Here is a 45967-nt window from a genome sequence, read left to right on the forward strand (position 1 = left end):
CTTCTGATATCACTCAATAACTTTTAAATCGGCCTCTAAACGGGGAAGCCCGTTGGCAGGGGGAGAATAGGTAGCGCAACTGCGACTCTAATTTGGCAAGCTTTTTCATCCACCTGCGCCATCGCTCAAGATGTCAAGATAGGCACTGTACGCAAAAACCCGGCCTCGTTTGCGACCTGTGATTTCATTCACGAGCCCAAGGGATTGAAGCTGCCCTAGGGCGGCGTTGACGGTGGGCATGGTCAAAGCAGTTTGTTCCACCGCGACAGCAGCAGTCAGGAACGGGCGGGTCCGCATGAGATCGTGAACTTGCAATACTGACGCGGTTCGGTCCGCTTCCGCCAGGATACGCTCGCGGTCCGCCGCCAAGAGGTTCGCAATGCGGTTCGCCGTATCGAAGGCCTGGTTGGCCGTTTCGGCGATGCCATCAAGGAAGAATTCAAGCCAAGGCTCCCATGCGCCGCGTTCCCGGACTTCTTGCAAGAGGCGGTAATAGTCAGCGCGATGTGTCTTGAAATAGAGCGACAGATAGAGAAGCGGTTGGCGTAAGACGCCTTCGGCACAAAGAAAGAGGGTGATCAGCAATCGTCCGAGCCTGCCGTTGCCGTCCAGAAACGGGTGAATGGTCTCGAATTGCACATGCAGCAATCCGGCCTTTATAAGTGGCGGAATTCCCGGCATATTCGCATGAACAAAGCGCTCCCAATCGCCAAGGCAGGACATCACCTCGTTAGGTGGCGGTGGAACGAACATCGCGTTGCCGGGACGGGTTCCGCCAATCCAGTTTTGCGAGGTGCGAAATTCGCCGGGATTTTGCGCTGCGCCGCGTCCGCTGTTTAGCAACCTGCCATGCATTTCGCGGATGAGGCGCAGAGAGATCGGCAACTTCTCCATCCGATCCAGTCCGTACATCATGGCATCGACGTAATTGGAAACTTCGCGCACATCATCCAGCGGCGCGCCGGCCACGGCATCGGTTTCAAAGCGCAAGAGATCCGACAGAGTGGATTGCGTTCCCTCGATCTGTGAGGACAGTACCGCCTCCTTGCGTACGTACATATAGAGAAAAAGTTCCTTGTTGGGCAGGAGCAGCGAAACGCCGTCAAGCCGCCCAAGCGCCCGCTCCGCGGAACTCAAGCGCGAAAGTAAATGGGAAAGTTCAATCGGTGGTTCCGGCGGCAGCGGCGGCGGTACGAAGGCTCTGACGCGCTCGCCGGCAACAGCCGTTTCGATGAATCTGCCGAGGCGACTGCCAGATTTGTTTGATTCCTGCATGCTGCGCGACTCCGAATGGTCTAAGTTCGGAGATTTAAATAGCAGTCATCATTAATTAAAGAAATGGAATTTTCGTTTATTAAGAATAGTCCTTAACTAAAGTCCGAAAATTTGCGGCGATCGCCTTTCAAGAACCGTCTATCGCCCGATACAGTCGAGAAGGCCTGTTCCGCTCCCCGGCCCAAACGTGAAAACCCGTTGATAGGGGGAGGTCCGGGGGTTTAGTAGGGTGCGGCGGGATTAGCATTGGCCTAGTAGCGTCACGGGTTGAAACGCGTAGCAACCGGGTGACATGATGTGCTATCGTCCTACTAACAAAAGACGAGTCGATCCAAAAGCTTGGATAGTAGGATCCAACACCGTGACACTCCATCTAAATATCTGAAATAATTTCCAAAAAACAATTCGTAATGATGGGGTCACGTGTTCGAGTCACGTAAGCGGCACCATTTTTCCAGCCTCAGCATTTGTTTTTCTGCTCCGGTGGACAGGGGTCAGTTGCGAGGAATATCGGAGAAGTTCCTCTCTCCGATGCCAGACAGGCGAATGGGGGCGTGGTCCTCGAATTTCACGACCAGTTCCAGCTCTCCACCGAGAGCTTCCACATAATCCCTGAGCGTCGAAAGCAGGAAATCGGAACGCTTTTCAAGCTGCGCGACCGATACCTGCTTCTTGCCCATTTTCCTGCCGATATGCTCCTGAGTCAGGTCAAGCGCCTTGCGAAGCTTCTGGAGCGTGTCGTATTCCTCGAGCAGCTCTTTCGCCCGCAGATCGGATGCCGCGATCATATCGGGCGTCATGGTTTCGGCAAAAACGTCTTCCGCGGACTTCGTCATCACTTTTTATCCTTCCTTTTCAACGCGTGCAGATGGGCCTCGTAGCGCCTGTCAGCCGTGTTGATCAGCTTCTTGTAAAATTTCTTTTCGCTCACGCCTGATTTGTCGGCGGCGACGAGAACCACGGCCTTTCGGTCGGGGTCGAACGCGAAGGCAGCCCTCCAGACGCCACCCGCCGCATCAAACCGAAGCTCCTTCATGTTGGCGTAGCACGAACCGTTCAGCGTATCGGCCCGGGGTCGCCCAAGTTCGGGGCCGCGTTCGGCGAGGAGCAACACCATGGCGCGCAGCTCGATCTTCACTTCGCTGTCGAATGTGCGGAAATCGTCAACGAACTCATCGTCAAAAACCACAGTCCATGCCACGCAATATAGCCTTCAGTTTATATAACTTCAAGGCTATAAAATTATCAGGGGCAGGGCTTTCAAGCAACCTTAGATTTAGTGTCGCGTCTCCCTCCACACGTTAAACGAACACGCGGTTGGGAAGCGCCTAGGGGAGCTGCGTTTCACACCAGCGCACTGCTCTTCAAGCGCGTCAGGTCCCGCGTGATTTCCTTGGAGGCTGATTTCAGGACCGGGGCGTAGCGTTCGCAGGCTTCGCGGTGGGAGGAGAAGGCGGAGCGGAAATAGGTGAGGCCGAGGCTGGCGACCACGCGGCCGGAATCGTTGAAGACGGGAACGGCGAGCGTATCGGAATTGCGCGGCTCGACATGGGTGGCGCGGGTGGCGTAGCCGCGGGCCCTGGTCATCGCGACCAGCCGGTTCATCTTCTCCGGGTTGCGGGCAAGCGCGTTTTCCGGATCTTCCGACGTCTGCAGCATGCGCAGGACCAGCCCCAGCTCCTCCTCCTCGGCGAAGGCGAGATAGGCAAGGCCCAGGCCGCGGGTGATCAGCGGCAGGCGCATGTTGACGGTCTTGTGGAACGGCGAGACCGAACTGTCCGGCACGGTCGAAAACCGCACCACCACGGCATCGCGGTCCAGAAGCGCGATCGAGACCGGCCATTGATGCTTGCGGGTGACGGCGACCGCCCAGGGCCGGCCGGCCTCCACCACCATCGGCTCCTTGTGATAGCCCGACGAGAGCGAGGCCACCAGCGCGGAGAGCTGATAGCCGCCGACGCGCGGATCATTCTCCACATAGCCCGCCTGCTCCAGCGTCTTCAGGATGCGCACCAGCGTCGGCTTCGGCAGCCTGGTGCGCTCGTGCAGGCTGGCGATCGAAGTGTAGGGTTGCAGGTTCATTTCCTGCAGCACGCGCAGGCCGCGCTCAATCGAACGAATGCTCACCTCATCCTCCCGGTCAGTGGCGTTTCGTCTGTCGAAACGAGATGGGTTTGCGCGTTGTCGGCGCAAATTGTCAAGCCCTATACCTCTTTCCAGCAAGACAAGGAGACTGGCATGGCAGAGAACGGGGCGGAAAACAGGGAGAAGGCGCGCGCGCTGATGGCGACGATCGACGACGGCGTCGTCGACGGGCTGATGAAGGGGGCGGTGGATCTGCACGTCCATTCCGGCCCCTCCACCATGGCGCGCCAGCTCGATCATTTCCAGGCCGTGGAACAGGCGGCTGCCGCCGGCATGCGCGGCATCATGTTCAAGGATCACCACTATTCGGTGGCCCCCTTCCTGCCGATCATGGAGCGCGTGCTCGGCCACCTGAACGTGGCGATGTATGGCGGGCTGGTGCTCAACAACACCACCGGCGGGCTGAACCCCTACGTGGTCGACGCCCAGCTCAACCAGGGCGCAAAGCTCGTCTGGATGCCGACGGCGCAATCGGCTAACCACATCCGCTCCTCCCACCGCAAGTCCCGCCTTGCCTCCAACGTCCAGCTTAAGAAATCGCCCGGCATCACGGTGCTCGATGCCTATGGCGACATTCTCGATGTCGTGAAGGAAATCCTCGATTCGATCGCCGCCTTCGACGCGATCCTGTCATCGGGGCATCTGCATATCTACGAAATCTGGAAACTGTTCGAGGAGGCGAAGAAGCGCGGCGTCAAGCGGCTTCTGGTCAACCATCCGATGTACGGCCTGCACTTCACCTATCAGGACATCACGGAGCTCGCCCAGTTCGGCGCGCTGATCGAGCAGTCGGCCTGCCTCTATGTGGATTCGCGCTTCAACGTGTTCTCCCCGGAGGAACTGAAGGAGCACATCCTGGCCGCCGGCGTCGAGCATTCCTCGATCGGCTCCGACCTCGGACAGGTGGACAACCCCTCGCCGGTCGAAGGCATGCGCCAGGCAATCAAGCTGCTGCTCGCGCTCGGCTTTTCCGAGGACGAGGTGCGCCTGATGGTGCGCGACAATTCCGCAAAGCTGGTCGGTCTCGACCTCGGCTGAGCCTTCTTTCTCCGTGTGCCGGATGGGCGCCGAAACACGCAAGTAGACATGAAGCCCGCCCGAACAGCAGGAGACTACCGTGAAACTAGGCACGATCAATCATCAGGGACGCCCGGCGCTGGTCGCCCAGAAGGACGGCAAGCCCGTGCTGTTGTCAGAGCTCTATGCGAGCGCCGGCCTTGACGAAGCGCCGCGCTCGATGCTCGATCTGATCGAGGAGGGCAGGCTCGACGAGGTGCGCGCGGCGCTCGAAAAGGGCACGGCCGCGCCGCTCGATGAAGCAGACCTCGACTGGATGCCGCCGCAGCCGCGCCCCTCCAAGGTGCTTGGCGTCGCCTTCAACAATATGGGCATCCGCAAATCCGCCCACCGCGATCCGGGCGTGCCGAACTTCTTTCTGAAGGCGCCGTCCTGCCTGACCGGCCACAACAAGCCCATCATCATGGAAGAACATTTCGGCGAGACCATACCGGAGCTCGAACTTGCCGCGGTGATCGGCAAGCGCTGCCGGAAGGTCACGGTGGAGGAGGCGAAGGATGCGATCTTCGGCTTCACCATCACCAATGACGTCACTTCGCACGGCCTGAAATTCGGCCTCGATTCGATCGCCACCACCCGCGAGAAGGACCTGATCCGCCCGCATCATCTGGCCTGGCGCAACCGCAAGGGCGAGGACGACAACGACGTCTATTTCGTCTACCACACCCGCTCCAAGGCGACCGACACATTCGGCCCGATGGGGCCGTGGATCACCACCGCCGACGAGGTTGAAAACCCCGACGCGCTGGAGGTGAAGGGCTGGTTCGACGGAGAGCCCTTCGCGGTCGATTCGACGGCGAGCTACCGCTTCAAGGTCGCCGAGGTGATCGCCGAGGCGAGCCGCTACTTCACGCTCGAGCCCGGCGACATTATCTGCTTCGGCACCTCGGCCAAGGGCGTCGGCAACTTCCCCAACGGCCACCGTTCGGTCAATATGCACAAGCTTTCCGGTGTCATCGACATCGAGATCGAGGGTCTCGGCCATCTGTCGAACCCGGTCGTGCACGACTGGAAGTAAGCTGAAACGACGCATGGCGCGGCGCCTGCCGCTCCATGCCGGGAGGAGAAGCCATGCGGCTTGTGGAAATTCAGGGCGCCGGGGGACCGGAGGTGCTCGTAATTGTTGACGGGCCGAAGCCCGAACCGAAACCCGGCGAGGTGCTGATCCGGGTGATTGCCGCCGGCGTCAACCGGCCGGATGTCCAGCAGCGGCGCGGCCTCTATCCGCCGCCGCCGGAAGCCTCGCCGGTCCCGGGGCTCGATGTCGCCGGCGAAATCGCCGCGATCGGCGAAGGCGTTGCCGGCTTCAGCGTCGGCGATCCGGTCTGCGCGCTGGTCAATGGCGGCGGCTATGCCGAGTTCTGCACCGTTCCGGCATTGCAATGCATGACGGTGCCGCGCGGCCTCACCTTTATCGAAGCGGCCTCGCTGCCGGAGGTCTATTTCACCGCCTGGAACAATGTCATCTGGCTGGCGCGCCTCGCCGAGGGCGAGAGCCTGCTGGTGCAGGGCGGCACCAGCGGCGTCGGCATGGCGGCGATCCAGATCGCCCGCAAGCTCCGCAACGCCAAGGTGTTCGCCACCGCCGGCAGCGAGGAAAAGCTTGCCGTTTGCCGGGAGATCGGCGCGCAGCACGCCGTCAGCTATCGCGGCGACTGGGCGGCGGAGTTGCGCGCGCTGACCGATGGTTTCGACGTCATTGTCGACGCCCAGGCGGGACCCTACACCCAGAAACAGCTCGATTTGCTTAGGCCCGACGGAAGGCTGGTGTTTCTCGCCAGCCACCAGGGCGAGACGGCGGAGGTCAATATCCGCGCGATCGTGCGCCGCCGGCTGACGCTGACCGGGTCCACGCTGCGCCCCCGACCCGCCGCATACAAAGGCCGGATCGCCACCGAACTGGTGCGCGAGGTCTGGCCGCTTCTCGAAAGCGGCGCAATCCGCACCCGCATCCACAAGGTCTTCGCCTTTGAGGATGTCCGGGCGGCCCATCAATTGATGGACAGCAACGAACAGATCGGCAAGGTTGTGCTCGCTGTTGACGAAGCGCATGCCGGAACGGCGCCGCGCGAAAGGGGAGAAAACTGATGCTGACGGTCGAACACGCCCGCGATCTCGCAAACCATGCCGGAGAACGGCTCGGGCATTCGGAATGGGTGGCGGTGACGCAGGACGCGATTTCGGAGTTCGCGCGGCTGACCGGCGACGATCACTGGATCCATGTCGATGTCGAACGCGCCGCCCGCGAGATGCCCGGCGGCAGGACCATCGCGCACGGGCTTTACCTCGTCGGCCTGATGCCGCGCCTGCAGCGCGATATCTACCGGATCGAGCGGCGCGGGCGCGGGCGCGGGCTCAATTACGGCTATGACAGGATGCGCTTCGTGATGCCGGTGCCGGTGGGAAGCCGCATCCGGCTGGCGCTGACGCTGGTGGAGGCCGAGGCGCATCCGAAGGGCACCCGCATCGTCAATGACGCGGTGATCGAGCTTGATGGTTCGGAGCGCCCGGCGATCGTCGCGCGGCATATCCTGCTGATCGAGGATGCGGCGGCATGAGCGAGGAAGGCGGCCTGATCGCAGCCATTCTTGCCCATGCCGATACCCGGCCGGACGATACGGCGCTTCTTTGCAATGGCGAGGCGGCAAGCTGGCGGCAGTTGCGCGAGGATGTTCTGGCGATCGCCGGCGCGCTTTCGGCTGATGGCGACGTTGGCCGCATCGCGCTTCTCGGCACCGCCGATATCGGGCTCGTCACCGCTTATCTCGCCATCATCGCCGCCGGCGGTTGCGCCGTGCCGCTGCCGGCGTCCGCCCATCCCGATGCGCTTGCCGGCATGCTCGCCGATTGTGATCCGGCGCTGGTGTTCGTGCAGGCAGGCTATGACCTGCCTGAGGCCTATGCCGGGCGTGTGGTGACGCTTGATGAGGATGAGGCGGGCCGCGTACCGGCGGATTTCCGCGCCACCGCCCCGCCCCTTGCAGCGCCCGTCACCGCCGATCCCGATGCGCCGTTCAACATCATCTATTCCTCCGGCACGACCGGACGCGCCAAGGGCATCGTCCATCCCCACCGCATGCGCTACCGCCAGGCGGCGCGCACGCTGTTCGGGCTCGATGCCGCGTCCACCATGCTGCTCGCCACCCCGCTCTATTCCAACACCACGCTGATGCCGATGCTGTCGGCGCTGTTCCATGGCGCGCGCGTCGCGCTGATGCCGAAATTCGATGCCGAACGCTATCTCGATCTCGCCGAAAGCCTCGGAGCCACGCATACCATGCTGGTGCCGGTGCAATATCAGCGCATTCTTGCGGCGGACAGTTTCGGACGACGCGACTTTTCCGCCTTCAGGGTCAAGCAATCCACCGGGGCGCCGCTGCCGGCCGCCGCCAAGCGCGCCCTTATCGACACCTGGCCGGGCGATTTCTTCGAGGTCTATGGCCTCACGGAAGGCGGCTGTACCGCCATCCTCGATGCCGCGCGTTATCCCGACAAGGCTCATACGGTCGGCAAGCCTGCCGCCGGCAACACGATCCGCATCATCGACGACAATGGCAATGACGTGAAACAGGGCGAGCGCGGCGAGATCATCGGCCGCTCGGCGATGATGATGTCCGGCTATTTCCGCAATGACGAGGCCAACCGCGCCTTCTACTGGCGGGACCGCGACGGCACGCTCTATCATCGTACCGGCGATATCGGCATGTTCGACGAGGACGGGTTCCTGGTGCTGCTCGACCGCAAGAAGGACATGATCATCTCCGGCGGCTTCAACATCTACGCCTCGGACCTGGAGGAGAAGCTGCTGTCGCATCCCGGCGTGCTGGAAGCGGCGGTGATCGCGATCCCGAGCGAGAAATGGGGCGAGACGCCGCTCGGCTTTGTCGTGGCGAAGGCGGGTGCGGCGCTCGACCCGGATGCGCTCCGCGACTGGGTCAACGCACGGCTCGGGCGGATGCAGAAGATCTCAGCCGTCGAAATCCGCGACGCGCTGCCCCGCAATTCCGGCGGCAAGGTGCTGAAGCAGGAATTGAAAAACCCTTATTGGGAGAAGGCGTCATGAGCGACATTTTGCCGGTTCGGCCCCGCGTCGCCATCATCACCGGCGCTTCCGGCGGCATCGGCCGGGCGACCGCCGAACGGCTGGCGGCGCTCGGCGCGTCGGTCGTGATCGGCTATCACGGCAACCGCGACAGGGCCGAGGCGCTGGCCGCCGCGCTGCCGGGCGAGGGGCATATGCCGCTCCGCATCGCAATCGAGGAGCCGGCCAGCATCGCGGCGTCCGTCGCCGCGGTCGAGGCCCGTTTCGGCGCGGTCGATCTGCTGGTCAATAATGGCGGAACCACCGAGGTTGTGCCGGCAAACGATCTCGATGGGCTCACCGATGACCTGTTCGACCGGATCACGCGCGTGAACCTCCGCGGCCCCTTCGCCATGGTCCGCGCCTTCCGCCCGCTGCTTGCGCGCGGGCAAGACGCGGCGGTGGTCAATGTCTCCTCGATTGCCGCGCGCACCGGGGTTGGCAGCAACCTCGCCTATTGCGCGGCCAAGGCCGGGCTCGATTCGCTCACCATCGGCCTTGCCAAGGCGCTGGCGCCGGATATCCGGGTGTTCTCGGTCTCGCCCGCCGGCGTCGACACCGGTTTCGTGCCGGGCCGCCCGCGCGAAAAGCTGGAGGCGATGGCCAAAACGCTGCCGCTCCAGCGGATCACCACGCCCGACGACGTCGCCCGCGCCATCATCGCCTGCGCCACCCTCCTCACCAGCTCCACCGGCATCATCGTGCCCGTGGACGAGGGCCGGCATCTCTAAGGCGGCATCCCCCGAACCCGGCAGGACACCAGCCGCACAGCCCCCCAATCTTCTCGCCCCGGAGGGGAGAGATGCCCCGAAAGGGGCAGTGAGGGGGGAGTCTATCCCCGCGAACGCCCTCACGAGACGAGATGCTGCGCCACCCTCACTCCCCTTTCGGGGGTATCTCTCCCGCAAGCGGGAGAAAATGTTGGGGGTATGCTTCAGAAACATAAGCGATTGATCGGCCTCGAGAGAGACGCCTCAGCGCCCTTATACGCACCCGTCAGCCCAGACCGACGCTGGGTTCCTTCACACCAAGCCCATGCGGATCGTCGACCATCGGCCAGATGTCGCGCCGTGCATATTTATAGGCGGTGAGCTTCGGATTGTTGGGATACGGCGTGCCGGCAGCGCAATAGATGATCTCGCCGGAAATCCGCGAAAACGCCGCGTGGAAATGATTGGTCGACTTGATGACCAGAATGTCCTTTTTAAGCGGATCGATGCCCATCGCGGTAAACAGCGAGGGGTCGTAGCTCTGGGCGCGCACGGTGTTGAGAATGATCTTGATGCCCTCAAGGCGCACCGTCACCGCCGGGCCGAACGGCACGATGCTGTCGCCGAAGCGCATTTCGGCATGCGGGTTGATCCTTTCCACCCGCACGGTGCCGTCGATCGGCGCGCCGGTGCCGGGCGCCGATTTGGCGCCGATGCGCAGCGGGATTTCCGCGCCCTCGCCGGCAGCCATGGCGATGGCGACGGCGACCGGATCCCAGATCGTGCCGACCGCGGTGTTGGTTGCCCCCTGGCGCAGCAGTTCGGCCAGCACCACCGTGGCGTCGCCCGCCGTGCCGCCGCCGGGATTGTCCCACATATCGGCGATCACCACCGGATGGTTTTTCGATTGCAGCGCCTGGCGCACGGCCTGGCGCTCGTCGATCTCCGGCATGCGGAAGGTGCCGCGCTTTTCGAAAAGCGCCATGCCGAGCTCGCGCGCCAGCCTTTCGCCCTTTTGCCTGTTGCCATCGGTGACGGCGATCATCTTCGTGCCCATTTCCGGCACGTCGCCGGCCATGAAGCCGTGGATCACCGACAGCGACAGGATTTCCGGGTCGGCCTTTTCCATCGATATCAGCCGGTCGACGAAGCCGCGCATCGGGTCGCGCGAGGTCGGAAACACATCGATCATGCGACAGTCGAACACCGACATCACCGGCTTCACCCGGCCTTCCAGCGTATCGAGCGCGATCCGCCACAGATCGCCGGCGCGCTCGACGAAATCGGTATGGGGGAATTCCTTGAAGGCGACGAAGAAATCGGCGGCCGCGACCCGCTTCGCCGTCAGGTGGCTGTGCGGATCGAGCTCGGCGCAGACCAGCACGTTCGGCCCGACCATATCCCTGATACGCGTCAAGAGATCGCCCTCGGGGTCTTGATAGCCGGCAGCCACCATCGCCCCGTGCAGGCCGAGCACGACGGCGTCGACGGGAAGCGCGGCGCGCAACTGGTCAAGGATTTCGTCGCGCAGACCCTCATAGGCCTGGCGGTTGACGAGGCCGGCGGGATCGGCCCAGGCGGCGCTGCCTTCGATCAGTTCGAAACCGTGCTCGCGCGCAAAGGCGCGGCCGACCGTGATCGGCGCGGTGCAGAGCGTCGGGGTTTCGGGATGGCCGCCGGGCGGGGCGTAGAACGAGGCGATAAAGGCGGAGCGATCAATGCAGATCGGCGAAAACGTGTTCGATTCCGTTGCCAGCGCCGCCGTGAATATCCGCATTGTCCGTTCCTCCCCGCCGTCTGTCCGATCTAGAACGGATGCGGCAGGTAGCCGGTAAAGCCGGCGATCTTCCAGCTTCCGTCTTCGCGCCGACAGTAATAAAGCGTCTGCCAGTTCATGCCGTCAAATCCGCCATCGGCGCGTTTGATGCCGCCGTCAAACTTCTTGCGCACCAGCGCGCTGTCACCGGAAATCTCGATCTCCTCAAGCCGGGTGGCGTTGAAGATCGCCGTGCGCGGATCGTCGGCATATTGGCCCTTGGCGAAGTCCTGCGCCTGGCGCAGCCATTCATCGCGGTAATGGTCAAGATCGGGAAAGCCGAGCCGCCAGTCATCCGGGTTGCGCTGCCGCCCGGCATCAAGCGCGAAAAAGCCGACCGTGACGAAATCATCGGCGACCATCGACCAGTCGGCGGCAAGAAAGGCATCGATATCGCGCGGCATCAGCATCTCCCATATCGCGCGCCGGTCTTGATCGGAGAAGGGGTTGGCGAAGGGATCACGCATTTTGGGCCGTCTATCTAAATTTTTTTCGTGAATGGGGATTTTCTCTAGCCAGAATTCCGTTTTTATGGTGCCATGTCAACGAATAAAGAAAATAATTTGCATAGAGCATCGGGCGAAAAAGTGGAATCCGGTTTTTCGATAACCCGATGCGTCAAAACAAAGAGCCCGACCATCCTGAAACTTTGCGATAAGCTGGCTCGGATTCAGGAACGGCGCCTGGCGCCGGTATTAGGGAGAGTGTCGCAGGATATGGATATTTTCGCGGTTCTACAGGAGCAGCAGGACCAGTTTTCGCAGGCCGAGAAGCGCATCTGCGATATCCTGCTCAATGATTTCGATTTCGCGGTCAACGCCTCGATCGTGGAGCTCGCCGAACGCGCCGGCGTTTCCGCGCCGACGGTGACGCGCTTCTGCCGTCGCCTGTCCTGCCAGAACTTCGCTGATTTCAAGGTTCAGCTCGCCAAGACCGCCTATGTCGGCGTGCGCTATCTCAATCCGGAGGCCAGAAGCTCCGGCGCGTCCGAAGTCGCCGCCGATGTCGTCACCAAGGCGCAGAACGCCCTGTTCCTGATGCACCGCGCGCTCGATCTCGAAGCCGTCGAGAGGGCGTCCGCCATGATCGCCGATGCGCGGATGATCTACGCCTTCGGCGCGGGCGGCAATTCCTCGATGATCGCCGCGGAGCTGCAGAACCGGCTGTTCCGGCTCGGCAAGCAGATCACCGCCAGCGCCGACCATTCGATGCAGCTGATGATGACGGCCGCCGCCGGAGCCGAGGATCTGATCGTCGTTTCCTCGTTTTCCGGCCGCAACCACGAGCTTGCCCGCACGCTGGAGATCGCCAGGCGCGCGGGGCTAAAGACGGTGGCGCTGACCCAGAGCGACAGCATCGTCGCCAAGGCCGCCGCTTGCGTCATCGGCATCGACCTGCCGGAGGGCGAAAACATCTTCCGCCCGACCTCGACCCGTTTTGCCTATATGGCGGTGATCGACATTCTCGCCAATCTGGTCGCCTACCGCACCCGCGACCATGCCGCCGTCACGCTCCGCAACATCAAAACCCAGCTCGTCCTTCACCGCGACAAGGAAGACAGTCAGCTTCTCGGCGACTGACTTTTTTCGTGCGGCAACACCACGCATAAACCGGCAACATCACGCATAAACAAAGAGGGGTCCATGACCAACGTCGCGTCCAGTTCCGCATTCCGTCTCGAAAATTCATGGCGTCCGGTGGAAGGCGACCCGACCGGGGCCTTCGATTTCCGCCTCTTCAATCTCTCCGACGCGGCGATTTCCGGGTTTTCGCTGGCCTATACCTCGCTCACCCGGGTGAGCGGCGCGTCGCGGTTCGAAAACGCGGACTTCATCGAGCGCAACGCCAATTACCACGCCTTCAAGGCGCCGGAAGGCCTCGTGCTTCAGCCCGGCGAGAGCTGGACGTTTTCGGTGGTCGGGCTGACGCGTCCGGCAAAACACCGCACCGATGGCGCGAAGTCCGCTTTCCTGATCCTCGATGATGACCGGTATGTCGATGTCGCCTGCGACGACCTGATGGTTTCCGGTGGCGTGGCCGAGCGTCCGAAACCGCTGCTGCCGGAGGGCAAGTTCGAGGAGCCGTGGTTCATCCTGCCCTGGCCGGCAGCGCTCTCGCTGGTCCCGGCGGAGACGCCGCCGGTGGCGCTTTATCCTGCCGAAGGAACGCCGCTTGATGCGGTCAGATCGGTCGACAGCGTGACCGCGCTGTTTTCGCGCCTGTTTGAAAGCGGCCATGTGCCTTTCAGCCTCGCCCCGGTCGAAGGCGGCAAGGAGATGGCGTTCGAGACCGATGCGAGTATGGGAAAAGAATCCTATGCCATCGGCTTCGGCGATACGATCACCATCCGGGCTGCGACCGCCACCGGCCGCCAATACGCGCTGACCGTGCTGGCGCAGATGCTGTCGGCCGCCCGCGAGAAAGGGTCGGCGTTCCGCTTCCCGGCCTCCGGCACGATTGAGGACGCGCCGCGCTATGGCTGGCGCGGCACCCATCTCGATGTCTCGCGCCAGTTCTATGAGACCGCCGATGTGCTGCGTCTTCTGGATATCCTCGCCTGGCACCGGATGAACATCTTCCATTGGCACCTGACCGATGACGAGGCCTGGCGGCTGGAGATCAAGGCATATCCGGAACTGACCGGCATCGGCGCGACCCGCGCGCCCGGCACGAAAATGCCGCCGCAGCTTGGCAATGGCGCCGAGCCGGTGCGCGGCTTCTATAGCCAGGACGAGGTCCGCGAAGTGGTTGCGCACGCGGCCGCGCTCGCCATCGAGGTCATTCCGGAAGTCGATATTCCCGGCCATTCGACTGCGGCGCTTGCCGCCCTTCCCGAGCTTGCCGACGGGCAGGAGGCGCCGGAAAGCTATCATTCGGTCCAGGGTTTTCCGAACAACGCGCTGAACCCGGCGATCGAGGAGACCTATGTGTTTCTCGGCAAGGTGTTCGACGAAATGGTCGAGTTGTTTCCCGCCCGCTACATCCATATCGGCGGCGACGAGGTGGCCGACAACACCTGGCTTGCCTCTCCGCTCGCCCGGGCGTTGATGGAGAAGGAAGGCATCGACGGCACGTTCGGCCTGCAGTCCTACTTCATGAAGCGCATCCAGAAGATGCTCGCCGAACGCGGCAAGACGCTGGCCGGCTGGGATGAGGTCTCCCATGGCGGCGGCGTCGAACGCGACGGCACGCTGCTGATGGCATGGCAGAAACCCGAGGTCGGCATCGCGCTCGCCAGGGACGGCTACGACGTGGTGATGACGCCGGGCCAGGCCTATTATCTCGACATGGTGCAGGACGAGGCGTTTCAGGAGCCGGGCGCAAGCTGGGCCGGCACCGTGCCGCCCGAGCATAGCTACACTTACGAGGCCGAGGGTGATTTTCCCGAGGAACTGAAGGCGCGGATGCGCGGCGTCCAATCCTGCATTTGGAGCGAACACTTCCTGTCGCGCGGCTATTTCAACCATCTGGTCTTCCCGCGCATTTCGGCGGTGGCCGAGGCCGGCTGGACGCCGAAGGCGCGCAAGAACTGGCTGCGGTTTGCAGCCCTTGCCCCCAAAACCCCGAAATTGTGAGGCGGCCATGACTTTCAGGATCGCTGTCGGCGGCATCCACACCGAATGCTCGACCGGCAATCCGGCGCTGATGACGGTGGAAAACTTCCGCGTTCTCGAAGGCGACGCATTGCCGAAGGCGGATTACTTCAGCTTCCTGCGGGAGGCGGACAATGTCGAAATCCTGCCGCTTCTCCATGCCCGCGCCGTGCCCGGCGGGCCGGTATCGGTTGAAACCTATCGGGCCTTCAAGGCCGATTTCCTGAAGCGTCTTCAGGCCAGCCTGCCGCTCGACGGTCTCTATCTCGCCATGCATGGCGCGATGAATGTCGACGGCATGGACGATGCCGAGGCCGACTGGATCTCGGCCGCGCGGGAGGTGGTCGGCGCGGCCTGCCCGATCGCCGTTTCCTACGATCTCCACGGCAATGTCAGCCAGACGATTATCGACCAGATCGACATCTTCGCGGCCTATCGCACCGCGCCGCATATCGATGTGCGCGAAACCATGGTCCGGGCCTATTCGATGCTGGTGAAATCGCTCGAGACCGGGATGCGCCCCGGCGTGATCTGGGCCCCGGTGCCGGTGCTTTTGCCCGGTGAGCGGACTTCGACCGAGGACGAGCCCGCCGCCTCGCTCTACCGCAAGCTGCCGGCCTTTGATGCGCGTGAGGGCATCTGGGACGCCAATCTGATGGTCGGCTATGTCTGGGCCGACGAGCCGCGCGCCACCGCTTGCGCCGTGGTGACGGCAATCGATTGGGTCGCGGCGGAAAAGGCGGCGGCAGAAATCGCGTTGTCCTACTGGGATGCCCGCGCAGACTTCGCCTTCGGTCCCGTCACCGGCTCGCTGGAAGAGATGCTGGACATCGCCGAAAAGGCGGACACGAAACCCGTCATCCTCGCCGATTCTGGCGACAATCCCACCGGCGGCGGGGTCGGCGACCGCGCCGACGTGCTTGTCGCGCTGATCGCGCGCGGCTTCAAGGGCGCCCTGATCGCCGGGATCGCCGACCGGCCGGCGGTGGAGGATTGTTTCGCCGCCGGCAAGGGCGCGGTGCTCGATCTTTTCATCGGCGGCACGCTCGATGACAAGAGCCCGTCGGCGACCGCGACGGCCAGGATCATCCGTCTTGACGATCCGGCGGGCCCCGACGAGCGGCAGGCCGTGGTCGAGACCGGCGGCATCACCATCGTGTTGTCGGCGCGCCGGCGTCCCTACCACAATATCGCGGATTTCACCCAGCTCGGCCTTGATCCCAAAGCCTTCCGGCTGCTGGTGGTCAAGTCCGGCTATCTTTCGCCCGAGCTCGCGCCGATCGCCAATCCGAACCTGATGGCGCTCACCGATGGCGCGGTCAACCAGGATATCGAGGCCCTGCCCAACCAAAGGCGGCGCGGGCCATGCTACCCGTTCCAGCGCGATTTCGCCTATGCGCCTGAGCCGCACCCCTCGAAGCGGTGGAGGGCGGCACATGACGGCGGGGAATAAGCCATGGGCATCCCGGCGCTGAATCGTCACGGGCGCTGCCTGCCGACAACAGCGAGGGAGGCTTTCGCCGCGGCGCGATTGCGGATATTGCGCTTTGCGCGATCTTCCGACAACGCCTCTCCTTCGACGGCCTGACCCCATGCCCAACACAGTCTCGCTCATTCTGAAAAACCCGTCGATCCGCATATCGGCGACGGGCGTTTTCTGTTTCGGCTTCGCGGGCGCCGCCACCGCGCCCTATCTCTCGGTCATCGGCATCCAGGAGCTCGGGATGAGCGATCGGGGCTATGCGCTGGTGATGGCGGCGGGCGCGCTGATTTCGGTGGCGGCAAGCGTTCTGATCGGCAACCTCACCGACCGGCTCGGCAGCTACCGGCTGATGTTGGCGCTCTGCGCCGTTTCGGGTTTCGTCGGCTTTACCAGCGTCTACCTTCTGCCTTCGATTGAAAGCTTCGCGCTGGCGAAGGTCGTGTTCATTCCGCTGTTCACGGCGCTTTATCCGCTGCTGTTCGCCAATGTCCGCACCGAAACGGCAAGTCTGCCCTCGGCTGAGGTGGCATCGGTCAATTCCGGCATCAGGGCGGTCTTGTCGCTCTCCTGGGTGCTGGTGCCGGGCGTGGTCGGCGTCGCGCTTGCCGAAAGCCGGAATATGCTGCCCGCCTTTCTGTTCGCCGGCATGGCGTCGCTCGCCTGTCTCGCGCTGTTCGTTTTCGGCATGGCAAAGCCGGACAAGACGCTGCGGGTGCGGCCGGCGGAGTCTTTTTTCAGGGCGTTTGCGGCGTTCTCGCAGCGCGGGCTGTGGCTGCGCCTGCTGGCGATCGCGCTGATGACCGCCATGCTGCATATGAACGCCGCGGTGCTGCCGCTGATCGTGACCGATCAGGCCGGCGGCGCGGTCGCCGATATCGGCGTGCTGGTCGGCATCGTCGCCGCCCTCGAGATCGTGTTCATCATCGGCTGGGGCTATGCGGAACGCTATGTGCCGCAGGTCGCGATCCTGATCGTCGGCACGGTGATCTATGCGCTCTATTTGTTCCTGCTCGGCAATATCACGGCGGTGTGGCAGGCCTATGCGCTGACGGGGATCGCCGGCCTCGGGGCGGCGGCGATCATCTCGATCCCGGTGACCTATCTGCAGAACCTGATCGCCCACAAGGCCGGGCTCGGCGCCTCGCTGATATCCGTCAACATGTTCGCCAGCGCCGGCATCGCCGCCGCGCAATTCGCGATCGGCACCAGGGTGACCGATTATGCCGGAACCGCTATCTTGTCCGCCGCCGCCGGGTTCGCCGGCGCGCTGCTGGTCTTCTTTCTCGACCGGAGACGTTCATGACCACACTTTTGGAAATCTGTGTCGGCGATATCGGCGGACTTGATACGGCGGTGGAAGCCGGCGCAGACCGGATCGAATTATGCGCGGCGCTCGACCAGGGCGGGCTGACGCCGTCTACCGGGCTGATCGAAATCGCCGCCGCCGCGCCGGTGCCCGTCCATGTGTTGATCCGCCCGCGCGCCGGCGGCTTTGTCTATTCGGCGCGGGAGTTCGAAACCATGCTGCGCGATATCGCCTTTTGCCGGGCGGCGGGCATTGCCGGCGTGGTCATCGGCGCGCTCGACCGCAATCACGACCTCGACGCGGATGGGCTTGCGACCCTCATCGCGGCCGCCGGCGGCATGGATATCACCCTGCACCGCGCCTTCGACCTGACCCGCGATCCCTTCGCGGCGCTTGAGACGGCGATAAGCCTCGGCATTCCGCGCATTCTCACCTCCGGGCAGGAGCAGCGCGCCAGCGAGGGTCGCGAGCTGATTGCCGAACTGGCGAAGGCGGCGGGCGGACGGATCGCGCTGATGCCGGGCGGTGGGCTCACTCCCGAAAACGCCCACCTGTTTCTGGCGATCCCGGGCGTCAGCGAACTGCATGCCTCCTGCACGATGCGCCATCAGGCCGAAGGGTTGAAGCTGCAGGGGTTCGAGAGCGCCGCGCCCGGCCGCACCGATGCCGTGGCAATCCGGGCGATGAAGGCGGCGATGGCCTGAGGCCTTTACATCAGGCGCTGTCAGCCGATGCCGGCTGGATGCGCTCCGCCTATCGCGTCAGCCCGCGCGCATCCACCGGCAATTCGCTGATCTCGCCATCGGCCTCGACCCAGATCGCGTCATGCAGGTTGGTGACCGGGCAGACATGGTTGGGCACGATCCGCAGCTTTTCGCCGATCTCGGGCTTGGCGGCCGAGTGCGTCAGGTCGACCATGCCGTGTTCCTCGCTCAGTCGGTCGATCACCGCATCGGGATAGGCGCGGATCAGGCCGTGGCCCGGCCCGCCCTTGCCGGCGGGATCGCTGGTGAGCGTCTTCGAGCCGGCATCGATGATCGCGCGGTTTTCCTCTGGGCGGCTTACCACGGTGGCGATCACGTCGAAGGCGCAATCGGCGAGGCTTGCATGGCCGGCGCCGATCATCATCCGATCATTGTAGATATAGGTGCCGACCCGGAGCTCATCGATCACGCCAAGCTCATGGACGCTGAAGGCATCCGGCGTTCCGCCGCCCGAGACCATCGGAATGGCAATGCCGGCGTCATCGAAGGCGGCGCGGGCGGCGTTGACGAAGGCGACGGTATTTTCGTTCGCCGGATAGGTCATCAGCCCGGCAAAGGTCAGATGCGGCGTTTCGGTGATCCTGCGGGCAAGCGCCAGCGCATCCTCGACCCGCACCACGCCGGTGCGTTTCGCGCCGCTGTCGAATTCGACCAGCACGCCGATCGGATGGCCAGCGCTCGCGGCCGCCTCGGCGGCTGTGGAAAGGGCTTGCTCACTGTCGATCGCGACCGTCATCTTCACCCGCGCGGCAAGGGCGGCGAGGCGCTTCGCCTTGCCGATCAGCGGATAGGAAATCAGGATATCGTCGATCCCGGCATCGGCCATCACCTCGGCCTCGCCGAGCTTCTGGCAGGTGATGCCGTGCGCGCCGAGCGCCAGCTGGCGTTTCGCCATGGCGATGCTCTTGTGGGTCTTGATATGCGGGCGCAGCCGGATGCCGTGGCTATCGCAATAATCCTGCATGCGCTTCAGATTGGCGTCGACAATGGCGAGATTGACAAGCGGGGCGGGGGTTTCGAGGTCTTCAAACGTCACATCGTTTCCTTTCGGCGCGGTCCTGCGGATCGCCTCAGCGATCTTCCAGCGTCAGTTCGCGCGCCATTTGCAGATTGCCGGCCATCAGCCCGCCATCGACCGGCAGCGTCACGCCGGAGATGAAGCCGGCATCGTCGGAGGCAAGGAAGGTTACCGCCTTTGCGATATCCACGGGTTTGGCGACGCGGCCGAGCGGATACCATCGGGTCAGCCCGTCCAGCACGTCGGGTTTCTGCGCGATCCGCGCGTCCCAGGCCGGTGTCTGCACCGTGCCGGGGCAGATGATGTTGGCGCGGATATTGTGTTCGCCATATTCGGTCGCCATGGTCCGCGTCAGACTTTCAAGCCCGGCCTTGGCGGCGCTGTAGGCCGGCTGGCCGAGCGTGGTGAGCCCGTTGACCGAGCCGATCACCACGATCGCGCCGCGCCTGGCCGCCTTCATGTCGTCGATCACCGCGCGCACGGTGTTGAACGTGCCGGCGAGATTGTCGGCGACATCCTGGCGGAAACTTTCCGGCGTGGTCTTGTCGAGCGTGGGCGCGGTGCCGCCGACAAAGGCGTTGGCGACGACGATATCGACCGGGCCCAGTTCGCCGCTCGCCGCATCGACGGCGGCCTTGAAGGCCTCGTAATCGGTGATGCTGGCCGCAGCAGCGGCGACGGCACGGCCCTCGGCCTTGAGACCCGCGACCGCCTCGTCCACCTTGTCGGCGCGGATATCGCTGATGATGACGGCGGCGCCTTCAGCCAGGAAATCCTTCACCACCGCCGCGCCGACGCCGCCGACGCCGCCGGTGACGAGCGCGACCCGCCCTTCCAGTCGTTTCATCCGGCCTCTCCTCTGGTTCGGGTTGATTTACCGATGCATAGCCGATGGATCGGGATCGGGAAAGCCTTCGTTGGAGAAGCGGACCGCAGCACTGCTACGGCGCTTTGGCGCGTTGCGCGATGCAGTTTTTCTGTGGCAGGTGTGCTGGAGAATGACGGTCCATTTTGCCAAACCCGAAGAAAGGCCTTTCCATGAGCAAGATCGAACACTTCCACGCCGAAGGCGGCGCGTCCAATCCCGCACCGCTCAGCCCGGCCGTCAGGGCCGGCGATTTCGTCTATGTCTCCGGCCAGGTGCCGACCCTTGCCGATGGCTCGGTCGCAGCCCACGACGTCGAGACCCAGACCGCGCAGGTGATGCGCAATATCGAGGAGGCGCTGAAGCTGGCCGGCTGCGAACTCTCCGATATCTGCAAGACCACGGTGTGGCTGCACGATGCCCGCGATTTCGCCCGGTTCAACAAGGCCTATTCGGCGTTTTTCGAACAGGGCAAATTCCCGGCCCGCTCAACCACCGAGGCGCGGCTGATGATCAATATCCTGGTCGAGATCGAGGCGGTGGCCTACAAGCCGGTTTAAATGGGGTCTCTCTGATCGGGGCGGCAAGATAGACGCCTGATACATCACCGAAACCTTGGTTGTCCTTCAAATCTATTCACTGTTCTTATGGCGGAAACGCTGCTAGATCGGAATTTTCGGAGGGTTTGAGGGTCAGATGCGCGGGCAATCGGAAACCACCCAGAACATGACCAGCATCATGGTCGCCGGCGGGATCGTGCTGGCGCTTTCCTTCGGGGTGCGCGCGGTGCTCGGCGGGGTGATCGAGCCGCTGTCCAACGACCTGTTCGGCGGGCGGCTGGAAATCTTTTCTATCTCGCTTGCGATCCAGAACCTGGTCTGGGGGCTTGCCCAGCCGTTTTTCGGCATGCTGGCCGATAAATACGGCGACCGGCGCGCCATGTGGCTCGGTTTTGCCTTCTATGTGATTGGCATGGGCATTTCGATCATCGGCACCACGCCCTTCGCCCAGCATATGGGCGCGGGCGTGCTGGTCGGCATGGGCATTTCCGGCACGGCCTTCGGCACGGTGCTGGCCGTCGTCGGCCGCGCCGCGCCGCCGGAAAAGCGCGGCTTCTATCTCGGCGTGGCCTCCGCCACCGGCTCGGCCGGGCAGGCGATCCTGCCGTTTCTGGTCGCCTTCCTGATCACCCATTTCGACTGGCGCATGACGATGGCGATCCTGACGGCGCTGCTGGTGCCGATGGCGTTCGCGATCCCCTTCCTGAAGGTGAAGCAGGCACCCGGCGCAAGCGCGCCGCCGCCGATCGATCTGCCGCAGACCCTCAGGCAGGCCTTCGGCCATACCAGCTTTCTGATGCTGGGGCTCGGATTCTTCGTCTGCGGTTTTCACCTCGCCTTCATCACCGCCCATCTGCCGACCTATGTGCAGAATTTCTGCGCCGGCACCGGCATGTCGCCCTCGCAATTGCGCGGCCTCGGCCTGCAGGCCCTGGCCTTGGCGGGTTTCGGCAATATCTTCGGAACGCTGCTCGCCTCCAAGCTCGGCAATATCTTCGCCAAGCCCCATGTGCTGGCGGCGATCTACGCGGCGCGAGCCGCCGTCATCCTGGTCTTCATCTGGTTGCCGCTGACGCCCGCCTCGGTGCTGATCTTCGGCATGCTGATGGGCGGGCTCTGGCTTTCCACCGTGCCGCTCACCAGCGGGCTGATCGTGGTGATGTTCGGCCCGCGCGCCATGGGCACGCTGTTCGGTTTCGTGTTTCTGAGCCATCAGCTCGGCGGCTTCACCGGCGTCTGGCTTGGCGGCGCGTGGTTCGACCGCTACGGCAATTACGACATGATCTGGTATGCCGCGATCGTCCTCGGTCTGCTGTCCGCGCTGGTGCATCTGACGGTGCGCGAGCGCCCGGCACCGGCTTTCGCCTGAAGGCGGCCCCGTCTTTAAGACTTCGGAAACCATGTCCGCCTAATCTGGCCCGGCTCCGGCGAGAACGGAGGCGCTTGCTTTATTTCCGCCGGACTCTTTTCGCGGATTCGTCAAGCGTCTATGTTTTGAGGGGCGCGATTCGGCAATCGGCCGGATCTTCATGAACATGAAATGCCTAGGGGCAAAACCGTCTGGAAAAGGCGGCGCTGCTCCGACAATGACGATTCCGGCGGTAGCGCGGATCGTCGGAATGACGGATGGTTAGATGGGCCGGGGCGGCACTCAGGATAACAAGCGGCATGGTCGCGTCGGGCGGCAGGCGTTTCGTCTGCTTCTGGCTGGCACCGCCCTGTCGCTGACGGCTGTCTCAGCCTTTGCCGCCGAAACTGCCCAGCCGATGCTGTCGTCGCGCGAGGTCATGGCGCTTGCGACCTTTGGCGGCGTTCTGGCCGCCACCGTGCTCTCCACCCTCTGGTTCATGCGCCTGCGCGGCCGCACCGAGGCTGACAATCACCGCCTTGCCGCCGAGCTTGAGGCCGAGCGCGAGCGGATTTCCAATCTCAAGGCGCTGAACGCGGAGAAAAACCGCCGCATCATTTTCTGGGAAGGGCCCGATGCCGCGCCGGAATTTCTGGGCGCGCTTCCGGATGAAGCCGGAGCCCCGGAAGACGACAATGCGTTTCTCGCCTTTGCCGACTGGCTGTCGCCGGGCAGCACCAAACAGCTCGATGCCGCTGTCGCCGCATTGCGCAACCGTGCCAAGGCCTTTGAAATGCTGGCGGAGACCAGGGGCGGCTATGTGCTGGAAGTGATCGGCGGCACCACCGGCGGGCGCGCCCATGTGCGCTTCGGCGCGCTGGAATCGCTGCGCGCGGAACTCGCCGAGCTGAAGCTGGAGCACAAGCGCGCCAAAGCCGCGCTGTCGCGGTTCGAGACGTTGTTGAACGGCGTCGACGCACCGGCCTGGCAGCGTGATGGCGAGGGCCGGCTGATCTGGGTGAACAGCGCCTATGTTGCCGCCGTCGAGGCGAAGGACGCCGAGGACGCGCTTGGCGAAAACCGCATGCTGCTTTCCGCCGCCACCCAGGAAAAGCTTGATGGCAAGGTCAGGTCCGGCGCGCCCTTCAAGGGCCGCCAGCCCGTGGTGACCGCGGGCGAACGCGCCTTCTATGATCTCACCGAAGTGCCGACCGGCGATGGTTCGGCAGGCATCGCGATCGACGTCTCCGCCTTGCAGGCGTCCGAGACGGCGCTGGAGCAGACGCTTGAAAGCCATGCCGATACGCTGAACCACCTCAACACCGCGGTCGCGATCTTCGATGCCGACCGGCGGCTGAAATTCTACAATCAGGCCTTCGAGAAACTCTGGAAGCTCGATATGGGCTTCCTCGAAAGCCATCCCGACAATGGCGAACTGTTCGAGCGCCTGCGCGCCGACGGCAAACTGCCGGAGCCGCATCAGTGGCGCGAGTGGAAGGACAAGGCGCTTTCGGTCTATCATTCGGTCGCACCCTATAACGACCTCTGGTATCTGCCGAGCGGCGAGACGCTCTCCGTTTTTGCCTCCGCCCATCCGCGCGGCGGCACCACCTGGGTGTTTGAAAACCACACCGAGCAGGTGGCGCTCAAGACCCGCTACAACACGCTGGTCAAGGTTCAGGGCGAGACCATCGATCATCTCTCCGAGGGGGTCGCGGTGTTCGGACCGGACGGGCGGTTGAAGCTTTCCAACCCGGCCTTTCTCGGCCTGTGGCGGATCGGCGAAAACGAGGCCGAACCCGGCACCCATATCCGCGCGCTGATGCAGATCGGCGAGAAGGACGAGGAAGCGGCCAAGGGCTGGCGGCTGTTTGCCCGGATGATCACCTCCTTCGACGACGAGCGCGTCTCGCGCCAGGGCCGGCTGGAACTTTCCTCCGGCGTGGTGCTCGATTACGCCGTCACCCCGCTGCCCAATGCCCAGACCATGCTGACCTTCGTCAACAAGACGGATTCGGTTAATGTCGAGCGCGCGCTGACCGAAAAGAACGATGCGCTGCGCAAGGCCGAGGAACTCAAAAACGCCTTCCTCGAACACGTCTCCCACGAGCTGCGCACGCCGCTGACCTCGATCATGGGCTTCGCCGAACTGCTGAAATCGTCCGAGATCGGTCCGCTGACGGCGCGCCAGAGCAATTATGTCGATCACATCGCCAATTCCTCCTCGGTGCTGATGACGATCGTCAACGACATGATCGACCTGAAATCGGCCGATGCCGGCATTCTCCAGCTCGAGCGCGACCGGATGTCGCTCGACGACCTGATCGATTCGGTCGCCGACGATATTTCGAGCAGGCTGCAGGAAACCGGGGTGACGCTGGAAATCACCGCGCCGCCGAAGCTCGGCGAGATCACCGCCGATTTCCAGCGGCTGAAACAGGTTCTGCTGAAAATCCTCGGCAACGCCATCCGCTACGCCCCGCGCGGCTCCATCATCGCGCTGTCGTGCTGGCGCGAAAATGGCGATTTCGTCTTCACCGTCACCGATAGCGGCCCCGGCATCAGCGACGACGCGCTGGAAAACGTGTTCTCCCGCTTCGAATCGGGCGGCCGGCAGGCGCAATATGCCGGCGCGGGCCTTGGCCTTGCGATCGTCGAGAGTTTCGTCGGTCTTCACAACGGCAAGGTCTTCATCGATTCCGAAGCCGGCGCCGGGACCACGGTTTCCTGCCGGATCCCCGATGCCGTCGAGGAAAAGGGGTCCGCCGATATCATCGCGGCCGAATGACCAGCGTCTTTCTCCCCGATGAAGCCGCCACAATCGCCTTTGCCGGGCGCCTCGCGCCGTTTCTGAGGGCAGGCGACTGCCTACTGCTCGACGGCGATCTCGGCATGGGCAAGTCGACCTTGGCCCGTGCGCTGATCCGTGCCCGCTTCGGCGATCCCGAACTTGAGGTGCCGAGCCCCACCTTCACACTTGTGCAGGTCTATGACGGCGAACCGTCGATCTGGCATTTCGACCTCTACCGCCTGTCCGACGCCGATGAACTGATCGAACTTGGTATTGATGAGGCGCTGGCGGAGGGAATCAGCCTGATCGAGTGGCCCGATCGGGGTGATGGCGTACTTGCGAAGGATGCGTTGCGGCTGACTTTTGCCGAGGAAGGCGCGGGGCGGCGGGTGCGGCTTTCGGGCGGTCGGGCCGGAGAGCTGGCGGCGGTGCTGCAGGTTGGTTGAGAGGTTCTGAATTTTCTCCATGTCGGTGTGATGCGGAAGCGCCGTTCCCTCATCCGGCCTTCGGCCACCTTCTCCCCAAGGGGAGAAGGGGACGCCGGCGACGTCGTGCCTGGCCGCTTGTTCCCAGGATGGCTGCATGGTTCCCCCTCGCCCCGGAGGGGAGAGGGTGGCGCGTATGCGCCGGGTGAGGGGAGGCGGCGCTTGCCTCCGCGCACCATGCTTCGTAAAACCGGAACAGCGAAGCAGGGAGCGAAGACGTGGCGCAAGGGCGGGCGAGATTGTGGACGATACCGCCGGGCGTTGCGTTTCTGGACAGCCTTGCCGCCCGCCTGCTCGATGGCAGCCTGACGGATCAATTCCGTCATGATCCCCAAGATCCGCTGGCGCTCGCCGATGTGAAAATATTCCTACCCACCCGCCGCGCGGTGCGCGAACTGCGCGCGTCGTTTGCCGACAAGCTCGGCGGCGAGGCGGCGATCCTGCCGGAAATCCGCGCGCTTGGCGAGGTCGATGAGGATGAGGGTTTTTTGGGCGAAAACCTGCCGGAGGCCGGGCAAGCCTTGCCGCCGATCGAGCCGGTGCCGCGCCTGCTGGAGCTTGCCGGGCTGATCCTGCCCTGGCGCAACCGGCTTTCCGATGAGCTTGCCGGCCTGCATGGCGGTTCGCCGCTGGTGGCGCCGGCCAGCCCGGCGGATGCGGTGTGGCTTGCCCGCGACCTTGCCGAACTGATCGACGCGATGGAGACCGAAGGCGTCGACTGGGACCGGCTTTCGGCCCTGGAGCAGGACAATTACGCGGTCTGGTGGCAGTTGACCGCCGAATTCCTCGGCATCGCGGCGATCTACTGGCCGGGCCGGCTCGACGAACTCGGCCGGTCCGCGGCAGTCGCCCATCGCAATGGCCTGCTTGCCGGTGAGGCGGAGCGGCTGCGCGGCCTTTCCTCGCCCGTGATTATCGCGGGCTCCACCGGTTCGGTTCCCTCGGTGGCGGGGCTGATCGCGGCGGCGGCGGAGATGGAAAACGGCGTCATCGTGCTTCCCGGTCTCGACACCGCCATGCCGGAGGCGGATTTTCAGGCGCTGACGGCGCCCGACCTCAACCCGGCCATGCCCGATCCCTCGATCCGCAGCCATCCGCAATATGAAATGGCGCGGCTGATCGAATGTCTCGGCCTGACCAGGGCCGATTTTAAGGCTCTCGAGACGCCGGAGCCCGAACGCGCTGCCCGGCACGCGGTGCTCGCCGCCGCCTTCGCGCCGGCCGAGGCCACCGATCGCTGGGAGGCATGGCGCGAGACAATCTCGCCGGATGATCTCGCGGACGGTTTTGCCGATGTCGCTTTGATAGAGGCGGCCAATGAGCGGCAGGAGGCGGTGGCTGTCGCCATCGCGCTCCGGCTGGCGCTGGAGCATGAAACCGAGGAGGGAAGGCCGGCGCGCGCGGCGCTGATCACGCCCGACCGGGATCTTGCCCGCCGGGTGGCGGCCGAACTTGGGCGGTTTCAGATCGAGGCCGATGATTCGGCCGGCACGCCATTGGCTGCCACCGGGCAGGGCACGCTCTTGACGCTGATGCTGGAGGCGGTTCTGAAGCCCGGCGATCCGGCCACGCTCGCCGCCCTTTTGAAACATCCGCTCGCCCGGTTCGGCCTGTCGGCCCGCGCCATGCGCGGGGCGGCCGCCGCTTTCGAACTGATCGCGCTCAGAGGCGGCACGCGGCTGGTCCCGCTCGGTCATCTGGAGGCGTTTCTGGACGATGCGCTGGAGAAGCAGAAGGATGACCGGCATCCGCCGCGCTGGCGCACGGCACTACCGAAAACCGCCGACGACGATGCCCGTGATCTCGCCCAGCGCATCGATTTCGCGCTTCAGCCCCTGATCGAGACCCATGTGCCGCGCGGGCCGGACAGGGCGCCGATCACCGAAAGCCTGACGCTTGCCGACTGGGCGGCGCGCACCGGTCGGGCGCTGGAGGCGGTGGCGCGCGACGCCGGCGACGATCTGTCGGCGCTGTGGAGCGGGGAGGCCGGCGAACGTCTTGCCGCCATGCTCTCGGAAATCATGGGCTCCTCGACCCCGATCGAGGCCGACGGGCCGCAATGGATCGAGATCGTCGCGGCGCTCTCGGCTTCCGAGGCGGTCAAGCCACGCCAGATGGGCAATCCCCGCGTGTTCATCTTCGGCGCGGTCGAGGCGCGGCTGCAGGACATGGACACGATCGTGCTTGGCGGCATGAATGAGGGCGTGTGGCCGACCCAGCCGAAGAACAATCCGTTCCTGTCGCGCGGCATGAAGGCCGAGATCGGGCTGGAACCGCCGGAAAAACGCGTCGGCCAGCTCGCCCATGATTTGTGGATGGCGGCCGGCGCGCCGCGTCTGGTGATTTCGCGCGCGCTTAGGCAGGGCACCGCGCCGACGGTCGCCAGCCGCTGGCTGCAGCGCTTGCTGGCCTTTGGCGGCCCCGGCCTCGCGGCTGATCTCGCCCGGCGCGGCGCGGTCTATCGCGACTGGGCCGAGCAACTGGATGCGGCCCCGCGCCAGCCGATCCCCGGCCGTCCCGCGCCCTATCCGCCGGCGGAGCGCCAGCCGGAGCGCTATTCCTTCTCCGAGATCGGCCGGCTGCGGCGCGACCCTTATGCGGTCTATGCCCAGAAGGTGCTGAAACTCGATCCGCTCCTGCCGTTCAACGCCGATCCCGGCGTCAAGGAACGCGGCATTCTCTACCATGCGCTGGCCGAGCGTTTCATCAAATCCGGCGCGAGACCGGACAGCGAAGAGGGTCGGGCGGTGATGGACGAGATCATCGCGGAACTGCTGTTTGAAGCCGAACTCGCGCCGCATCTCGCGGTGAGCTGGGTGCCGCGCCTGCGCTCGGTCGCCGACGAATTCCTGGCCTTCGAGACCCGCCGGCGGGCGCTGACGCAAATCGAGCAATCGCTGACGGAGGTTCCGGCCGGTTTCGATATTCCGCTGGCGGGCGTGCGGCTCACCGGCATTGCCGACCGGATCGATATGCTTGCGGGCGGCGGGGCGGAGATCATCGATTACAAGACCGGCTCCTCGCCATCGCTGAAACAGGCCCGCACCCTGCTCGATCCGCAATTGCCGCTGGAGGCGGCAGCCCTTGCGGCGGGCGGTTTCAAGGAGGTTGCGCCGGTGGAAGCGACAAGCCTCAAATATGTGCGGCTGCGCCCCGGCCATCGCTTCATCGGCGAGGCGCTGGAAAAGGCGAAGACAGTCAAGGAGGCCGCGATTACCGCCGAGGAACTGGCAGCCGATGCGCTGCGGGAATTCACCCGTTTCGTCGTGGCGCTGAAATCCGGCGAGCGGCCATTCGCCTCGCGGCTGGTGCCGGCGAGTGCGCGCGATTTTTCCGGCGAATACGACCATCTGGCCCGCGTCGCCGAATGGTCGACCGCCGATGACGGGGAGGGCGGCGATGACGAGTGAGACCGAAACCGCAGTCGCACCCGGACATGACGCCGATGCCGAGACCTGGCTTTCCTGGACCACCGGCCGCCAGCGGCTCGCCTCCGATCCGGCCCGCTCGGTCTGGGTCTCGGCCAATGCCGGCTCGGGCAAGACCCATGTGCTGACCCAGCGCGTCGTCCGGCTGCTGCTTTCCGGCGCGCGGCCCTCGGCGATCCTGTGCCTGACCTATACCAAGGCGGCGGCGTCCGAAATGTCGAACCGGGTGTTCAGGCGGCTCGCGGAATGGGCGGTGTTGCCGGAAGCTGCCCTTGCCGACGAGATCGCCGAAATCGAGGGCGCGCGGCCGGATGCGCTGAAGATCGCAATGGCGCGGCGGCTGTTCGCCCACGCGCTTGAAACGCCGGGCGGGCTGAAGATCCAGACCATCCACGCCTTTTGCGAAAGCCTGCTGCACCGGTTTCCGCTGGAGGCCAATGTCGCCGGCCATTTCTCGGTGCTGGACGACACCGCAGCCGCCACGCTTCTGGCCGACGCCCGCCTCGGCCTGTTGACGGCAACCGCCAGCCGCGACGATCCCGATCTGTCGAAGGCGTTCCAGACCGTGCTGGAGATTGCCGATGACAGCGGGCTTGAAAAACTGCTCGGCGAGATCGTCCGCAACCGCCACGCCATCCGGCCGTTTCTGGAGCGCGCGCGTGATGGGCTCGAAGCTGCATTGCGCGAGGCCTACGGCTTTGAGGCCGCTACATCGCCTGAAACGATCGCCGCCGATGCCTGGCCGCTGCCGGGCCTTGGCGAGGGCGATTATTCGGCGCTGATTGCGATTGCGCGGGCCGATGGCGGCAAAAACGCCGCGAAATTCGCAGATACACTTGCCGCGGCCTCTGCTGCTGCTGATGCGGTCACCCGTTTCGGCCTTCTCGAAGAGGCATTCCTGACCAAGGCCGGCGTGCCGAAGGCGGAGCGCACGCTTGTGTTCAAGAGCCTGCGGGAGAAAGCGCCCGAGATTGCCGAGGCGGTGATGGCCGCCGCCGGGCATGTCTTTGCCATGCGCGATACGCTTGTCCGCTACCGGATCTTCTTAAAGACGCTGGCCGCGTTGACGCTGGCCGACCGGCTGGACCGACGTTACGAGGAGCTGAAACGCCGGCGCGGCAAGCTCGATTTCGAGGATCTGATCGCCCATGCCGCAAGCCTTTTGACACGGCCCGATTCCGGGCAATGGATCCACTACAAGCTCGACCAGGGCATCGATCATATTCTGGTCGACGAGGCGCAGGACACCGCGCCGCTGCAATGGGATGTGGTTAGGGCGCTCAGCGAGGATTTCTTCTCGGGCGCGGGCGCACGGCCCGGAAAGCGCACCATGTTTGCCGTCGGCGACGAGAAACAGTCGATCTATTCCTTCCAGGGCGCGCGGCCGGAGCGGTTTTCCGCCGAGGGCCGGCTCGCCGAGCGGCGGGTGTTGGCGATCGATGCCGGCTTCGCGCGGATCGGCCTGCCGCTGTCGTTCCGCTCGACCGCCTCGGTGCTTTCGGCGGTTGACCTCGTGTTCTCGGTGCCGGAAAACCGCAAGGGGCTTTCGGCGGAAGACGAGGCCACGGTTCATATCTCCAACCGCATCGGCCATCCGGGCCGGGTCGAGGCATGGGATGTGATCGCGCCGGCAGAAGTGATCGAGACCGATGACTGGACCGCGCCCTTCGACGCCACGCCCGACGAGGCCCCGGCGGCGATCCTCGCCCGGCGGATTGCCCATAGGATCGCCGCCATGGTCGGAACCGAGACGCTGGTGGATCACGGCGTCAGCCGCACGGTGAGGGCCGGCGACGTTCTGGTTCTGGTCAGAAAGCGCGATGCCTTCGTCAATGCGCTGACCAGAGCGCTGAAATCGCCCTACGACATTCCCGTTGCAGGCGCCGACCGGTTGCGGCTTGCCGATCATATCGCGGTCAAGGATCTGATCGCGCTTGGCCGTTTTGCCGTATTGCCGGAGGACGATCTTTCGCTGGCCGCGATCTTCAAGAGCCCGCTTCTGTCGCTCTCGGAAGACGATCTCTTTGCCGTGGCCGCCATGCGCAAGCCGGGCGAGCATGTCTGGTCGGCGCTGCGCCGGCTTGCCGGTGCCGGCGATGAAACGCTTTCCGTCGCGGTCGAGAGGCTGGAGCGAGTTATCAACGCCGCGCGGCGGCGCACCGCGTTCGATTTCTATGCCGGCATTCTGGCGCGCGAGGGCGGCAGGCGGGCGTTTCTGGCGCGGCTCGGCAGCGAGGCTGGCGACATTCTCGATGAATTTCTCAACGCCGCCAAGGGGCATGAGGACACCGGCCTGCCGGGTTTGCAGAGCTTCCTTGATGTACTGGAGACCGGCGGGCTGGAGATCAAACGCGAGCAGGATCAGGGCCGCGATGAAGTGCGGATCATGACCACCCATGCCGCCAAAGGGCTGGAAGCGCCGGTGGTGTTTCTGGTCGATGGCGGCGGTAAGCCGTTCGAGCCGCGCAACCTTTCGGGCTTCCGGGTGATGGTGGGCGATGTGCCGGTCTGGCATGGAGCCGCGCGCGATGCCGACAGCCTGGTCGCCGCCGATCTCGCCCGGCGCGAGGCCGAGGCCAAGGAGGAATATCGCCGGCTGCTTTACGTGGGCATGACCCGCGCCGCCGACCGGCTGATCGTGGCCGGCTATCGCGGCCGCACCGAGGTGCCGGATACCTGGCATCGCATGGTCTGGTCGGCGCTGGAAGGCGATCACCGCGTCAACGAGACGGCGATGGCCGGGCCGGGCGGCGAGGAATGGCCGGCGCTGGTCTTCGAGGAAAAGATCCCGCCGCGCCGGTTTGACGAGGAAGGGGCCAAAAAGGAAGCCACCGAAAAACCGCCGCTGCCGGACGCGCTGCTGACGCCGTTTCGCGAGACCGAACGGCCGCAGCCGCCGCTCAGCCCGTCGCGCGCCGGCGTTGAGGTCGAGGACCCCGCGCCGATGACGGCCTCGCCGCTGTTCGAAAAGCCGGAGATCAATCTGGCGCTGGAGCGCGGCCGGCTGGTGCATCGGCTGTTGCAGATATTGCCGGGATTTGAAACCGATGACCGGGACGCCGCCTGCCGGCGCTATCTCGACCGGGCGGCTTTTGCGCTGCCGGACGAAGAACGCGCCGCGATTGCCGCAAGCGTGATGGCGGTGATCGGCGATCCCCGGCTGCAGCCGCTGTTTGCGCCATCGGCGCGTCCGGAAGTCTCGATTGCCGGAACCGTGCGGCTTGCCGGCGGGGCCTATACCGTTTCCGGCCGGCTCGACCGGCTGGCGGTTACGGATAACCGGGTGCTGCTCGCCGATTTCAAGACCAACCGCAACCCGCCGGGCGATGGCGAGACGCCGCCCTTCAGCCATGTGGCGCAGATGGCGGTCTATCGCGAAATCCTGAAGCCGCTCTATCCGCGAAGCGCGATCGACTGCCTGCTGATCTATACGGAGACGGCGGCGGTGCGGGTGCTGGGAGAGGACGAACTTGCCGAAGCCCTTGCGCGACTTGCGACAAAGTGACGGGGCGGCATTGATTTTTTGTGAAACCATGCTCACATGCATCTCAAGATTTTGCGCAAGGGGCCGGGTGTGTTTCCGGCAACGCAAGGAGCTATCAAATGACGACAGTCAAGGTCACTACAGCCAATTTCAAGCAGGAAGTGCTTGAATCTTCAGAACCCGTCGTGGTCGATTTCTGGGCCGAATGGTGCGGCCCGTGCCGGATGATCGGCCCGAGCCTGGAGGAAATCGCCGAGGAAATGAACGGCAAGGTCAAGATCGCCAAGGTCAATGTCGATGACAATCCGGATCTGGCGGTTCAGTACGGGGTCCGTTCGATCCCGATGCTGGCCATGTTCAAGGGCGGCGAACTTGCCGACGTGAAGGTCGGCGCCGCGCCGAAAACCGCGCTTTCGAGCTGGATTTCCGGCGTCGTAGGCTGAAAACAGCCACATTTTGCAGCCATGAAGCCCGCCATTGCGCGGGCTTTTTTTGATCGAGGCGGAACCTGGCGGATTTTGCCGCGTTTTGGCCTTCAGCACTATTATGGCCAAAACGGAGTTTACCTCTTGATGACGACGATGCGTTCTGTTTCGCCCTCTCTTCTCAGCCTGTTTGTTGTTCCCCTGTTTCTGCTGCCGGCAACGGCTTCCGCCTTCGAACCGGAACTCGGCCCGGCAAAGCCATTCTCGTTTGAAACGCTTGCCGAGGATGCAAAGGCCCTTTCCGAAAAGCCGTTCGAGCCCTATCCGGTGCAAACGCCGGAACTGTTCGAGAAGATCGATTATGATGCCCACTGGAAGATCAGGTTCCGCGCCGATCACACCGTGGAGGTCGGCGATGCGCCGGTGCAGTTCTTCCATCAGGGGCGCTATTTCAAGGAACCGGTGACGATCAATCTGGTGGAGGATGGCGAGGCTCGCGAGCTGGTCTACAGCGCCGATTATTTCGACATGCCGGAGGATAGCCCCGCCAAGGCCGTCGAGGATGTCGCGGGCTGGGCCGGGTTCCGGGTGATGCGGCCGGATATGAAGACCGACTGGATTTCGTTTCTCGGGGCCTCCTATTTCCGCACCGATGGTCCCGACAAGCAGTACGGCCTGTCGGCGCGCGCTCTGGCGGTCGATACCGGTCTTTCGACGGCGGAGGAGTTTCCGCGCTTCAAGGCCTTCTATCTGGAAGAAGACGGGGATGCCGATGAGGGCATCGTCATTTACGCGCTGCTGGACAGCAAGAGTGTCGCCGGCGCCTACCGGATCGAGGCGGAAAACACCGATGGCGAGGGCCAGGTGCTTCATATCCAGAGCCGGCTGTTCTTCCGCGATGCGGTGGAGCGTCTCGGGATCGCGCCGCTGACCTCGATGTACTGGTATTCCGAAACCCACCGCAACATGGCCTTCGATTGGCGTCCGGAAGTCCACGACAGCGACGGGCTGGAGATCGTTACCGGTTCGGGCGAGCAGATCTGGCGGCCGCTCAACAATCCAAACCGGGTGGTGACCTCGAGCTTCTATGACGACAATCCGCAGGGCTTCGGCCTGATCCAGCGCGACCGCGATTTCGACCACTACCTCGATGACGGCGTGTTCTACAATCGCCGCGCTTCCGCCTGGATCACGCCGGAGGGCGACTGGGGCAAGGGCATGGTGCAGCTCGTGGAACTGCCGTCGGATGACGAAATCTACGACAATATCGTGGCCTACTGGCTGCCCGAGGACCTGCCCGAAGCCGGCGAGGAACGCGATTTCGCCTATACGCTGACCTGGGCCAAGCGCGGGCCTGAAAACGAAGCGCTGGCCGAGACCGAGGCAAGCCGGATCGGCCGCGGCGGCGTGCCCGGCCAGCCGCGCCCGGACGACCAGATCAAGGTCGTGGTCGAGTTTTCGGGCGATGCGGTCACGGGGCTGACGATGGAAGATGGCGTCGAGCCGCAGGTCTCGGTCGGGCCGGGCGCGGAGCTGCTCGATGCCTTCGCGATGCCGATCGTCGGCACAGATGACTGGCGGCTGACCTACGACCTGAAGTTCGAGGAAGGCGCCGATACCGTCGATGTCCGCGCCTATCTTTCCAAGGACGGCGCGCCGCTGACGGAAACCTGGCTCGGCCAGTTTCATGCGGGCCAGTTCGAATAAGAACCTCCGTGACGGGGCACGGCTAAAAGGCCGATGCCCCGCAAGGGATGACTGAGCGGCAATTTAGTGCTATAGGCACGCGCAAACGGGCGGCGATAGGATTGCGCCCGACGATTTTTCATAGCGTATCAGCGGGTTCGCCCTGCCGCCTGAATGGCCGGCGGCGAACGGCCGTGTTGCCGGAGAGACCATGTCCGTAGCCGAAATCGATCTTGAAGCCCAGCGCGCCCGGCCGCGTCCTGCCGCCGCTCCAGCGCAGGGCAAGACCACGCTGATCGGCCTTTCCAAGCCGGAGCTTGGCGAGGCGCTGGCATCGATCGGGGTCGCCGACAAGCAGATCAAGATGCGCGTCAGCCAGATCTGGAACTGGCTTTATGTACGCGGCGTCTCGGATTTTGCCGAGATGACCAATGTCGCCAAGGACCTGCGGGTGAGGATGGCCGAGGCCTTCGACATCGCCCGCCCGGAAATCGTCACCGAGCAGATTTCGACCGACGGCACCCGCAAATGGCTGATCCGCTTCCCCTCGCACGGCGCAGGCAAGCCGGTCGAGATCGAGACCGTCTATATTCCGGAGGAAGATCGCGGGACGCTGTGCATCTCCAGCCAGGTCGGCTGCACGCTGACCTGTTCCTTCTGTCACACCGGCACCCAGCGGCTGGTGCGCAATCTGCGGCCCGAGGAAATTCTCGGCCAGTTGCTCGTCGCCCGCGACGCGCTCGGCGATTTTCCGAACCGCGATGCGCCCAATGGCGCCTTCATCCCGGAATCTGACCGCAAGGTCACCAATATCGTGATGATGGGGATGGGCGAGCCGCTTTATAACTTCGACGCCGTGAAGAAGGCGCTACTGATCGCCTCTGCCGAGGACGGGCTGTCGCTGTCGAAGCGGCGGATCACGCTGTCGACCTCCGGCGTGGTGCCGGAAATCTACCGCACCGGCGACGAGATCGGCTGCATGCTGGCGATCTCGCTGCATGCCGTGCGCGACGATCTGCGCGACATCTTGGTGCCGATCAACAAGAAGTATCCGCTGGAAGAGCTGATCAAGGCCTGCCGCGAGTATCCGGGGCTGTCCAACGCCAAGCGCATCACCTTCGAATATGTGATGCTGAAGGACGTCAATGACAGCCTTGCCGATGCCCGCGACCTGGTGAAGCTCCTGAAGGGCGTGCCGGCCAAGATCAACCTGATCCCGTTCAACCCGTGGCCGGGTTCCAACTACCAGTGTTCCGACTGGGAGACGATCGAGCGCTTCGCCGATTTCATCAACCAGGCCGGCTACGCCTCCCCGATCCGTACCCCGCGCGGCCGCGACATTCTGGCCGCCTGCGGCCAGCTCAAGTCGGAATCGGAGCGCATGCGCAAGACCGAACGGCTCGCCTATGAGGCGATGATGATCGCCAATCACGGAGACGACTGATCCGACAAGGAGGAATTATGCCCGAGGATTCGCTGGAAGTTGCCGTAGATGCGTCGCTGACGCCCGAAGCATGCTTCAAGAGGTTCACCGAGGGCATGACCGGCTGGTGGCCAAAGGCCTATACATGGTCGGGTGAGGCATTGGTCAAGATCAGCATAACGCCGAAAGTCGGTGGTCCCTGCAGCGAAATCGGTCCCCATGGATTCCGCTCGGATTTCGGCCGGGTGCTGGCCGTGCATCCGGGGAAATCTGTGCGTTTCACGTGGCAGATCAGCATGAAGCGCGAGCCAGTGCCGGATCCGGCCATGGCCAGCAGGGTCGATGTCCGATTCTCGGAGATTGATGCCGACACCACACGCGTGGTGCTGATCCATTCGGCGTTCGCAAACCACGGCGAGGGCTTCGAGGCCTATCGTGACGCCATGGCATCGGAGCAGGGCTGGCCGCTGATCCTGGATTGCTTCAACGCGCCTGCGTGAGCAATATCTTCACCGCGAACAGCGAGAACACGCCTGCGAACAGGTAGTCAATGGCGCGCAGCACCCGTTTGTGGGTCTTCAGCCAGCCGGAGAGCCGGTGGGCGGCGATGACGATGGCGATCGTTGGCAGGATCGCGACGGTGATGAAGGTGAAGCCGAGGAAGAGCAGCTTGCCGGTGACGTTCGGATCACTCGGCGTCACGAATTGCGGCAGGAAGGTCATGAAGAAGATGATGACCTTGGGGTTCAGAAGATTGACCCAGAAGCCGTTCGCCATCGCCGCCTTTAGCGATCCGCGCCTGCGCTCCGGCCTTGCCTCCGCCTCCAGCACGAAATTATTGCCCTTGCGGATCGCCATAACCGCGATCCAGAGCAGATAGGCAGCGCCCCCGCTCTTCAGGATGAAGAAGGCGGTGGGCGAGGCGATGATCAGGGCCGACACGCCGAAAGCGACCAGGATGGTGTGGACGCAGATGCCGAGATTGGTGCCGACGAGCACGGCAAGGCCCGCGGCGCGGCCCTCCCTCAGCGCCTTGCTGATCGACAGCGTCATGTCCGGGCCGGGGGTGAGCGCCAGAAGCAGCGTTGCGGCGGAAAAGGCGAGGAGAACGGGAAGCGACGGGATGAAATCCATGGGACACCTGCACGAGGGCGGACCCTCATTGTGATTGCCGACGAGGTTAACAATCTGTAATGAGGGCGGTGAGGCTTTGCAAGATTCCACACTTCGCGGCAGGGCCGAAACAGGAAAGGGATTGTTCTTGCGCGTTCTCGATGAAGCCTTTTTTCCGGAACTGCCGAATTACTATCGCGGCAAGGTCAGGGAAAACTATGATCTGCCGGACGGTCGGCGGATCATCATCACCACCGACCGCATCAGCGCGTTCGATCGGGTGCTGGCTTCGATACCGCACAAGGGCGCGATCCTGACCCAGATCGCCCGCTTCTGGTTCGAGGAAACCGCCGATATCGCCGCCAACCACGTGGTCGCCTATCCCGATCCGAACGTGGTGGTCGGCAGAAGGCTTGATATCCTGCCGGTGGAAATCATCGTGCGCGGCTATCTCGCCGGCACCACCGACACCTCGATCCTGACCCGCTACAAGCGCGGCGAACGGACGATCTACGGCATCACCTTTCCCGATGGCATGCGCGACAATGAAGCGCTGCCCGCGCCGATCATCACGCCCACCAGCAAGGCCTTCGATGGCGGTCATGACGAGCCGCTGACGGCGGCCGAAATCGTTGAAAAGGGGCTTTTGACGAAGGCCGAGTGGGACGAGGTTTCGTCGACGGCGCTGAAGCTTTTTGCGCGCGGCCAGGAGATCGCGGCGAAGCGGGGGCTGATCCTCGCCGACACCAAATACGAGTTCGGAAAGGATGCCGACGGCAATATTCTGCTTGCCGATGAAATCCATACGCCGGATTCGAGCCGCTACTGGATGGCGGAAAGCTATGAGCGGCGGTTTTCGGCGGGCGAACGGCCGGAAAGCTTCGACAAGGATTTCATCCGCTCCTGGGTCGTGGCGCGCTGCGACCCCTACAAGGATCCGATCCCGGAAATTCCCGTTGATGTCGTGCTTGCGGCGTCCAAGGTCTATGGCCAGGCGTTCGAGATGATCACGGGCGAACAGTTTCTTCCCGATGACAGCGGCGAGAGCGTCAAGGCGCGGATCAGGGCGAACCTCAAGGCCTATTATCCCGACGGGGACTGGGGCTGATGCGCAGACCTCGGCGAACCGGTGCGGAAACGAGAGAGGCGATCCTCGCGACCGCCGAGCGCCTGTTCCGCGCGCGCGGTTTTGCCGCCGTGTCGATCGCCGATATCGCCGCCGAACTCAACATGTCGCCGGCCAATGTGTTCAAGCATTTCAAGAGCAAGCTGACGCTTGGCCGGGCAATTGCCTATCGCCACGGCCGCAGGCTGGCCGAGCGCTGCAGCATCGAGGATTCATCGGGAGCGCCCGACGAGAAGCTGCAGCTTTTCCTTTCGCGGCTCGCGCGCGAGCATGTCAGCGACAAGCTGGAGAATCAGTATCTCTTTGAAATGATCCCGCTGGTGCTGGAAGATCCCGCCAAGGGCGGCAGAATCTATCGTCGGCTCGTCGAGGACAAGCTCTGCGCCCTGATCGCCGAAGCGATGGAGGCCGGCATTTACCGGCCGGGCGATCCAGCGCGCGATGCCGAGGTGATCGTCGACATGCTGGCAAGCGTGCTCCACCCGAAGATGTTGCATTGCGTTGATCCGCCCGCGCTTTCGGACAAGACGGCCCTGATTATCGAGCTGATCGATAGCGGGTTGAAATACCGAGTTGCAAAGTGATGATTTCTGAGATACGTCACTAAGGCAATTCAGGGGCGAGCCGGCCTCATTCCGCTCTTGTGTGTGGCAGATATGTTGTTTCCTGCCACGTTTAGACTGTGTTAAGAAAACGACCATTGTTCATTTTCTATTCTGGATAGGTGCCCATGCTGTCGCGCAAGCTTCCGATCGCTGCCTTTACCGTTCTCGCATTCGCGCTCGGCGCTTGCAGTGATGATGGCAAGAACCAACAGGGTGCCGGCCAGCAGCCTCCGCCGCCGAAAGTTGGCGTTATCACGCTGACGGAGCAGACCGTTCCGCTGACCACGACCCTGCCGGCGCGGGCGGTTGCATACCAGTATGCCGAGATCCGCCCGCAGGTGACCGGCATCATCACCAACAAGGCCTTCAAGGATGGCGCCCTGGTGGAAGCCGGCGACCTGCTCTACGAGATCGAGCAGGATACCTACGAGGCATCTCTCGCGGCCGCTCAGGCCAATCTTGACAAGGCCAACGCGGCCGTTCCGGGCGCCAAGGAAAACTACGAGCGCTATCAGCGGATCGTGAACACCGGCGCCACCGAGATCCAGGTGACTGATGCCAAGACCCGTTACGACACCGCGCTTGCGGATGTCAGCGCGGCCAAGGCGGCTGTGAAATCGGCGCAGATCAATCTCGATCACACAAAGATTACCGCGCCGTTCGGCGGCGTTCTCGGCGTGTCAAACGTTTCGGTCGGCAACCTCGCCTCGCCGTCGTCCTCGACCCCGCTGGTCGATCTCAACCAGCTCGATCCGATCTATGTCGACATGTACGAATCAGCCGGGCAGGTGCTTTCGGCCACCGGCAAATATGCCGATTTCAAATCCGAAAGCGATCTGTCGAAGGTCAAGGTGAATGTCCAGCTTGACGACGGCAGCACCTATGACGTGACCGGCAATCTCGACGTTTCGGCGCGCACGGTCGACCAGTCGACCGGCACGGTGAACCTGCGCGCCATCTTCGACAATCCCGACCATGTTCTGCTGCCCGGCATGTTCGTGCGCGCAACGCTGACGGTTGCCGAGGAACAGGGCTATCTCATCCCGCAGCTCGCAGCCCAGATCGAGGCCGGCGGCAAGGTTTCGGCGATGTTCGTGACCTCCGACAACAAGGTCGAGACCAGGGTCTTCGACAATGTGATGGTCTCCAACAATTCCTGGCTGGTGCAGAAGAACGTCTCGGACGGCGACCGTCTGATCGTCGACGGCTTCCAGTCGCTCGTGGGCGGGGTGACCGACGTCACGCCGGTGCCGGCGAAGATCAATGACAAGGGCGTCGTGGTCGATGACACGTCGGGTTCCTCCGGCGGTTCTTCGAGCGGTGGTTCATCAAGCGCTGCAGGATCAACAGGCGGAAATGGCTGAGCGCAAGGCTTGTGCAGGCACCGGAACCAAGCGCTCGAGGTATGATTAATGGCTAATTTCTTTATCAACAGACCCGTTTTCGCCTGGGTGATCGCCATTGTGATCATGCTGATCGGCGGGCTTGGCATTTCCCAGCTTCCGATTTCGCAATATCCGCAGATCGCGCCGACCACGATTTCGCTTTCCGCCAGCTATCCGGGCGCGAGTGCCAGAACGGTCGAAACCACGGTGACCAACGTCATCGAAGACGGTCTGACCGGCTTCGACGACATGCTCTATCTCACCTCGACGTCGTCGCCCGGCCTGTCGCAGATCTCGGTGATCTTCGGCCCCGGCATCGATCCGGAAATTGCCCAGGTCGAGGTGCAGAACAAGCTGCAGCTCGTGCAGCCCCAGCTTCCCGACGTGGTGCGCAATCTCGGCATCACCGTCAGCCGCTCGTCCTCCAGCTTCCTGATGGTTGTCGCCCTGACCGACAGCAGCGGCCAGTATTCCGCCGCCGATCTCGGCAACATCATCGACAGCTCGATCAATGACAGCATCGCCCGCCTTGAAGGCGTCGGCAGCGTTCAGGGGTTCTATACGCCCTATGCCATGCGCGTCTGGCTCGATCCCTACAAACTCAACCAGTATAATCTGACGGTTGCCGACGTTTCCAACGCCATCCAGGCGCAGAACCAGCAGGTTGCCGTCGGCGATGTCGGCGGCAATCCCTCCGTCGAGGGCCAGCAGCTCAGTATTACCGCGGTTTCGGCCACTCAGCTCGAAAACGTGACCGAGTTTGAGAACATCATCCTGAAATCGACCGAGAACGGTGCGACCGTCACGCTTTCGGACGTCGGCAGGGTGGAGCTCGGCCAGCAATACTACCAGTTCTACACCTATTATAACGGCCTGCCCGCGGCGGGCTTCGCCGTCGAACTCGCCAACGGCGCCAATGCGATCGACACCTCGAAAGCGGTGACCGATTTCATGGACTCCATCAAGCCGTCGCTGCCGCAGGGCGTCGATGTGATCTACCCCTACGACACCACGCCCTTCGTCGAACTGTCGATCGAGCAGGTGGTTCACACCCTGTTCGAGGCGATCGTGCTGGTGTTCGTGGTCCTGCTGGTCTTCCTGCAGAACCTGCGCGCGACGCTCATCGCGACGCTTGTCGTGCCGGTCGTGCTGCTCGGCGCCTTCGGCGTGCTTGCCTTTGCCGGCTTCTCGATCAACACGCTCACCATGTTCGCCATGGTGCTGGCGATCGGCCTATTGGTGGACGACGCGATCGTCGTCGTCGAGAACGTCGAGCGAATCATGCATGAGGATGGTCTGCCGCCGAAGGAGGCGACGCAGAAATCCATGGGCGAGATCCAGGGCGCGCTGATCGGCATCGTCATGGTGCTGACGGCGGTGTTCATTCCGATGGCGTTCATCGGCGGCTCGACCGGCATCATCTATCGTCAGTTCTCGATCACGATCGTGGCGGCGATGATCCTGTCGGTTCTGGTGGCGATGATCTTCACCCCGGCGCTGTGCGCGACCCTGCTCAAGCCCGTCGATCCGACCAAGAAGGATCGCGGACTTTCGGGCTATTTCAATCGCGGCTTCGAGCGCGTGACCAATGGCTATATCCACGGCGTTGCGCTCATGCTCAGGTGGCTGATCCCGGTTTTCGCGGTTTTCGCCATCCTGCTTTTCGGGGTCTATCATTATTTCACCCAGCTTCCCGAATCCTTCCTCCCGGACGAGGACCAGGGCTCGCTGTTCGTGATCGTCAATCTCCCAACGGGGGCGACGACGGAGCGAACCGGCGCCGTCACAGAGCAGGTTGGGGCCTATTTCCGCAACCAGGAAAAGGACGCCGTCGAGGCCGTGTTCACGGTTCTGGGCTTCTCGTTTGCCGGTCAGGGCCAGAACTACGCCATGGCCTTCATCGAGCTGAAGCCGTTCGACGACAGAACGGACAAGAACCTGACCGCAGCGGCGGTGGCACAGCGCGCCAACGGCTATTTCTACATGAATGTGCGTGATGCGCAGGTCTATGTGGTGCAGCCGCCGTCAATTCCGGGCCTTGGCCAGTCCACCGGCTGGACCGGTTATGTCGTCGACAGCGGCAATCAGGGCCAGGAGGCGACGCTTGCGGTTACCAACCGTATCATCCGGCAGATGAATCAGGGCGGCATCGCCGCGCAGGTTCGCACCGATACCCAGCCGGACGAAACCCAGCTCAAGCTCGCGATCGACGATCAGAAGGCTGGCGCCTATGGCGTGAGCATCGCCGAAGCGACCGGCATGCTGTCGACCATCTATGCCGGCTCGAACATCAACAACTTCACGCTCGACGACAAGGTGAAGAAGGTCTACGTGCAGGGCGATACGCCCTACCGCATGCAGCCGGAGGACATCTATCGCTGGTATGCCCGCAATCTCAGCGGCGACATGGTGCCGTTCTCCGCCTTCACCGATATCGAATGGACCACGGGCGCGCCTTCGCTGGCGCATTACAACGGCAACTCCGCCGTTGATATCCAGGGCGGAACCCAGCCGGGCTTTGCCTCCGGACAGGCCATGAACCAGCTCGTCGACATGGTGGAGCAGTCGCCCGGCGGCTTCACCGTCGCCTGGACCGACATGTCGCTCCAGCAGGTGATCTCCGGCAATGAGGTGACGTATCTCTACATGATCTCGGTGCTGTTCGTGTTCCTCTGCCTTGCGGCGCTTTATGAAAGCTGGAGCATTCCGTTCGCTGTGATCCTCGCGGTTCCGGTCGGGATTCTCGGCGCGGTTCTGGCGGCGAACTTGCGTGGCATGGAGAATGACATCTACTTCAAGGTCGGCATGCTCACCACAATGGGCCTGGCCGCGAAGAACGCCATTCTGATCGTGGAGTTCGCGCGCGAGCAGAGCGAGAAGGGCGATTCGCTCTATGACGCCACCCTTCACGCCGCCCGCATGCGTCTGAGACCAATCATCATGACCTCGCTCGCCTTCATCCTCGGCGTTACGCCGCTGGTGCTGGCGACGGGAGCCGGTTCGGCTGCGCAGAATGCCATCGGCACGGCCGTGTTCGGCGGCATGCTGGCGGCAACCACCCTTGGCATCTTCTTCGTTCCCTCGTTCTTCGTCGCCGTGTGCCGCATTATGGGCATCGGCAAGAAGGACCAGAAAGCGGCAGAAGAGCAACAGGTGGTTTAAAACCGGGTTAACCATATTGCGCCGGGCCCGGCCCGGCGCTTACTAATAGGCCGTTGGTCCGCAGCGCGGATCAGCCGAACTGACAGGATATTTCAGATGTTGTTGCGCCGTATTGCATCCGTTCCGCTGCTCATGGTTTTCCTGTCCGGCTGTGTTGTCGGGCCGGATTATGTGGCGCCGACAGCGGCGCTGCCGGACAAGTTCAGCGAAGGCAGCAGCCAGCCGGTCGGCGATGTGACCGATGTCGCCTGGTGGAGCGCATTCAACGATCCGCTGCTGACCGGTTATGTCCAGCAGGGCATGGTGCAGAATCTTTCCGTGCTTCAGGCGCTCGAAAGGATTGTTCAGGCCGAGACCAATGTCGTTTCCGCGACGGCGGGGGCCTATCCGCAGGTCAACCTCAACGGTTCGGACACGGTCGGGGCTTCCGGCGGCGATGGCGCCTCGCCGCAGTCGCGCAAGATCACCAATACCTTTGGCGGATCGGTGCCGGTGTCCTGGGTGCTTGATCTGTTCGGCCTTTACGCCCGTTCCGGCGAGGCCGCGCTCGACCAGCTCGATGCCGCCTATGCCAGCGCGGATGTCGCCAAGCTCACGCTGATCTCCCAGCTGATCGACGCCTATATTTCCGCCCGGCTCTATCAGGAGCGTCTGGCGATCGCGCGCTCCAACCTCAACAGCCGGCGCGAAACCCTGCGTCTTACCCAGTTCCAGCTGGACGCGGGCGCCGCGTCCCGGCTCGACGTGGTGCAGTCGGAAGGCCTGGTGAACGCGCAGCTTTCCACGATCCCGCAGCTCGAAGCCGATTATCGCAAGCAGGTTTACGCGCTGTCGACGCTGATGGGGCTTCCGGCCGCCACGCTGATCGACCAGATGAACAAGGTGAAGCCGATCCCGGTGGCCAAGGCGCGCCTTGCGTCCGGCGTTCCCGCCGACCTGATCCGGAACCGGCCCGATATCCGCGGCGCCGAACGCAATCTGGCCGCTGCCACCGCCAATATCGGCGTCGCGGAGGCCCAGCTCTATCCGTCGATTTCGCTCGGCGGTACGATCCAGGCCAGCGTCTCGGGCAGCTCGCTCGGCAATGCCGGCATGTCGTCCTGGTCGTTCGGCCCCACGCTCAACCTGCCGATCTTTGATGGCGGCGCGCTCAGGGCCAATGTGACAAAATCCGAATCGCAGGCGCGCGAGGCCTATCTCGCCTGGAAGCAGACCGTGCTCAATGCGGTTCAGGAAGTTGAATCCGCGCTGGCGCAGGTCACCCGCGATGGCCGCACCGTGGCCTCGCTGCGGGCGACGGTCGCATCCTATCGTGACGCCCTGTCGCTTTCGACCTCGAGCTACAAGGATGGCGCGATCTCGCTGCTGGATGTGCTCGATGCCCAGCGCGCGGTCTCCGATGCGGAAGCCAATCTCGCCAATGCGATCGCCCAGCAGGCCAGCGATTTCGTCGCGCTGAACGTTGCGATCGGCGGCGGTTACGCCGCTCAGTAGAAAGCGGCGTCAGCGCCGCTCGAATTTTTCCGTCCAGCTTGCAAGCGCTCCCCTCTGGGGGAGCGTTTCTGCTTCATAGACCCCGCGCGCGATTGCCCGCGCCATCGTGCTCGCCGCCAGCATGCAGATCTCGGCGAAAGCGAAGTCATCCGGTGCGGCCTTTTCGCAGGTCGCTGCCGACAACACCGTGTCGCCGTCGAAGGGCAGATGCGCCGGCTGGATCGCGCGGGCGAGCCCATCATGGGCCATCACGGCAAGACGGTGGCATTGTTGCTTGGAAAGCGTGGCGTCGGTCGCCACCACACCGATCGTGGTCGCGGTGGTCGGCCCGCCCTTGATGGCGAGACGATGGGCATCCTCCGGCACGGCCGCGGGAAGACCGCGACCGCCGAACTCGCCGTCGCGCTCGAGGCTCCCCGCCCAGAAATAGGGGCTGTGTCCCATGGTCACGCTGCCCATGGCATTGACGGCCACCAGCGCCGCCACGGTGAAGCCCCCTTCGCTGACGGCGCTCGCGGAGCCAAGCCCGCCCTTCAGATTGACCGTGGTGGCGCCCGCGCCGGCGCCGACCGTGCCGAGCGCGAAGGGGGTCTTCTCAGCATTGAGATAGGCCTGGTGTCCGAGATCGCGGTAGGGCGCATGCAGCCCCCAATCCTTGTTCCCGCCATTGAGAAGGTCCATCAAAATGGCGCCGGGCACGATCGGGATCAGCGCCGGGCCGATTGCAAGGCCGCGCCCATCGGCGCGAAGGCCGGACTGAACGCCGCCGGCCGCATCAAGTCCGAAGGCCGATCCGCCGGACAGCACGAAGGCGTCCACTGTCTCGACCGTTCGGGCCGGATCGAGCAGAAGCTGGTCCCGGCTTCCGGGCGCGCCGCCAAGCGCGAGGCCCGAGGCGACGGCGGGCCGGTCGAAGATGATCGCGGTCACGCCCGAGGCGAGGTCGAGATCATGGGCATGGCCGACTGAAATGCCTTCGATATCGGTAATGAGATTTTTCATGAACCTGCCTTCCGTTGCTACTTCCCAATGAAAACAGGCCCTCCGGGGCCGTCGAGGTCAATGGCAAAGAGAAAAGACGCAAATAAATGCGCTTTTTTGAAAATACCTTGTTGACTTCCAAGGCCGGTTCACCCTATATGCGCATCACCGACGGGGTCGACGGTCGCTCTCGCGAACAACACTGTTGACCCTAATTTCGCCAATTAGCTCTGCTGATTGACGTGTTTGAACTCAAAAGGTTTGGCACGCGAAACGGAATTTTGACGGATGGTTCCATCCGTCGGTTATTTGGACAATTGAATATTGAAGAAAGAGAA

The 45967-nt window shown here is 63.6% G+C and carries 36 protein-coding genes; 26 read left to right on the forward strand and 10 right to left on the reverse strand.

Annotated elements, in window-relative coordinates:
- Positions 1-105: 105 nt before the first annotated feature.
- The 4 genes from K7H91_RS23015 to K7H91_RS23030 form a co-directional block, all read right to left on the reverse strand.
- Entirely contained in the window at positions 106-1275 is a 1170-nt protein-coding gene (locus K7H91_RS23015) for a Fic family protein (protein WP_230722529.1), read from the reverse strand.
- 494 nt (positions 1276-1769) lie between these two features.
- Positions 1770-2111, reverse strand: coding sequence for an XRE family transcriptional regulator (locus K7H91_RS23020; RefSeq protein WP_230722530.1), 342 nt, complete (start codon positions 2109-2111; stop codon positions 1770-1772).
- Positions 2111-2476, reverse strand: coding sequence for a type II toxin-antitoxin system RelE/ParE family toxin (locus K7H91_RS23025; RefSeq protein ID WP_419197517.1), 366 nt, complete (start codon positions 2474-2476; stop codon positions 2111-2113). The genes K7H91_RS23020 and K7H91_RS23025 overlap by 1 nt, the downstream gene beginning before the upstream one ends.
- Before the next feature lie 143 nt (positions 2477-2619).
- Positions 2620-3402 carry a DNA-binding transcriptional regulator gene (locus tag K7H91_RS23030; protein WP_230722531.1) on the reverse strand — a complete coding sequence of 261 codons (783 nt, stop codon included), beginning with the start codon at positions 3400-3402 and terminating at the stop codon, positions 2620-2622.
- Between the two features lie 111 nt (positions 3403-3513).
- On the opposite strand from K7H91_RS23030, the gene K7H91_RS23035 reads away from it, so the two are divergent.
- The 6 genes from K7H91_RS23035 (at position 3514) to K7H91_RS23060 (ending at position 9309) form a co-directional block, all read left to right on the forward strand.
- A complete protein-coding gene (locus K7H91_RS23035; RefSeq protein WP_051085122.1) occupies positions 3514-4458 on the forward strand; it encodes a DUF6282 family protein in 945 nt (314 codons plus the stop codon).
- Positions 4459-4537: 79 nt separating this feature from the next.
- Positions 4538-5515: a fumarylacetoacetate hydrolase family protein gene (locus K7H91_RS23040; RefSeq protein ID WP_230722532.1), complete on the forward strand. Its 978-nt coding sequence runs from the start codon at positions 4538-4540 to the stop codon at positions 5513-5515.
- Between the two features lie 53 nt (positions 5516-5568).
- Entirely contained in the window at positions 5569-6585 is a 1017-nt protein-coding gene (locus K7H91_RS23045; RefSeq protein WP_230722533.1) for an NAD(P)H-quinone oxidoreductase, read from the forward strand.
- Positions 6585-7055: a MaoC family dehydratase gene (locus K7H91_RS23050; RefSeq protein WP_230722534.1), complete on the forward strand. Its 471-nt coding sequence runs from the start codon at positions 6585-6587 to the stop codon at positions 7053-7055. Before K7H91_RS23045 ends, K7H91_RS23050 begins: the two co-directional genes overlap by 1 nt.
- Complete coding sequence (locus K7H91_RS23055; RefSeq protein ID WP_230722535.1) at positions 7052-8560, forward strand: class I adenylate-forming enzyme family protein; 1509 nt, start codon at positions 7052-7054, stop codon at positions 8558-8560. Before K7H91_RS23050 ends, K7H91_RS23055 begins: the two co-directional genes overlap by 4 nt.
- On the forward strand, positions 8557-9309 hold the full coding sequence (locus K7H91_RS23060; protein WP_230722536.1) for an SDR family NAD(P)-dependent oxidoreductase: 753 nt from the start codon (positions 8557-8559) through the stop codon (positions 9307-9309). The genes K7H91_RS23055 and K7H91_RS23060 overlap by 4 nt, the downstream gene beginning before the upstream one ends.
- Before the next feature lie 265 nt (positions 9310-9574).
- Here the strand turns inward: K7H91_RS23060 and K7H91_RS23065 are convergent, their stop codons facing one another.
- Positions 9575-11065: a M81 family metallopeptidase gene (locus K7H91_RS23065; protein ID WP_230722537.1), complete on the reverse strand. Its 1491-nt coding sequence runs from the start codon at positions 11063-11065 to the stop codon at positions 9575-9577.
- Between the two features lie 29 nt (positions 11066-11094).
- Entirely contained in the window at positions 11095-11571 is a 477-nt protein-coding gene (locus K7H91_RS23070) for a hypothetical protein (protein ID WP_230722538.1), read from the reverse strand.
- A gap of 249 nt (positions 11572-11820) precedes the next feature.
- On the opposite strand from K7H91_RS23070, the gene K7H91_RS23075 reads away from it, so the two are divergent.
- The 5 genes from K7H91_RS23075 to K7H91_RS23095 all read left to right on the forward strand — a co-directional run bounded on the left by K7H91_RS23075 (position 11821) and on the right by K7H91_RS23095 (position 18190).
- Complete coding sequence (locus K7H91_RS23075) at positions 11821-12684, forward strand: MurR/RpiR family transcriptional regulator (protein WP_230722539.1); 864 nt, start codon at positions 11821-11823, stop codon at positions 12682-12684.
- 63 nt (positions 12685-12747) lie between these two features.
- On the forward strand, positions 12748-14679 hold the full coding sequence (locus tag K7H91_RS23080) for a beta-N-acetylhexosaminidase (protein WP_230722540.1): 1932 nt from the start codon (positions 12748-12750) through the stop codon (positions 14677-14679).
- A 7-nt stretch (positions 14680-14686) separates the two neighbouring features.
- Positions 14687-16150 carry a M81 family metallopeptidase gene (locus tag K7H91_RS23085; protein ID WP_230722541.1) on the forward strand — a complete coding sequence of 488 codons (1464 nt, stop codon included), beginning with the start codon at positions 14687-14689 and terminating at the stop codon, positions 16148-16150.
- 139 nt (positions 16151-16289) lie between these two features.
- A complete protein-coding gene (locus K7H91_RS23090; RefSeq protein WP_230722542.1) occupies positions 16290-17483 on the forward strand; it encodes an MFS transporter in 1194 nt (397 codons plus the stop codon).
- Positions 17480-18190 (forward strand): copper homeostasis protein CutC, encoded by a 711-nt coding sequence (locus K7H91_RS23095; protein WP_230722543.1) that lies wholly within the window; start codon positions 17480-17482, stop codon positions 18188-18190. Before K7H91_RS23090 ends, K7H91_RS23095 begins: the two co-directional genes overlap by 4 nt.
- Positions 18191-18239: 49 nt before the next feature.
- Here the strand turns inward: K7H91_RS23095 and K7H91_RS25780 are convergent, their stop codons facing one another.
- Both K7H91_RS25780 and K7H91_RS23105 read right to left on the reverse strand, forming a co-directional pair.
- Positions 18240-19286: an alanine racemase gene (locus K7H91_RS25780; protein ID WP_230722544.1), complete on the reverse strand. Its 1047-nt coding sequence runs from the start codon at positions 19284-19286 to the stop codon at positions 18240-18242.
- Positions 19287-19320: 34 nt separating this feature from the next.
- Positions 19321-20115, reverse strand: a complete 795-nt coding sequence (locus K7H91_RS23105; protein ID WP_230722545.1) for an SDR family oxidoreductase — start codon at positions 20113-20115, stop codon at positions 19321-19323.
- A 191-nt stretch (positions 20116-20306) separates the two neighbouring features.
- Between K7H91_RS23105 and K7H91_RS23110 the strand changes: the two genes are divergently transcribed.
- From K7H91_RS23110 to K7H91_RS23155, 10 genes are all read left to right on the forward strand, one after another.
- Positions 20307-20693: a RidA family protein gene (locus tag K7H91_RS23110; protein WP_230722546.1), complete on the forward strand. Its 387-nt coding sequence runs from the start codon at positions 20307-20309 to the stop codon at positions 20691-20693.
- Positions 20694-20829: 136 nt separating this feature from the next.
- The gene (locus tag K7H91_RS23115; RefSeq protein ID WP_230722547.1) at positions 20830-22062 is read left to right on the forward strand and encodes an MFS transporter; all 1233 of its coding nucleotides are present in this window, start codon (positions 20830-20832) and stop codon (positions 22060-22062) included.
- A 265-nt stretch (positions 22063-22327) separates the two neighbouring features.
- Positions 22328-24829: a PAS domain-containing sensor histidine kinase gene (locus K7H91_RS23120; RefSeq protein WP_230722548.1), complete on the forward strand. Its 2502-nt coding sequence runs from the start codon at positions 22328-22330 to the stop codon at positions 24827-24829.
- Positions 24826-25278 (forward strand): tRNA (adenosine(37)-N6)-threonylcarbamoyltransferase complex ATPase subunit type 1 TsaE, encoded by a 453-nt coding sequence (gene tsaE, locus K7H91_RS23125; protein ID WP_230722549.1) that lies wholly within the window; start codon positions 24826-24828, stop codon positions 25276-25278. Before K7H91_RS23120 ends, tsaE begins: the two co-directional genes overlap by 4 nt.
- A 257-nt stretch (positions 25279-25535) precedes the next feature.
- Complete coding sequence (gene addB, locus K7H91_RS23130) at positions 25536-28727, forward strand: double-strand break repair protein AddB (protein ID WP_230722550.1); 3192 nt, start codon at positions 25536-25538, stop codon at positions 28725-28727.
- Positions 28717-32250, forward strand: coding sequence for a double-strand break repair helicase AddA (addA, locus tag K7H91_RS23135; protein WP_230722551.1), 3534 nt, complete (start codon positions 28717-28719; stop codon positions 32248-32250). Before addB ends, addA begins: the two co-directional genes overlap by 11 nt.
- 98 nt (positions 32251-32348) lie before the next feature.
- On the forward strand, positions 32349-32672 hold the full coding sequence (trxA, locus tag K7H91_RS23140) for a thioredoxin (protein WP_018065654.1): 324 nt from the start codon (positions 32349-32351) through the stop codon (positions 32670-32672).
- Positions 32673-32801: 129 nt separating this feature from the next.
- A complete protein-coding gene (locus K7H91_RS23145) occupies positions 32802-34361 on the forward strand; it encodes a glucan biosynthesis protein (protein ID WP_230722552.1) in 1560 nt (519 codons plus the stop codon).
- Positions 34362-34551: 190 nt separating this feature from the next.
- Entirely contained in the window at positions 34552-35784 is a 1233-nt protein-coding gene (gene rlmN / locus K7H91_RS23150; RefSeq protein ID WP_230722553.1) for a 23S rRNA (adenine(2503)-C(2))-methyltransferase RlmN, read from the forward strand.
- 17 nt (positions 35785-35801) lie between these two features.
- Positions 35802-36263: an SRPBCC family protein gene (locus tag K7H91_RS23155; protein ID WP_230722554.1), complete on the forward strand. Its 462-nt coding sequence runs from the start codon at positions 35802-35804 to the stop codon at positions 36261-36263.
- Here the strand turns inward: K7H91_RS23155 and K7H91_RS23160 are convergent.
- Positions 36247-36897 carry a LysE family translocator gene (locus tag K7H91_RS23160; RefSeq protein WP_230722555.1) on the reverse strand — a complete coding sequence of 217 codons (651 nt, stop codon included), beginning with the start codon at positions 36895-36897 and terminating at the stop codon, positions 36247-36249. The genes K7H91_RS23155 and K7H91_RS23160 overlap by 17 nt on opposite strands.
- A gap of 127 nt (positions 36898-37024) precedes the next feature.
- Here K7H91_RS23160 and K7H91_RS23165 point away from each other — a divergent pair, with 127 nt between their 5' ends.
- The 5 genes from K7H91_RS23165 to K7H91_RS23185 all read left to right on the forward strand — a co-directional run bounded on the left by K7H91_RS23165 (position 37025) and on the right by K7H91_RS23185 (position 44648).
- Positions 37025-37984 (forward strand): phosphoribosylaminoimidazolesuccinocarboxamide synthase, encoded by a 960-nt coding sequence (locus K7H91_RS23165; RefSeq protein ID WP_230722556.1) that lies wholly within the window; start codon positions 37025-37027, stop codon positions 37982-37984.
- Positions 37984-38586, forward strand: a complete 603-nt coding sequence (locus K7H91_RS23170) for a TetR/AcrR family transcriptional regulator (protein ID WP_230722557.1) — start codon at positions 37984-37986, stop codon at positions 38584-38586. The genes K7H91_RS23165 and K7H91_RS23170 overlap by 1 nt, the downstream gene beginning before the upstream one ends.
- Positions 38587-38732: 146 nt before the next feature.
- The gene (locus tag K7H91_RS23175) at positions 38733-39971 is read left to right on the forward strand and encodes an efflux RND transporter periplasmic adaptor subunit (RefSeq protein ID WP_230722558.1); all 1239 of its coding nucleotides are present in this window, start codon (positions 38733-38735) and stop codon (positions 39969-39971) included.
- Between the two features lie 48 nt (positions 39972-40019).
- Entirely contained in the window at positions 40020-43154 is a 3135-nt protein-coding gene (locus tag K7H91_RS23180; RefSeq protein ID WP_230722559.1) for an efflux RND transporter permease subunit, read from the forward strand.
- Between the two features lie 96 nt (positions 43155-43250).
- Entirely contained in the window at positions 43251-44648 is a 1398-nt protein-coding gene (locus K7H91_RS23185) for an efflux transporter outer membrane subunit (protein ID WP_230722560.1), read from the forward strand.
- Positions 44649-44657: 9 nt separating this feature from the next.
- Here the strand turns inward: K7H91_RS23185 and K7H91_RS23190 are convergent, their stop codons facing one another.
- Entirely contained in the window at positions 44658-45650 is a 993-nt protein-coding gene (locus K7H91_RS23190) for a P1 family peptidase (protein ID WP_230722561.1), read from the reverse strand.
- Positions 45651-45967: the final 317 nt, after the last annotated feature.

It is taken from the genome of Martelella mediterranea, assembly GCF_021021415.1.
GTDB lineage: Bacteria > Pseudomonadota > Alphaproteobacteria > Rhizobiales > Rhizobiaceae > Martelella > Martelella mediterranea_C.

Coding starts and splice junctions, on each gene's coding strand:
- K7H91_RS23155 (WP_230722554.1), top strand. CDS start 35,802: ATGCCCGAGGATTCGCTGGAAGTTGCCGTAGATGCGTCGCTGACGCCC.
- K7H91_RS23035 (WP_051085122.1), top strand. CDS start 3,514: ATGGCAGAGAACGGGGCGGAAAACAGGGAGAAGGCGCGCGCGCTGATG.
- K7H91_RS23050 (WP_230722534.1), top strand. CDS start 6,585: ATGCTGACGGTCGAACACGCCCGCGATCTCGCAAACCATGCCGGAGAA.
- K7H91_RS23120 (WP_230722548.1), top strand. CDS start 22,328: ATGGGCCGGGGCGGCACTCAGGATAACAAGCGGCATGGTCGCGTCGGG.
- K7H91_RS23075 (WP_230722539.1), top strand. CDS start 11,821: ATGGATATTTTCGCGGTTCTACAGGAGCAGCAGGACCAGTTTTCGCAG.
- K7H91_RS23085 (WP_230722541.1), top strand. CDS start 14,687: ATGACTTTCAGGATCGCTGTCGGCGGCATCCACACCGAATGCTCGACC.
- addA (WP_230722551.1), top strand. CDS start 28,717: ATGACGAGTGAGACCGAAACCGCAGTCGCACCCGGACATGACGCCGAT.
- K7H91_RS23115 (WP_230722547.1), top strand. CDS start 20,830: ATGCGCGGGCAATCGGAAACCACCCAGAACATGACCAGCATCATGGTC.
- K7H91_RS23175 (WP_230722558.1), top strand. CDS start 38,733: ATGCTGTCGCGCAAGCTTCCGATCGCTGCCTTTACCGTTCTCGCATTC.
- K7H91_RS23170 (WP_230722557.1), top strand. CDS start 37,984: ATGCGCAGACCTCGGCGAACCGGTGCGGAAACGAGAGAGGCGATCCTC.
- K7H91_RS23015 (WP_230722529.1), bottom strand. CDS start 1,275: ATGCAGGAATCAAACAAATCTGGCAGTCGCCTCGGCAGATTCATCGAA.
- K7H91_RS23070 (WP_230722538.1), bottom strand. CDS start 11,571: ATGCGTGATCCCTTCGCCAACCCCTTCTCCGATCAAGACCGGCGCGCG.
- K7H91_RS23065 (WP_230722537.1), bottom strand. CDS start 11,065: ATGCGGATATTCACGGCGGCGCTGGCAACGGAATCGAACACGTTTTCG.
- K7H91_RS23190 (WP_230722561.1), bottom strand. CDS start 45,650: ATGAAAAATCTCATTACCGATATCGAAGGCATTTCAGTCGGCCATGCC.
- trxA (WP_018065654.1), top strand. CDS start 32,349: ATGACGACAGTCAAGGTCACTACAGCCAATTTCAAGCAGGAAGTGCTT.
- K7H91_RS23105 (WP_230722545.1), bottom strand. CDS start 20,115: ATGAAACGACTGGAAGGGCGGGTCGCGCTCGTCACCGGCGGCGTCGGC.
- K7H91_RS23090 (WP_230722542.1), top strand. CDS start 16,290: ATGCCCAACACAGTCTCGCTCATTCTGAAAAACCCGTCGATCCGCATA.
- K7H91_RS23095 (WP_230722543.1), top strand. CDS start 17,480: ATGACCACACTTTTGGAAATCTGTGTCGGCGATATCGGCGGACTTGAT.
- K7H91_RS23045 (WP_230722533.1), top strand. CDS start 5,569: ATGCGGCTTGTGGAAATTCAGGGCGCCGGGGGACCGGAGGTGCTCGTA.
- K7H91_RS23060 (WP_230722536.1), top strand. CDS start 8,557: ATGAGCGACATTTTGCCGGTTCGGCCCCGCGTCGCCATCATCACCGGC.
- rlmN (WP_230722553.1), top strand. CDS start 34,552: ATGTCCGTAGCCGAAATCGATCTTGAAGCCCAGCGCGCCCGGCCGCGT.
- K7H91_RS23020 (WP_230722530.1), bottom strand. CDS start 2,111: ATGACGAAGTCCGCGGAAGACGTTTTTGCCGAAACCATGACGCCCGAT.
- K7H91_RS23145 (WP_230722552.1), top strand. CDS start 32,802: ATGACGACGATGCGTTCTGTTTCGCCCTCTCTTCTCAGCCTGTTTGTT.
- K7H91_RS23080 (WP_230722540.1), top strand. CDS start 12,748: ATGACCAACGTCGCGTCCAGTTCCGCATTCCGTCTCGAAAATTCATGG.
- K7H91_RS23110 (WP_230722546.1), top strand. CDS start 20,307: ATGAGCAAGATCGAACACTTCCACGCCGAAGGCGGCGCGTCCAATCCC.
- tsaE (WP_230722549.1), top strand. CDS start 24,826: ATGACCAGCGTCTTTCTCCCCGATGAAGCCGCCACAATCGCCTTTGCC.
- K7H91_RS23185 (WP_230722560.1), top strand. CDS start 43,251: ATGTTGTTGCGCCGTATTGCATCCGTTCCGCTGCTCATGGTTTTCCTG.
- K7H91_RS23055 (WP_230722535.1), top strand. CDS start 7,052: ATGAGCGAGGAAGGCGGCCTGATCGCAGCCATTCTTGCCCATGCCGAT.
- K7H91_RS23180 (WP_230722559.1), top strand. CDS start 40,020: ATGGCTAATTTCTTTATCAACAGACCCGTTTTCGCCTGGGTGATCGCC.
- K7H91_RS23160 (WP_230722555.1), bottom strand. CDS start 36,897: ATGGATTTCATCCCGTCGCTTCCCGTTCTCCTCGCCTTTTCCGCCGCA.